The organism is Rhizobium jaguaris (assembly GCF_003627755.1).
In the GTDB taxonomy this organism is placed as follows: Bacteria; Pseudomonadota; Alphaproteobacteria; order Rhizobiales; family Rhizobiaceae; genus Rhizobium; species Rhizobium jaguaris.
Genome location: NZ_CP032695.1, coordinates 1,149,082 through 1,206,752, shown reverse-complemented (window position 1 = coordinate 1,206,752; position 57,671 = coordinate 1,149,082). Strand labels below are relative to the sequence as shown.

Below are 57,671 nucleotides of genomic sequence, written 5' to 3'. Positions count from 1 at the left end.
CGGCCTCACCGACTGGGCATCGCGTTATCCCTCAGAGCTTTCGGGTGGCATGCAACAACGCGTTGGGCTCGCTCGTGCATTGGCCGCAGATCCCGAGATCATTCTCATGGACGAACCGTTCAGCGCCCTCGACCCGCTTATCCGGCGTCAGCTACAGGACGAGTTCCGGCAATTGACGAAGTCCCTCGGCAAATCAGCGGTTTTCATCACGCACGACTTGGAAGAAGCTATTCGCATCGGCGACCGCATTGCCATCATGAAGGATGGTGTCATCGTCCAGGTCGGAACCGCGGAAGAGATCGTAACGAAACCGGCCGACGACTATGTCGCCGACTTCGTCGCGGGAATATCCAGGATTCATCTGGTCAAGGCGCATTCGGTGATGCATTCGCTCGCTGAGTACAAGAGCCTGCAGCCGCAACATGATGTGGACGGCCTCTTAAAAACGTCCCCTGAGGCGGATATCGGCGAACTGATCGACCTCACGATGAAGTCAGATCGCGATGCGCTGGCTGTCGTCGAAAACGGGTCCATCGTCGGCGTCGTTACCACCCGCGGCCTGCTTCGAGGCGTCGCGGGGTCCCCTGCGCAACAGCCAGTGATAGCCTGAGAGGGCAGACGAACATGGACATCTCGGTCATTGCGGATACTTTCGATGCCTGGACGGACGCTGCGCTCGGGTGGATCGGCGACAACGGCGAGTGGCTATTCGATCCTTTGAGGGCGGCGCTCGAAGGAACTTACAATGGCATGCTCTGGCTTCTCCAACTTGCTCCGGTCTACGTGGTCGCTGTCATCCTGGCGCTTTTCGGATGGCGGCTGGTCAACGCCCTGTCCGGCATATTGATCGGGCTGGCGCTCGTCTTCTGCTCGTTCATGGGATTGTGGGACGAAACGATGAGCACCCTTGCGCTCGTTGTCACCGCCACGATCCTCGCACTGGCCATTGGAATCCCGATCGGGATCCTCGCAGGGTTCGTGCAATGGTTCGACCGCTTCCTGGAGCCAATCCTCGACCTTATCCAGACGCTACCACCCTACATCTATCTCCTGCCGGCAATCGCGCTTCTCGGCTTCGGTCCGGCAACAGCACTGGTCGCGACCTTCATCGTGGCAATGCCGCCTGCCGTCCGCCTCACAGCACTCGGGATCCGCATGACACCGCATGCCTTCATCGAGCTCGGACAGGCGAGCGGACTGACGCCATGGCAGATGTTCACGAAGATCAGACTGCCCTTCGCCATCCCAAGCGTCATGGCCGGCATCAATCAGAGCCTGATGATGGCGTTTGGTATGGTCGTCATCGCAGGCATCGTCGGCTCCGGCGGCCTCGGCCAAACCATTTATAGCGCGGTGCGCACATTGGATATCGCCACATCAATCAACGCAGCGATCGCGATCGTCATCTTGACCATGATGCTCGATCGGCTAACGCAGAGCGCGGCCCGCCGGGCCAAGGTAGGTGCGAGATGAACTTGTATCTCATCCGATTTTCGCCAGGTGAATATCTTGCCCCGGGGGTCGATTGGCTCAATACCAACTTCCACCCGTTCTTCGAGGGCGTCACGAAACTGATCGAGACGGTACTGGGTGCCATCGAGACGGCCCTTCTCTACCTGCCTCCCTACGCGATGATACTCGTCGCGGTCCTTCTTGCCGGCTTTGCCATTAACATTAGGGCGGCGATCATATCGCTGGTTGCGCTTGCATTCTGCTTCGGTGCTGGTCTTTGGACCGCGTCCATGCAGACGCTGGCATTGGTGGCCGTGGCCGTCGCTTTTTCCGTCGCGGTCGCCTTTCCACTTGGTATCCTGGCCTCGCGTCATAGACGCTTCGAGGCCGGCATAAGGCCGTTGCTCGACATCATGCAGACGGTACCGCCGTGGGTCTATCTCATTCCGGCCGTCATGCTCTTCAGTCTCGGTCGCGTACCGGCAATCATCGCCACGATCATCTACGGCGTGCCGCCGATGCTGCGCCTGACGACGCTGGCGTTCAATCAAGTCCCGAAAGATCTGCTCGAGCTCGGCCAGGCCACGGGGGCGCCACCGCGTGCGATCCTGTTCAAGATCGAGATCCCGTCTGCCATGCCTACACTGCTTGTCGGCCTCAACCAGTGCATCCTTCTATCATTGGCAATGGTCGTTCTTGCCGGACTCGTCGGAGCCGGGGGCCTTGGCGCCGAAGTAACGCGAGGCCTTACGCGAATGGAAATGGGGCTCGGGCTACGGGCGGGGCTGGCCATTGTCGCCATCGCCATCCTGCTCGACAGACTGTCGAAGGGCGCCTTGCAGGGTCGCAACAACCTGCACCCGGCTTGACAGGAAAGATGAACAAATGCGTCACAGCTTCTTCTGCATCGACTCCCACACCTGCGGCAATCCGGTACGGCTAGTGGCGGGCGGTGGCCCCTTGCTGCCTCACCTTCCGATCGCCGACCGCCGGGATATCTTTGTCCGCGACCATGATTGGATCAGGCAAGCCCTGATGTTCGAACCACGCGGCCACGACATCATGTCGGGTGCGATCATCTATCCCTCGTATCGCGATGACTGCGACTTTGCAGTTATCTTCATCGAAGTCAGCGGCTGCCTGCCAATGTGCGGAGCCGGGACGATCGGCCTCGTGACTGCGGCGATCGAAGAAGGTCTGGTCACTCCGCGAATGCCTGGACATTTGTCGATAGAGACACCTGCTGGAAAGGTCGATATCCAATATGAGGTGCAAGGCGAGTTTGTGGATTCGGTCCGCATGTTCAACGTCCCAAGCTACCTGCACGCGGCAGACATCGAGGTGGAAGTCACGGGTCTCGGCAAGCTGACCGTCGATATTTCCTATGGAGGAAACTACTACGCCGTCGTCGAGCCTCAGGAGAGCTGGCCGGGATTGAACGGCATGTCGGCAAGCGTCATTGTTGATCTCAGCCGGAGACTGCGGGATGCGCTCGCGCCGATCTGCGATCCGGTTCATCCTGAAGACGAAAGGATACGTGGCGTTCACCACGTGCTGTGGTGTGACAGGCCGACGAATGACAAGGCCGATGGCCGCGGAGCGGTCTTCTACGGCGACAAGGCAATAGACCGATCACCCGGAGGGACCGGGACCTCGGCCCGTATGGCACAGCTGCATGGCAAGGGTCGCCTGAGGACCGGCGAGATGTTTCGCCAGGAAAGCCTTATCGGCACCGTATTCGAGGGGCGTATCGAAGCCGAAGCCGAGATCGGTCCGTTTAAGGGTATAAGGCCAAGTGTCGGCGGCTGGGCACGGATCATCGGCCACAACACGATTTTCGTCGACGACCGCGATCCCCTGGCCCATGGTTTCCAGATTCCGTAGGAAGGCTGCTCAATGGCTGACATTGGACGCGTTGGGATTATAGGTGGATCAGGGTGGTTGGGACGTGCAATCGCAAAGGCGCTGATCGGTTCCGGTACCGTCCCGGCTGAACGGCTGACCTGCTCGTTTCGCAGCGGGCGGCCCGATACCGGACTTGGCGTCTCTTGGACGCAGGACAACCAGCAACTGGTCGAAAACTCAGATGTTGTCATCCTGTCAGTCAGACCGAACGACTGGAGCGGCATCGAAATCACCGCCTCGGGCAAGCTTGTGATCTCGGTCATGGCCGGAATAACCGTGGACAGCATCAAACGGAAAACGGGCTGCGTGCGCATCGCACGTGCCTTGCCAAACGCTGCCGCCGAAGTCGGGCACTCATGCACGCCGTTTTTCGTGGCATCATCGGACCCGAACGACCGGGCTATTGTCGAGGTGCTTTTCCGTAGCTGCGGCACGATCGACGCCGTCTTTCGCGAAGAGTACATTGACTATCTCACGGCAATGACGGGCTCAGGTGAAGCATTTCCCGCGCTGCTTGCCGAGGCAATGATGAATGACGCCATCGCCCGTGGTTTGCCCATGGAGATCGCCCGTCGGGCAGTGCAACAGCTCATCATCGGTGCCGGACGGCTTCAGGAATATCATCGTGCGTCTCCTGCTGACACAGTAAAGTCGTTTCTAGATTACGATGGCACCACGTCAGCCGGCATTGTGGCGATGCGCAAGAATGGATTTGAAAGCGTGATCCGCTCTGGGCTGGACGCCGCCTTTCGGAAGGCTCAAGCGCTGGCGATCAATCAGGTTGGTGGACGCGGTCGATGAAAACCACAAAAAGCGAAGCAAATCATGGTCCTTTGAAAGTCGGATTTATCCTCGCCCGCTCTTTCACACTTTCCGCATTTGCTTTGTTTGTTGATACGCTGAGATTGGCAAGCGACGAGACCGACAAATCCGGGAGAGTGTTGGCCGATTGGCAGGTGTTGGGCAGCACTCGACATCTTATCGCATCAAGCTGCGGCGTCCAGATCGCGCCGACGTCTGATTTCGTCGATCCCAACGAATTCCACTATATCGTTGTGGTCGGCGGACTCTTAAACTCCGATGCGGCGATCGACAATCAGACGTCCGATTATCTGAAAAAAGCAGCCGCCCAAAAGGTTCCATTGATTGGTGTTTGCACCGGCACATTCATTCTGGCGCAACTGGGATTGATGAAAAGCCACCAGACCTGTGTCAGCTGGCTCCACTATCAGACCTACCGAGATCGGTTTCCTGACAACCCCGTTCGCTCCGATCGCCTGTTCAATCTCGATCGAAACCGCGGATCATGCGCAGGCGGAAGCAGCGCAGCCGATATGGCAGCCTTCCTCGTCAGGCGGCATATTAGCCGAGACGCCGAACGGAACGCGCTCGAGGTTCTGCAGATCGTGCGGGCGCGATCTGGATTGGACATACAGCCGCGCAAGCCGCTCGCCATCGAATGCCAAGATCCACGGTTGAAGGCCGTCCTCATCACGATGGAAAGCCACATCGAAGACGTTATCCCGACCGAAGAACTCGCTGCTTTCGTCGGGCTGTCCCGGCGACAGCTTGAGCGCCTTTTCATGGAGGAGATGAAAGCATCTCCCGGAACGATCTATACGCGGGTCCGCATGGAACGAGCAAAGCAGCTCGTCCTCCAGACACAGGCACCGCTCATTGAAATCGCGCTCGAGGTCGGGTTCGACAGCGCATCACATTTCGCGAGGCTTTTCCGAAGACTGTTTGGACAATCGCCAACGGAATTGCGACGTGCACAGGCTTGAAGATTTGTGTCAGCGTACCCGTAGCTCGGCGCGCCCAAGTACCAATCGGCAGGTGGTGAGCGTGCCAGACAAAGAGCCATGCATGGTCCTGAAGCAAAACTCTACCCACTCCCAACTCCTATAGAGCGGGCTCCAAAGTTTCCAATTAGGCACGTCGCTGCGGCGAGCCGTTGTGAGAATCCGATTACACCTTTGCAAGCGAGAGAGCGGCTCCCGTCTCCACATCGAACAAATGCATTTGGTTCATATTGAACGACAGCGGCATCGACGTCTGCGGTTTAGGTCCGCTCTCGGGATCGATGCAGGCGCATAGATTGGCGTCGCCGATGGAAAAATAGACCATGGTTTCCGGACCGAGTGGCTCGACCAAATCGATCTTCGCCTCAACATCTGCGAAACCCGGGCGCTGTTGACGATCGCTGATCGATTCCGGTCGTATGCCGAAAATGACAGATTTGCCGGCATGGCGCGCATACTCGTTGACGCGCGCGTCTGGAACAGCAAGCGAGGTGCCGTCATCGAGAATAACGGCGAGTCCCTTGCCGCTCGAAGCCAATTGCGCCGAAAGGAAATTCATCGCAGGCGAACCGATAAAGCCGGCGACAAACTGGCTGACGGGTCGATGATAGAGCTCCTGCGGCGGTCCAGCCTGCTCGATCACGCCACCATTCATCACGACGACACGATCGGCCATTGTCATGGCTTCCACCTGATCATGCGTGACATAGACCGTTGTCGTCGGCAGTAGTTGATGCAGACGCTTGATTTCCGTGCGCATCTGAACGCGCAGTTTCGCATCGAGGTTGGAGAGCGGCTCGTCGAAGAGAAAGACCTTGGGATTGCGCACGATGGCACGACCCATGGCCACGCGCTGGCGCTGTCCGCCGGAGAGTTGACCCGGCCGGCGGTCCAAGAGCTCGCGAATATGCAGTGTTTCGGCCGCCCGTGCGATGCGAGCGTCGATTTCGCCTTTGGCCAGCATCTGCTGCTCAAGGCAGAAAGAGATATTTTCCCTGACCGTCATATGCGGGTAGAGCGCATAGTTCTGGAACACCATGGCGATATCACGTTTGCCGGGACCAAGCCGGTTCACGACTCGATCGCCAATGACGATCTCCCCGGCGGTAATATGCTCCAGACCCGCGATCATGCGCAGGGTCGTCGACTTGCCGCATCCGGACGGACCAACGAAGACAACGAATTCGTTGTCTTCGATTTCCAGATTGATGCCGCGTACGGCTTCATAGATGCCGTATGATTTGACGACGTTCTTCAGCTCCAATCGTGCCATGACCTGCTCCTATGCTTCCTGCAGCCAGATCGCCATCGCACCGGCATCGCGATTGGCCCAGAGATGGTAGGGAATTGCCCGGAAGGGTCTCGCCTTCAGTGCCGGGGGCGAGGTCCTATAAAGAGCGTTCGCCCAATCCGCGGTACCGGCCTCAAACGCCGTACCTTCCAGCACAGCGGCGCCGCCGAGTAGCGCGGAATCATAGCGGACAGCCAGCTCGGTAGACGCCGGCAGGCGAAGGCGTTGCGGCTCGCAGCCAATATCGGTTTCCTCGACACAATAGACGACCGGCCCGCGTTGGAGCGCGACGCGGCCGCCGTCCTCCGAAACCGCGGGGTGGGCGTAGAGACGATCAACCGGCATCGGCAAAGCAATGCGCACCTCATCGTCGTTGCGCCACTCCCGATCGAGCGCCGCATAGCCCTTGACGGTGCAGGCGTCCAAGGCGATCACCTCGCCATTGACCGACACCGAAGCTTCGCGGCACCAAGCGGGAATTCTCAAGCGCAAAATGAAACGGCTTGGCTGATCGATCGAAACCTGAAGTCTGATGTCGCCATCCCAAGGGTAATTTGTCTCCTGACGGAGCCGCAGCAAACGGTCGCCGAGCGGAAGTTCTGCGACGTTCGCACCATAGAGATGCACTGCAAGCTCACCCGGCTTCGCCGAATAGAAATATTGCCCGAGCGATGTGACGAAGCGGGCAATATTCGTCGGGCAGCATGGGCAATAATGCCATTTCCAACGACGATGCTGGCCATGGCTCTCGAGTACATTTTCGTAGAAATAGTGCTCTCCGTCACGCGCGATACCCGACAGCGCACCGTTGAAGAGAACCGTTTCGAGCTTGTCGGTGAATTTGCCGTCAAGATCGGTTTGAGCCATGCGATGGCTCCAGAAGCCGAGAGCGACCGCAGCACATGTCTCGGCGTAGGCCGTCTCGTTCGGCAGATCGAACTCCCGAGTGAACCCCTCATTGGAAGCCGATGGGCCAAGACCACCCGTCACATAGAGCTGCCTGCTCGTCAGATTATCGAAAAGCTTGTCGCAGGCAGCCTTCAAGCTTGTATCGTTGTTTTCATATGCAAGATCCGCCATTGCTGAAAAAAGATACATGGCGCGTACGGCGTGACCGACAACCTGCTCCTGCTCGCGCACCGGCATATGCGCCTGGCTGTACGCATAGGTCTTATAAACGTAATCCTCGGGGCGCTCGCCACGCTTGATCGCCTCCTCGTCATAGTAGGACGGCATTTGCCCTCGTTCATCCACGAAATAAGTGGCAAGCGCTAGATGCCGAGGATCCCTGGTGATCCGATAGAGCTTTACGAGCGCCAGCTCGATCTCTTCATGCGCGTCATAGCCTCGCAATTTGCCGGGCTCGCGTCCGAACGTATCAATGATATGGTCGACCGCGCGGATCATCACGTCGAGGAAGCGGCGCTTGCCCGTCGCTTCGAAATAGGCGACGGCTCCTTCCAGGAGATGTCCCATCGAGTACATTTCATGCAGGTCGCGAAGGTTCGTCCAGCGCTTGCCCGGCTCGCGGCGAATGAACCAGCTGTTCAGATAGCCGTCCGCCATCTGGCCGTGTTCAAGCTTCTCGACAATGGCATCGATCTTTGACTCGATATCGGGATTTGGATGCGCCTTGAGAGTATAGCTGGCAGCTTCGATCCATTTTCCAAAATCGGAATCGAAGAAATGCTGCATCGAGAGCCCGCTCGGCTGGATGGGCCGGGCAAGCGGCCCGGCCGGCTTGTCGAAGTCGAGAACCTCCAGAAAGCCCTCCTCTTCGAGCCGCTTATGCTGGGTCGGAATGGTGACGTCGCGCACTGTTTGCGTCCAGCTTTTCCAAAAGCCGCCATCGAAAGTGACGCGGGAATGGTCGACAGGGACATAGCGCAGCGTTTCCGGCGCCGGATTGGATTGATTGCGGGTGGACGAAGACATGGAAACTCCTAGAGCGGCAATGCCGCAGTCATTTCACGGCGCCGGCCGTCAGGCCGCGCACGTAGTAGCGTTGCAAAAGTAGAAAAAGGACGATGCAGGGAACCATTGTCACAGCAATGCCGGCTTGCAGGGCACCCCAGTCGATGATGCCGTAGATGCCGGAGGAGACGTTGACCAGCATGATCGGCAAGGTGAACTTGTTCTGATCCGAGAGAAAGATCAGCGCAGCCAGGAATTCGTTCCAGGAATTCAGGAAGGCGAACATGGCGACGGTCGCCACGCCGGGAAGCGCAATTGGCAGCATGATCCGCCGCAGAATGGTCGCCTGCGATGCGCCGTCGATGCGTGCTGCCTCGATCAGCGCCTTGGGCACCGCATCAAAGGCATTGCGCATCATGAATACCGAGAAGGGAAGCTGGAACGTGACATAGATCAGCACCAGTCCGAAGAGATTATTCTGCAGCCGAACCGCCTTCAAAATAAGGAAGAGCGGTGTCAGGATCGACTGGAACGGGATCATCATCGTCGCCATGATGAGCACGAAGAGCAGCCCCTGCCCCGGGAAACGGAATTTCGAGAAGCCATATCCTGCCGGAACCGATACCAGGACTGTCAGCAACACGGTGCCTGCTGCGATGACTACGGAATTGCCGGCATAGACGTACCACCCGGCACCAACATGCTCGAGGCGGCGATAGTTCTCCAGCGAAAAAGCCTTTGAGAACAAGGCGGCCGGGTTGGCGAGGGCCTCGGCTGCCGGCTTGAATGAGTTGGCGAAGGACCAGACGATCGGCATCACGAAGAATAGCGCGAAGACAACCGCCACCAGGATAAAGGTAAGGTAGCTCAATTGCTCGCTCGCCGGTTTCGGCTGCGGCTTGTAGTTCAGACGCTCCATCAGCCTTCCTCCGGGCGCTGTCGCAGAAAGACAAACTGAACAGCACTGATAGCGACAAGAACGATCAGCAGCGCAAACGAGATCGCCGAACCATAGCCGAGGCGATAGGACGAGAAGGATGCGAGATAGATCGAAAACACCGCGGAGATCGTGCTGTTGGATGGTCCGCCCTGCGTGATGATGAAAAACTGATCGAAAGCCAGCATCGACGACGTCACATTGAGCACCAGCGCCAGCACGACTGAATTGCGCATCAATGGCAAGGTGATGCGGCGAAACCGGCTCCAGACATTGGCCCCGTCGATTTTTGCCGCTTCGATGACATCGGTCGAAATACTCTGCAGACCGGTCAGCAGAATGATCATCGTAAAGCCGGATGTCTTCCAGACCACCATCAGAATGATAACGGCAAGCGCCGGCCAGAAGCTTTCAAGCGGTCGTGGAGCGCTATCGATCAGACCGGTGGCCCGCAGAACCTGCGCAAAGACGCCACTATCCGGATTGAGCAACCACATCCACAAAGTCGAGGCAGCACCGAAGCCGATGACGACGGGCATGAAATAGACCGTGCGGAAGACGCCGGCGATGCGCAATGGCCGGTCGACCAGCAGAGCCAGCGGAAAGGCAACGAGGAAAAGCGCGACAGTGACCAGGACGGTATAAAGCAGGGTGAAGCCAAGGGAATGCCACAGCTGCGCATCGCCAAGAAGCTCGGCATAGTTGGCAAGTCCGATGAATTTTGCCCGCCCGAGAAGCGGCCAGTTATAGAAGCTCATCCATACCGTCATGATGAGCGGTAGAAGGAAGAGCAAAACGATGAACAGGAAACTCGGCAAGATGAAAGCAAGGCCAAGCCAGCCTTTTGGCTCAGGCTCGCCATGCACGACTGCCGTCTTCCTGCCGCGACGCAGCGATGAGCTCACGGCACCGCTCCTTTTTCTTGATCGGTCAACAGGGAATGAGGGCGAAGCGCCATGCAACGCTTCGCCGCTGGTCAGCCGAGAGGCTCAGTTCGGGTTGGTCCGCTGGAGGATGCGCGTAAAGTCCGCCTGGGTTTTGGCGATCGTGCCGTCGACATCCTCACCGAAAATGGTGCCCTGAATCAGGTTCAGGAACGGACCGGTGCGGCTGACGAAAAGCTCATCTGACGAGAATGTATAGGGGGTACGTGCCTTGCTCAGCACGTCATAGGCGACAAGATTGCGCTTGTCGAACTTGGCGTAAGCTTCTTTGGCAAGATCGGTACGCGAGGGCATTCCCGATTCCTGCGTGATGTAGACCTGCTGCTCGGGCTGCATGTAGAAATCGACGAAGTCGAGCGCGACTTTTTTCTTCTCGTCGCTGATGCCTTTCATCAGCGCAAGCGTATCCCCGCCAGCAAAGCTCGATTCCCCGTCTTTCGGCCCGGGAATGGGCGCAACGTTGAACTTGACGTCCGGATATTTGCTCGTCAGCAGATTGACGATGTAGGAGCCAGTCATCAGGATGCCGACCTTGCCGGAAGCAAAGGCTTCCACGGCATTGTTGCCGTTACCCGATCGGGAGGTCGGGTGGATTGCGCCGGCTTTCGCCATGTCGCGATAGGCGGCGATGGTCTCCCGCAGGGCCGGCGTGTCGATCGTTGCCGTACGACCATCTTCGCTCAGGACATCGGCTTTGGCAGCCCAAAGATGCGGCAGAAAATCGTAAATCAGCCAGCTGCCGGAATTTGCGACGAAATAGAAGCCGTAGGTGTCGTGGCCGAGAGCGGTAATCTTCTTCGCATCCGCTGCGATCTCTTGGAGCGAAGCAGGTGCCTTGTTCGGATCAAGGCCGGCCTTCGAGAACAGATCGGTGTTATAAGCGATGATCGAAGCATCCGGCAGGGCGGGCACGCCATAGATCTTGCCGCCATAGGTCGCAAGGCGGATATGCGAAGGGCTAAGAGCCGATGCATAGGGCAGTCCCTTGACGAAATCCGTGATGTCCTCGAGACCGTCTGCCGCTGCAAAGGTTGGCAGATAGATAAGATCGAGCACGGCGCCATCCGGCGCAGCACCGCCCGCGATAGCAGCGCCAAGCTTCGGCACCATCTGCTCGGCGGTAATCTGCGTTACCTTGACCTTGTCGGAATGGGTTGCGTTGTACTTGTCGGCCAGCCCCTGGAGCACAGCGCCAGAGGAAGTGCGCACCCACAAGGTGATGTCGGTCGCATTGGCAAATGTTGCACTGGCCATCAATGCGATGGCAGAAATCGTCAACTTTAGCTTGAACATGGAAGTTCCCCTTTTCCTTTTCGCCAACAGCCTCCAGATGGCGTGATCGAAACGTTAATCGACATTTTTTTCAATGTCGACAGCCTGTATGCAGGTTTTCGGAGGAAATCTGATAAAACCTTTTAACATCAGGATTATTTCTGCTAAAAGGTTTTATCCATGGATCTTAAGTGAAGTGATTTGGGTTGAGAAAGACATGCGTCGACAGACTATTCGAGATGTTGCAAAAGCTGCGGGCGTCAGCATTTCGACCGCCTCGAACGCCTTGAACGGAACCGGGCGCACAAATGCAGAAACGATAGAACGCGTTAAACGTGTAGCCGAAGAGATCGGCTTCAGGCCGAATGCGCTTGCTCGTGGCCTGTTGACCAAACGCAGCCATGCAATTGGCATGCTGACGAACGATACCTACGGCAGGTTGACGCTCCCGATGGCCGCAGGCGTTTCGGAGGTGCTTGTCGATCACGGCTTGTCGGTCTTTCTGTGCGCTACCAACAATGACCCACGCCTGGCCCGTCTGCATTTGGAAACGCTGTTGGATCGGCAAGTGGATGGCATCATCTTTACAGCAACGCGCCTTGATCTGAAGCCGCCGCCAGAGCTTGCAAAGCTGTCGATACCTGTTGTCTACGCCTTCGCCGAGGGGCCGGCGGACCGCATCAGCTTCTTTCCAGACGACGCCCAGGGCGCTCGCCTTGCCGTCGAGCATCTACAGGCCTTGGGCCGTTCGCACATACTGCACATAACGGGTCCGGAGGATTACCTCGCCGTGCGCGTTCGCGCAAAAGCCTATCGTGAATGCGTGAACTCCAATGCCGAAGTTCTGTACGGCGACTGGTCGGAAGAATGGGGTCACGAGGCCATCGAACAGATATTCTCACGCCATGGCAAAAGACCCGATGCCATATTCTGCGGAAACGACGAAATCGCTCGCGGCGTGATCGACGCACTGCGCGACAAGGATCTTGCCGTCCCCCGAGATATCGCAGTCGTCGGCTTCGATAATTGGGAGGTGATCTCCCGACAGACCAGACCGCCTCTGACCACGGTGGATATGGAATTGAAAGAGATCGGTCACCGTGCGGGCCTTGCTATCCTCGGCCTGACGCAAGGTGAAACCGTTCCCACGGGAATTACGCGATTGCCATGCCGACTGGTTGTACGCCAATCCTGCGGTGGCCCGCCTACCTGACCTTCCATTGGGCAAGGCGTCGGCCGACGGCGATTGGACGGAACTTATAGTCGGACTGTTGATTGCCGCACAGCATGTGCGCCGAAGTGCAAAGGATCTCCGCGCGAAGCGATAGGGGCCGAACGTCTTCAAGGGCTACTGGCGGATGGCTGAAAAAGCCAAAGCCGAGTTGTTTCCATATCCCTGTCTATTTTAGCTACTCGACATATAGACGGACCTCAGGCACGATGAATTACCTGTCTGGTTGTAGCATCCGCATCCGCAATACAGTCACCTGAAATCGCATTGATAGCTCTTCTGCCATTATCTCACGATGAAGCGGAGTTCATGACGATGACTGCATCTACGTCTTCGCAAGGCGGCACTGTTGCCGACCAGCTTCTCGACTATCTGGTTCTCGAACGCGCGACCCTGATGTTCGGCGTTCCGGGCGCCGGCATCGCGCATTTGCTGGATAGGGTCAAGCAGCGCCCCGAATTCACCTACGTCGTGTGCCGGCAGGAGTCTGCCGCTGCCTATATGGCCGACGGCTACTTTCGTGCGACCGGCAAGCCCGGCGTGGTGCTGGTCACCAGCGGCCCCGGCGCCACCAATGCGCTGACCGGCACGATGAACGCGTATTTCGGCGGTTCTGCCGTCATCACACTCACCGGCGAGGTGCCGCAAAATTTTCTTGGCCGCGGCTACCTTCAGGAGGGCACCGATTGCGGGCTCAATATTCGTGATATCTACGCCGCGGGTACGCGTTACAGCGCTGATATCGCAGCGGCGGCCGGCGCACCAATCGTTATCGAACAGGCGCTGCGCGACATGCTTTCTATTCCGCGGCGCGCTGTACGTCTCGGAATTTCCGACAACGTCGCTTCGGCAAATATCGATGACGAGGACCCCTATCAAATAGTTGCGCCGCGACCGCCCGCTCACCCCTCGAACTATCGCACACTGCCGAGGGGCGCGCCGGCGGAAAGCGTCCGACGGGTACTGGAGGTGCTGTCGACGGCGAAACGGCCTCTGATCCTGCTCGGCAACGGCTGCCGTGAGGCGGTGCGGGATTCCCAAACCGCCGATGCGCTTCGGTGTCTGGCGGAGTGGTGGCAAGTTCCGGTCATGACGACATCGGACGGAAAGGGCATTTTTCCCGAGACGCATGATCTGTCGTTTCGCGCCTATGGATTTGCCGGATGCCAATGGCCACAGTATTGGATGATCGGCCAGGGCGCTGCTGCCGCTCATGATGCGCTGCTCGTCGTAGGCTCGTCGCTCGGCGAGCTTGCGACTTATCGCTGGAACCCGATGCTGGTGCCGAAAGGTCCGTTCATCCAGATCGATATCGACCAGTCGATGATCGGACGCGGCTTCCCCGTCACCGACGGGATCGTCGCGGAGGCTGGTGCCTTCATCCGAGCCCTCTGGGATCAGGCGCCGGCGTGGCCGGCGGACCCCGCGGTCGTTGCGGCGCGAGCGGCCGAGATCGCCGAAATCAAGAAGGACCATTCGCCATTTTCGTCGCCAGAGAGCTACAACTCGGAGAACGCGCCGCTGCAGCCCGCCGCCCTTTGCCGGACGCTCAACGAATTGCTGCCGGATGATGCCTTCATCTTCATCGATTGCGGTAATTGCGTCGGCTGGGGACTGCACTCCCTTATCGTCGACCGCGGTCAGGAATTCCACAGCGCGCTGGCGATGGGGCCGATGGGCTTTGGCGTCTGCGGTGTGATTGGTGCCAGGATGGGACGGCCCGATCGCCTTGCCGTCGCGCTGGTTGGGGACGGAGCGTTCCTGATGCAGCTCGGCGAGGTCTCCACCGCCGCCGCGCACAAGGTGGGCGCCATCTGGGTCGTTTTGAAGGACGACGATCTGAAAATGGTGGCACAGGGAATGGAGATGATGTTCTCGAAGGACGGCAGCTTCAACGAGGCCTACAGCCTTGGAGCGACCGACCTCATAAAGGTGGCGGAGGGGCTCGGCGCCGATGCGATCGATGTGGGTAAGCCCGCCGACCTTCGGGATGCATGGCAGAAGATCGTGGATGGCGCCCAAAGCGGACGGCCGCAGGTGATCTTAGCGCATATCGACCCGAAGGCTGCGCCTCCATATTGGAGCCCGCCTTATTGGCAACAGAAGGTCGACTGAGGGAGGGGGAACTCATGGACACATTGCCGGACGTCGACGTTGCCATCGTGGGCGGTGGGATGAGCGGCATCTACACGGGCTGGCGGCTGCTGACATCGCGGCTGACCGGCTCCAAGCTTGCAGGTTGGGAAGCTGCTCGCGGAAAACTCAAGGTCACTCTCTTTGAAGGAAGCGAGCGCATTGGCGGGCGGCTGCTTTCGGCTCGTTCGCCGCATATGCCGGACACGACCGCGGAGGTCGGCGGCATGCGCTATGTCGCCCCGGCGCAGACCCTCGTCACAAGCCTTGTCGAGTGCGTGTTGAAACTGCCATGGCATGAGCAGGTTGTCGATCTTCCTGGTAATATTGCCTTCCTGCGCGGGAAGCTTCTGCGCACCAGCGACCTCGGCAATGCGGCAGCCCTGCCCTACTGGCTCGATCCGGCGGAAGCGGCATGGCTGGCCGCGGGAAAGGGGGGAAGTCCCGCAGGGCTGATCGGGCGCGTTCTGACGCGCCTGATGCCTGACCTCATGGCGCATCTCAATGCCGGAACACTGCGCCAATATCTTGAGACCGTTACGGTCGATGGATTGCCGTTGTGGCAGCATGGCCTGTGGAACCTGCTTGCCAAGGGCATGAGTGCGGACGGATATGCGGCCGCCCGCGCGACTGTCGGATACGACTGCCTCGGTGGAAATACCAACGCGCTCGACTTGACCGCCGAGTATTTCGATTTCACCCCCAATGTCAGCTACCGCATGGTCAACGGCGGCTACGAGACGGTGCCATGGGAGCTTCAGAGCCGCTTCCAGGCCGCCGGTGGCGAGATCCAATTTCAACAATGGCTTGCCGGTTTCGCCGGCACCACGCTCGACGACGGCTCTCAGGGCATCACGCTACGATTTCAGGATGGTACGACAAAGACGGCGCGCGCCATCGTGCTCGCCATGCCGCGCCGCTCCATCGAACTGCTGGATCCGGAAGGCGAGGTCCTAGGCCCGGCGAATACCCAATTCCGGCAGGACCTCGCATCCGTTGCTCCGATCCCGCTGTTCAAGTGCTTCCTGCTCTATCCAAACTGCTGGTGGCAGGATTCGGGGGTCAGTTCCGGCCGTTCTCTTACCGACATGCCCATCCGGCAGTGCTACTACTGGCCCGCCGGACAGCAGGGGACGACCATTCCGAAGCGCGACGCACCCGGCCTCGTCATGGTGTACGATGATCTCCTGAACGTCGGTTTCTGGGAAGGGCTGGACAAGCGGGCGGAAGTCCACAAGGCCGGCCTGCCGCTGAGCTTGAGAAGTCCAGGCCACCATTGGCCGATGTTCGAGCCAAAGGCGGTTGAAATGACGGCGGAATCGGCCGATCCCTTCGCCAAACGGCTCATGGAGAATTGGACACAGCATCCGGCCACCAAGCAGATGGTGAACGAGCTCCATCGCGAGCTCATGCAGATGCACGGCAAGGACAGCGCGCCGGAACCCATTGATGCCGCCTATATGGACTGGTCGCGCGATCCCTTCGGCGGTGGAGTCCATCTTTGGAACGTCAACGTCCGTTCGGATGTCATGCTCACACGCATGACTCAGCCGGTCGACGATTTCCCCTGCTACATCTGCGGGGAGGCATATTCAACCAATCAAACATGGGCAGAAGGGGCCCTGCAGACGGCCGAGATCGTCCTGCAGCAGCGGCTCGGTGTGCCGAAAGGCGAGTGGCAGGATGGTTGAGAACAATATCGGCGTCATCGGGCTCGGCTATCAGGTACCAGCCCTGGTCCGGCTTAACGATGATCCCATCTTCGATGCGCTGAAAAAGAACAGCTCGCAAAAAGAGATCTTGGCGCTGTTCCAAGGATTCGAACGACGGCATGTATTGGGACCCGACGAGTCGCTGGTCTCAATCATGGTGGCCGCGGCCGAGAAGGCGATGATCGATGCGGGCGTGACGGCGGCCGATATCGATCTGCTGATGGGCTGCGCGTCGCTCAGCCACTATATCGTGCCGAGTGATCTGGGAGCGTTGCATGGGCGCCTTGGTCTCCCGGAGCGGGCCATGCCGCTGCCCCTCGGAAACGACTTTTCCAACTTCACGGAGTCGCTTGTCATTGCCGATGCGCTGATCAGGGTCGGGCGGGTCCGGCGGGTTCTCGTGGTCGCCGGCGGCGACTGGACGCGCGCCGTCAACTATAACCAGGGCGCGTCGGTCAGCGCGGCAGACGGCGCAGGGGCGGCAGTGCTCGGCGTTGCATCAGCCGGTGTGCGCTGGATCGTTCAGGATCAGCAGGCTCTTGTCAGATCTGATCTTTATGGTGCGATGTACGTCAGCGGTGATCCCCTCAAGGCGGAGGGGCAGCCGGAGAACCAGGAATATAGCGGCCCCTATTTCCACATGACCCAGGAAGGCTACAACGACTTCAAATCTTTCGGCGGCAAGACCGCTGCGATTTCGGCACAGGAGCTGTTGCAGCGCCAGGGGCTTTCCGGCAGTGACATCACCCTCATCGGCCATCAGGCGTCGACACTCCTGCTGGACGCCTGGGCCGACGCGCTAAAAACCAAGCCGGCGCTCAGCACCATCAAGGATTTCGGGAACATGACCGTGGCCAGCATTGCCGTGACGCTGGCTGCTCGCGAAGAGGACATTGACACGCCCTATGTCATGCTCCTGGCGCTCGGCCTCGACTTGCATGCGCACGCTGTGCTGTTGCGGCGGGTGATGTGAACCACACACTATTTCAAGGCTGCGCCGAACTCGTCTGCGAGGCGTGCACGCTTGCCTTCGGCGCCCCATGCCTGGTATGCCGCCAACGCCTCGGGGAGCGCGCGGGGGATTTCGCCGGCTGTAAGCTGCACCCTGGCCAGGCATTCCAGAGCGAAGGCGCGGTCTTCCAAGTGGCCCGTATTTTCCGCGCGTTCCGCCGCCGCGCTCAGAAGCCGCTGGGCCGCCGCGATTTGGCCGGAACCCGCCTCGAGAAGTCCCTCGAGAATATCCGCCCTGGGGCCGAGCCAGGCCTCGTTCAAGGCTTCCCAATTGCGCATCTGGTCCGCGCAGTCCCACCCCTCGGCGCGCAATGCCTGAGCGTCCTCCGGAGAGCCGAAGGCGGCAAGCGCCAGCGCCGCAGCTCCGTGATAATGCACAAGCACGACTTCCGAAGGTTGTCCGGCGAAGAACGGCAACAGGGCGCGCGCCTTTTCTGCCCATGAAAGAGCACTTCGCCAGTCTCCGCCAAGCGCAGCCAAGCGCAGTTTCGCCGTATAATAGCCGGCAACCTGATTGCTGAACCGCGATTGGAGCATGGTTGCGAACTCAGTTTCCTCGTCCGCGGTCGCATCGGAAAGCTGGTCGAACGCGCGGGTCTTGCCGGCAAGCACACGGGCGGATTGCAGTTCCAGCAGGAGCGTGAAGGCGGAATTGCGCACCCGACCGCCGTTCCGCGCGAGAAGCGTGATACCGGTCGATATGACCTCGTCGATCGGACGGCCGGCCGCGGCGAGCAGGACGACGACGGTCGTGAGATTGAAACATCCATAGACGATTTCGCCGCTCGCCAGGCCAGCTTCGGCGCCCGCCTCTGCTCGTGCAATTCCTTCCTCCAGGTTTCCGACCCAATGATTGTGGAACCACACGTTGATGAAGGCGCAGCGGGCAAAGCTCGCGCCTTTGACGCGGGGCTGCAGTTGCAGGCTCAGATCGCTCCAGGCTGCACCCGTCCGTCGGTCGCCGGTCATCGCCGCATGGACAACCGAATACATCGCGTAGACATCCGGCGTGAAACCGGCCTGGCCGTGAGCGAGAGTCAGGCGCAGGCATCGCGTGCCGAGAAGCGCGAACAGTTCGGGCTGCTGACTTTGGTAAGCGTAGGGCGCGATACTCAGCAATAGCGGAACAAGGCTTGCGACATGCTCGTCCTGCAGTTGCGGCAGGTCGATGAGATCCGCCGGTTGCCTGTCGCCGAGCAGCGCGACGATCTGCTCCATCTCCTGGCCGATCGCCCTTTGGAGCCCCGCTCCGTCGTCTGGCACTTCGGAGCCGAGAAGGGCCGCACCATGCAGGCCGATCGAAAGGGATTGCCGCACGAATCCCAGACCGAAAACACGCTCGGCTTCAAGCCTGAGATAGTGAGTCGCCCGTACCGGTTCGCCTGCTGCCTCCAAGTGATGCGCGAGCAACGCGTAGATGCGTGATATGTCGAGGGCGCCGTTTTGCTCGTACCAGTCGGCGATTGCCCGGTGCAATTGCTTGCGCTGCCCGTAGAGCATCAGCTCATAGGCAACATCGCGCATGATACCATGGCAAAAGCTGTAGCCGTCCAACTCGTCGATGTGGTCTGGCTCCAGCATGCCCGCGCGGTGGTGCATCGCCAGGTGGCGGCCGACGACTGCCTGTTCGGCGTTGGCGGCGGGGTGGACAGCGGCCACAAGGGCGGTCGGAAAACGCAAACCCGCGGCGCTTGCGACCTTGAGCGTCACCTGGCTTTCAAGATCGAGACGGTCGATGCGGCGCGCCACCGCGGCGTGAATCGAATCCGGCAGAGGCAGGCGATCGTCGGCCAAATGTTGCGCGATACGACAGGTGCCATCCACCACTTCGATCAAGCCTTCGTCATGGAGCGCGCGGGCCAGTTCGAGACAAAAGAAGGGATGCCCCCGGGCGCGAGCACGCAGCAGGTTCGCCAGATCCGGCGAAATGCGTTCCGCGCCGAGCCGGGTCAGCGCCAGCCTATCCTGTTCTTCGTCCGAGAGCCCGTCCAGCTTCAGTCGCAGCGCGCCGCCGTCGGACAGCGTTTCGATCCGCGCGTCCTCCTCCATCGGCTGCATGGCCATCACCAGACAGAGACCGCGCACCGCACGAACGGCCTTCGTCGCCAGCGTCCAACTCTCGTCATCCAGCCACTGGGCGTCGTCGATCGTCACGAGCAACGAGCCGCCGGAAGCGGCGCGCCGGAGAAGCGAAACCAGCAAATCGAGCCGGGCCTCCACGCGCTGGGGGGCGCTCATCGCTTCCAATTCAGCCGATTCGGGAAAGTCGAGTTGCAAGACGGGGTTCAGGAGCGCTGCGCGCGGCGCCAGCTCCGGGCTGAGCGCGCTCAAAGCGGCCGCGCGCCGCTGTGACTCCGGCTGTTTGGCATCGAGACCGAGCAGTTGGGTAAGCACGCCTCGCCAGCCTCGATAAGGAACGCGATGCTCGATCCGGTCCGCGACACCGCCCAAAGTCGTGGATCGCTCGGTCGCCAGACGATGATGCAACTCCGCCAGCAGGCGTGATTTACCCATCCCAGATTCCGCCTCGACAAGGACGAATCGAGAAATGCCGGATTGGGCCGCATCTTCCAGGGCGCTCAGAATGCGCTTGAGTTCTCGCTCGCGCCCATACATCAGTTCGTCGAACTCGGCGCGATCCTGCCGCCTGGGTGTCCAGACGGGGACATTGAGGTCCATTCCACGCACCTGGCTGTGACCGATCGGGACGAAGGATATGACATCCTGTGCCCCGCGGACCGTGGCTTCATCGCACTGGATCGTGCCTTGCTGCAAACCCTGGAGCCGGGCGGCAAGATTGACCGCTTCGCCATAGGTGGTCCAAGCGCGGAAGACATCGTTTCCAATCAATCCGCAGAACGCTGTCCCCGTCGCGACGCCGATACTGCTGGGCTGGCCTATGCCGCGCAGCGCATCACGCATGTCGACGGCACATCGCACCGCCCGCACCGGATCATCCGCGTGCGCAACAGGCGGAATCCCGAAAACGACGACGAGGTTTGCGCCGCGCTCGTCCACCCGAAGTTGCTGTATGAACCCGTCTTGCTCAAGGACCTCTGGCTCGATTGCGGCAACGATCGACTCCAGCCGGGATAAAATGTCCGACGAAGCGTGATCCAACCGAGGGAGGGCCACGAACACGACGGATATGCGCCTGAGCTCGGCGGTCCAACCGAGAAGCCTGCCATCGAGGCGGCGTGCGACGGGGAGAGGCACAAGACTGGCAAGTCGTTCGCGCGCTTCCGCAGTCAGCGGCGGAATGGCCAATGGCGTCGGGTCGGGCGCACCGCGCAATGACGTCAGGATCGTCGCCTCGCGGCCAGCCGATTGCACGGTTGCCGCGTCACCGAGGATCGAACGCGCAGCCGCGGAAACCAGCAACTGTCCCTTGGCCCGTGTAGTGCTAGCCTCTTGCAGATCAGCGAGCCCGTTTCCCACGGTCACGTGGAGTCGCAGGCTCCCGGTTCCGATCTCGGCAGTATGGCATTGCCCGAAGGCGAGCACGGCATGGAGTTCGATCGGCTCGCCCGAAGGCAAGCTACCGCGCGACGCGGCAAGAATTTGATGGCCGCACGCGGCTGCGCGCAGAAGAGCCTCATAAGGGGTCGAGCCAGCGCACGGCCAGCCGGCAAGCAGGCCATCGCCCGCAAACATCAGCGGCTCTCCGCCATGGGCGACGATCATGTCGATGAGCCCAGCGAAATGCAGTTCCAGCAGGTTTGCCAGATCTTCGATGCCGGCGGGTCCCGGTGCAAGAAATTGCGTTGTAATCCGGGTGAAGCCGACGACGTCGAGCCACAACAGGGCCATACGGCGATCCGGCGGTATGGAGGGCTCTTTGCCGAAGAGCCTCAGCGGCGGTGGCGCGAAACTCTCGATCAGCCGAGCCTCAAGCAAACTCCTATCCGACATAGGGGCCCCCACCCTTTCCCAGAAAGTTCAGAATAACGCATATTTGCGAACCGATCCACGCCCGTGAGCTCGTCGCGGGCAACGGTCCGCCTGGCTGCGCCGGCGGTGGCAACTGCGTTTTCATGGCGTCCGGCGACGGCTGCAATGCAAACGCGGTTGGACAGGGCTTGGACGACCCGCCCGTGGCCCGGAAATGCTCGCCCTCAGGAAGGGAGTGCCGTGGATCCTACCGATGGAGGCGATGTTTCTAGTCAGACGCGACGGCATAGTGGCGAGCAGCGACGTCATCATCGAGTGCGGCCGATGTACAGACGCGATAGGGTTGCGGCTGCGGAGTCGAACCGCCTGCTCCGGCGCGGTCGCCGACGAGCGCCCGGCGCTCCTAACCGCATCTCTCCAAGTGTCGAGGTATGTCTCAGAAATCTATCGCAAATGCGACGGTTTTTCAGTTGCCCAAAAGAACTAAACGACCTGCAACTTTCGTCCACTCTGTTTGCGGTCTACGACGACGGCAGTCGTAGTGGCGTAACATGCGCTTCAACGCCGACGTGTTTCATAGGAAATCCCTCGTCCTTGCGTCGGGTCACCAGGCAACCGCTTTGCCCATGCGGTCGAGATAGTCGAGACCTGGCTTGCCTTTCTTTGTAAGCAGCGTGGCCACGATATCCGGAATGGTTTCCTCAATACTGAAGGGAGCATTGGGTCCGCCGAGCCTTGTCCTGATCCAGCCGGGGGCCATCAGTAGCAACGCACGGGAGTCTCCTGCGTGACGGGCCGCGTAGCTTCGCATGCACTGGTTCAGGGCCGCCTTGCTGGCGCGGTAGATTTCGTAACCGCCTTTGTCGTTATTGGCGACACTGCCTTGGCCCGAAGACATGATGCCGATGAGGCCGTCGGCGGGCACAAGGTCCTGACAGGCCTCGATGATCCGCATCGGCCCCATCGCGTTCGTGACCATCACGCGCGCAAACTCCGCCGTCGAGATATCAGCAATTGTCTCGTTCCGGTCCCTGTTCGCCGTGCCGGCATTGACAAACAGCATGTCAAAGACCCGGTTCGCCAGTCGCGTCCGCATTGCATCGATTTGGATGGTTTCGCTGACGTCTACAGTCTCGATCTCGAGCTTTCCGTCGCTCCTCTCGGCAAGGTCATGAAGCGGTGTCCAAGTTGTCTTGTCGCGCACCGTGCCCACGACGGACCAGTTCCGTTTGAGGAATTCTGCCGCGATAGCGTGGCCGAGGCCCCGGGACGCGCCGACGATCAGGATGCTTGGCGATGGCTTGCCACGCTCGGCGATAGACATGATCCTTATCCCTTCCATTTTGTCGCCATCGTCGATACCGGGCAGGCCACGATTTCACCAGACGCACAGGAAGCAAACAACGATTGCGTTGAACGCCTTGCTGACATCTGGACCGTTGCCTATGGTGCCAGGATGTCGAACATCGATCTCAATCTTCTTGTTGCGCTCGACGCACTTCTGATCGAGCGGAGTGTGACCGCCGCTGCGCGTCGTCTCGGCTTGAGTCCATCGGCCATGAGCCGGACGCTGGCCCGGCTCCGACAGACGACACGCGATCCGCTGCTGGTACAGGCCGGTCGCCACCTTGTTGCGACACCCTATGCCGAGGAACTGGCTGCGCGCGTCCATGTGCTGACGAGGGAGACGCGGGCCGTTCTTCAGCCTGCCGCCGCAGCGCTGGATGTCGCCAGGCTCGAACGCTCATTCGTCATCAGGGCCAGCGAGGGCTTTCTGGACCTGTTCGGCGCGTCGCTTCTCTCCAACATCGCTCACGAAGCACCCGACGTCCGGCTGGTGTTCGTACCAAAACCCGACAAGGATGCGGAGTCTCTGCGCGACGGCGCCATCGATCTGGAAGTCGGCGTGCTGGGCACCAGGGCACCGGAGATACGGACCCATCTGCTGTTCCGGGACAGGTTCGTGGGCGCTTGCAGGATAGGCCACCCACTGCTGGCAGGGACGGTGACGCCGGAACGCTATGCCGCCTGCCGCCACGTCGTCGTGTCCCGCAGGGGCATCATTTCCGGCCCCGTCGATGATGCGCTCGCCACTCTGGGACTGAAGAGAACCGTGGCTGCCGTCGTGCCCGCCCATCCCGAGGCGCTGTGGATAGCGCGAGACTCCGACCTTGTCGCGCTGGTCCCGCGACTGTGTCTCGGCAATGACGCAATTGTCGACCGCGTCGCCATTCTTGGACTTGAAGTCTTCGATTTGCCCGTGGCAACACCGGGGATCGCCATATCCGCCATCTGGCATCCTCGGCTTGATGGCGATCCAGCGCATCGGTGGCTACGCCGTATCCTGTTTGATGTTTGCAAGGCGGCCCGCGTCCCAGACACAGCATGATCCGAGCGGTATGTTCACCCATCGGCGCGCCCCGCGCGGCCAAGGTTCGTTCCGTCAGACGCGGCGAAGACGCCTCCTTGTTTTCTGGCTGTGGGGAGCGCGCCTCAGGTTTGACGTGGAGGCTCGGTGGCCCCGCTGGTCCCGTCTCATGAAAAGCGAATGGAGCGTCCCGCCGTGAAACAGGCCCTGAAGAGGAAGACCTGAATTAGCGGTCTTCCCGTTGCTCTTCCGCCGCCAGATGCTGGAAGAGGTCAAGCGCGAGCGGTGTCAGCTCTTTCTCGCTGCGGACACAGATCGAGAGCCGCCGTGTCGCCCAATCATCCTGAAGTGGAAGGATGCCAATCTGCGTTATCCTTTTATATCGTCGCGCCGCCGTCTCCGGCACGAGACCGATACCCACGCCTTCACCGGCCATACGGCAAATGCCATCGAAGCTACGAAGCGCTATGCGCGTTTTGAGCCTGGTTCCCAGTTTGGCCGCCTGCGCATCGATATGGTCCTGCAAGGCGCCTCCAACCAGAGAAATAAAATGGTATTCAAGCGCATCGACAAAGCGAATACGCGGTCTTTTCGAAAGAGGGTGATCGCGCGCAGCAACGACGACGAGGCGGTCGATAGCGAACGGTCGCAAGATGAGGCCACCCGTTTCGACGGCACTTGACAGTATGCCTATCTCAGCAAACCCGGCGGAAATGCTCCTAGCGATCTCGGTGCTTTGGCGTTCCCGCAATTCGACATCGACTTGGGGACGAGCAGCCAACCAGGGGGCAAGCCGGGTGGGTAAAATCTCTGCGGTCGCGGCTGTGTTAGCAAGGACGCGCACATTAGCGCGCAACCCTTTCGCGTACTGTCCAATCTCATCACGCATCTGCGACATCTGATGCATGATAGCCCGCGCGTGATGAGCAAGGGCTTCACCCGCTTCCGTCGGCACTACGCCACGTCGACCTCGCTCCAGCAGCACAACCTCACCGTCTATCTCCATGTCCCGGAGACGTTCGCTTGCAGCCGGAAGGGACAGGCCGGCATCCGACGCGCCGTGGGTGATGCTTCCAGCATTCACCACGGCTAAAAAGAGGCGAAGATCGGTCAGGTCGAAGCGCACCGGATGAAGGTAGCGAATAATTAGCCTTCGGTCTAGCCGAAGCCAGCCGTCGGCAGATCCGCATTGTCAGTGCGGCGGCAGCTGATATCCAAGATGCATGTCAGACCTATCTGTTCCAATGATCGCCGCCACCGTCGCGACCTTTTTCGTAGCCGGCATCGTCAAGGGCGTTACCGGCATGGGCCTTCCCACGGTGGCCATGGGTGTGCTCGGCTCCCTCATTTCGCCGCTCGCCGCGGCGACCTTGCTGATCGTTCCGTCATTCGTCACCAATGTGTGGCAGCTCTTCGCCGGGCCTAGTTTTAGTTCAATTCTGCGAAGGCTCTGGCCGATGATGCTCGCCATTATCGCCGGAACGGTGCTCGGTTCATCATTCATCGCGAGCAGCGACACCATTCTTACAACGGCCACACTGGGAGGTGCGCTTGCGTTCTATTCGCTGTACACCTTGTTCGCGCGTCAACTAAACGTTCCGATGAAAATTGAACGCTGGTTGTCGCCATCAATCGGCGCGGCAACAGGCCTGATTACAGGCGTGACCGGTGTTTTTACCCTTCCAGCGGTACCCTATCTTCAGGCGCTTGGCCTCTCAAAGGACGATCTCGTTCAGGCGCTTGGGTTGTCGTTCACAATTTCAACCATCGCGCTGGCCGCAGGTATCGGTGCGCAGGGTGCACTTCAGCTTGATCAGATGACGCTCTCCGTACTCGCCGTCATCCCCGCTCTGGCTGGGATGTGGGCGGGTCGGTTCATTCGCGATCGGATAAGTCCATTGACCTTCCGCCGCGGATTTCTTGCTCTTTTGTTCCTGCTCGGAGCCGAGATGGCCGTCAGACCGCTCTTCTAGCGGAATTTTGCCAAATGCGTCTGAAAGCTGCCACCGGGAGCCGGTGGCAGCGCGTTCTCATCTGCTGATATAGGCAGCCAGTTCCTCCGGTGTTCCCCTGGGGAAGGCTTGCTTTAGATAATCGAGGAACGCCGACACGCGGGCGCTCAGCAATCTCCGGGATGGGTAGAGCGTCCAAAGGACAATCTCCGGTCCTTCGACATCTCCCCAATGCACCAAGGTACCGGCGGCTAGGTCGTGGCTCACCAGCGACACTGGGAGACGTCCCACGCCAAACCCCGCTCGTACCGCGTCCCGGACCATGATGAGCGATGATAGAGCGAGGACTGGTTCGATCATGATTGTTGATCGGCCAAGCGGCGTCATGATGTCCCAAGCCTGACGATCGCCTACCCCGCGAACAACGCCAGGGGCATTGAGGTCTGGGGCCGGACGGGCAAGGCCAGGGCTCGCCACAACGACCAGGCGGTCGCGCAGAAAGGCGCGCCCGACTAAGGTCTCATCCGGATCCGGATTAACCCGGATCACCAAGTCGTAGCCTTCCTCGATCATATCGACAGCCCGATCCTCCGTCGTAACCTCGAGCCTCACCTCCGGGCACTGCAGAACAAAACCAGCAGCGATCTTTCCCATCGCGGTCTGAGAGAAAAGCAAGGGCACACTGATGCGCAATTTTCCTCTGGGTCTTTGTCCTCCCGAGGCAATCGCCGATGCCGTTTCATCAAGCTCGGCGAGCAATGCGCCCGTCCGCTCGTAGAGCGCTCGCCCCTCCTCAGTGAGCTTCAAGTTGCGCGTGCCCCTTTCGAACAGGCGCAGGTCGAGGCTGCTCTCCAACTCCGCAACGCGACGCGACAGGGTCGCTTTGGGCCGCCCGGTGGCCCGTGCGGCTTTGCCGAAGCCGCCATGGCGGGCAACAAGATTGAAATCGGCGAGAGCAAGAAGATCCATGCGTGTTTCACCCACGAGACGGAGTGTCCAATTTTGTTGTCTATCGGACCATCAGTGAACCACGCATATTCGACCTGTCAAGCAAACCAACACGGAGAAATCCCATGACCATCCTCGTTACAGGCGCCACCGGCCGCGTTGGCCGCCATGTCGTTGAACAACTCGTCAAGCGCGACGCCAATGTGCGCATCCTTACCCGCGACCCCTCAAAGGCCAACTTCCCGGCCGCAGTTGAAGTTGTTCAAGGAGAACTGCTCGATATCGACGCGCTGCGCAAAGCCTTCACCGGCGTCAGCACGTTGTTCCTCCTCAATGCGGTTACGGGAGACGAGTTCACCCAGGCGATCGTTACCCTGAACATCGCCCGCGAGTCCGGCGTCGACCGGGTAGTCTATCTGTCGGTCATTCACGCCGACCGCTTTGTCAACGTGCCGCACTTTGCCGTGAAGTCAGGGGCCGAGCGCATGATCGAACAGATGGGCTTCAGCGCCACGATCCTGCGTCCGTCCTACTTCATCGACAACGAACTCATGATCAAGGACGTGATCTTCAACTACAATCTCTATCCGATGCCGATCGGAGGTAAGGGTGTTGCCATGGTCGATGCCCGCGACATTGCCGAAGTCGCAGCCATCGAACTGATCCGTCGTGACCAGGCCCCAGGCAAGCTGCCAATCGAAACCATCAATCTGGTCGGTCCCGACACGCTAACCGGAACGGCTGTGGCAGCGATCTGGTCAGATGTCCTGGGGCGCCCGGTTGCCTATGGCGGCGATGATCCGACCGGCTTCGAGCAGAATCTGGCGACCTTCATGCCGAAGTGGATGGCGTATGAGATGCGCCTGATGGCGGAGCGCTATGTCAGCGATGGCATGATCCCCGAGGCTGGTGATGTCGAGCGTCTGACGAAGATCCTAGGCCGTCCACTGCGTTCCTATCGCGATTTTGCCGCCGAGACTGTCGCTAACGCCTGATGCTCGGGCTATCTTGTAAAATGCGAACAGCAGGGCGACCTCTTGAGAAGGCGCCCTGCATGGCGATGATTTCGTCAGGTTCGGCTGTCCGCGGTAAGTTAGGCTCAGAAAGCGAGACGAACGCATCACGCTTGTTGTTCAGGCAATCCAGGCTTCAGAAGGCAACTTGCGTGCTCCGGGTTGCCGACACCGATGCAGGAAGACGAGCTGAACCAAGGGGACTAACTCAGCTATAGTCCGCGACGGCCAAGAGCTTCGACCTTCGTAAGCCAACGCTTTCGCGCCGCCTCGTCCACCTGCTCGACCATTCCGAAAAAGGTCTGCCGCACGGGCCGAACTCCGGCAAAATTCAGGATGCTGCGTCTCAGGCCGTTGACCCCATGACCCCCGAACCAAAATCGATAGACGGGTGTTGGCATTCCCATCGTGACAATCAGCCGGGCCGAGCAGCCGGCAAGCAGCCTCTTCGCAAAACCGCGGTCGCGATATTGAAAAGCGACGCCTGGCCGAAATACCTGCTCCAGGAAGGCCTTCAGCATTGCCGGCATGGTGCCGAGCCAAAGCGGAAAGATGACAACGATATGTTCGGCCCATTGGATAGCTTCGGCCGCAGCGGCAAGTGCTTCGGGAACCATACCGTTTTCAAACTCTTCGCGCGAGCGAAGCAACGGGAAATCCAGCTTGGCGATATCCAGCCTGCGCAGCGTAAAGCCTGCATTTGTCGCACCTGTCGCGTATGCATCCGCAAGCGCGCCACACAGATGGCGATCATGACCGTCCGGATGCGCTTCTATGATCAGTATGTGCCGCGGCAAAGTTCAAGCTCCTGTTGGAATTGAGAGGTGTGCTCGAGACTGGGTGCCTCGTATCGCGTCGAAGCCCAGTCGATGAGAGCACGCGCTTTCAACCGACGACGGCATTATGACATGCCATCCGGAAAGAGCCTTGACCTATCGCAATTTCTTCCTGTGGAACGAGGAATGTTTTCGCTCATGCCGGAAGAACCAGCTCTTTGCCATCTCCAGCGCGACCGCGAAAGCGACGGTTATGGAGAGCAGAGCGCCCAGCACGCTGAAAGGCAGAGGCACGAAACCGAAGGTCTCCGCGAAGGGCAGATATGGCAGGCTGATGCCGACGAGACCGATGGGGGCTGTCGTTGCGACAAGCAGGCCGCTCGGCCTGCTCTTCCAACTCGAAAAGACCGTGCGGACGATCAGCATCGTTGCGATCTGAGATGTCAGCGATTCAACGAACCATCCCGTCCGGAACGCATCGACGCCCACTCCGGCGAAGAGAAGGAAACCGAAGGTCACGAAATCGAAGAGGGAGCTGATCGGCCCGAAACACAGCATGAAGCGTTGAATGCCGGCGATGTTCCAGCGCTTCGGCCGCTGCACCTCGGCAGGATCGACCCTGTCGGTGGCGATCGTCATCGACGGGATGTCCGCCAGAAGATTGTTGAGCAGGATCTGTTTGGCAAGCAGTGGCAGGAAGGGCAGCAGGAGCGAGGCTATCGCCATGCTGATCATGTTGCCGAAATTGGCGCTGGTGGCGATCGATATATATTTCAGCGTATTTGCAAACGTCCGTCGTCCGTCGTCGACGCCACGCATCAGGACATCGAGGTCGCGGCGCAGCAGGATGACGTCGGCCGCTTCCCGCGCAACATCGACGGCGCTATCGACCGAGATGCCCACATCGGCTTCATGCAGAGCGGGAGCATCATTGATACCGTCGCCCATATAGCCGACGACATGGTTAGCCCTGCGCAAGGCCTTGATAATCCGCTCTTTTTGATTGGGATCGATTTCAGCGAACAGGTCCGTCTTCGTGGCTTTGGCGAAAAGCGCATCATTGCTCATGGACGCGATGTCGCGGCCACTCAGCACGCGCGCGTCTTTCAGACCGACCAACTTCGCCAGATGCGCGACGACATAGCGATTGTCCCCCGAGATGATCTTGATGCCGATCCCGCGCTTGCGTAGCCCCCCAAGAACCTCCTTCACGCCAGCCTTGGGAGGATCAAGAAACAGGAGGAAGCCTTCCAGGCAAAGGGCGGTTTCGTCGCTTTTGTCGAGTGGCGTCTTTTGCTGATCAAATGAGCCTGTCGCCACCGCTATGACGCGAATTCCGTCCTCGCTCCATCGCTGGTAGCGTCCGTCGATTTCGGCGCGCAACTGGGCATCGATCGGTTTGGCGACGCTGCCTGCTTTCGCCGTCGTGCAAATGTCCAAAAGAGTAGTGACCGCGCCCTTGCAGATCAGTTGGGCGCCATCCTGCTGAGCGACGACGACCGAAAGCCGCTTTCGGGCGAAATCATAAGGAATCTCACCCAGCTTCCGATAAGCTGAAAGCACGGTTTCTTTTTTTTCGGCCAGAATGGCATCGTCGAGCGGATTCTTGAGACCCGCCTGCAGGCCGGCGTTGAGGATGGCCAGCAATCTTACCTGGTCGGAAGGCTGACCCTGCACGTCAACACATTTGTCGAGGCGGATCGTCCCCTCCGTCAGCGTTCCGGTCTTGTCCGTGCAGAGCATATCCATGCTGCCCAGATTTTCCATGGCCTCCAGACGGCGGATAATGACACCCTGCCGCGCCATGACACGGGCGCCGCGCGCCAGCGTCACACTGATGATGGCGGGCAACAGCTCGGGCGTCAGCCCGACAGCGAGTGCAAGCGAAAACAGCAGTGAGTCGATAAGCGGACGGTGGAGCAGTAGGTTAGCGATGAAAACGACGAATACGATGACCAGCATAATTCTGGTCATCAGATAGCCGAAGCGGCGAATACCGCGCGCAAAGTCCGTTTCGGGAATTTCGCGGGTGATGGCGCCCGCGATAGCGGCGAACTCCGTGTTGTTGCCTGTCTTGACCGCAAGCGCGGTTGCGATGCCGCTTCGCACCGAAGTTCCGGTGAAGACACAGTTCAAGCGACCGTCGATCGGCGTGTCGGGCTTGGATATGCCCGGCGCTTTGGCGACGGGAAACGTCTCGCCGGTCAGCGCCGCCTCCGTCACATTGAGGTCCTGGGTGGATAGAAGAACCGCATCGGCGGGCACCAGACTCCCCGCAGACAGTTTGATGATGTCACCGGGCACGATCCGATCAGCCGGGATTGTCTGTTCCTTCCCGTCGCGGATGACGGCAGCGGTTAGCGAAATGCCGCGTCGAAGCGATTCGATGGCACGCGAGGCAGAGAATTCCTGCGAGAATCCCAGCAGGCAGCTTGCGCCGACGATACAGCCGATGATCACGGCGTCATGTATTTCGCCAACGCCTGCAGCGACGATAGCCGCGAAAATGAGAATTAAGACCAGCGGGCTGAGAAACTGCTTCAGCAGGAGGCGCAACACATTCGCTCGACCGCCGACCCTGAGTGTGTTCGAACCGTAGATTTGCAACCGGCCCGTCGCTTCCGCCGTGGACAGGCCAGACGACTGCGATTTATATTCGGTAAACAGCACCGCGATGGATTTTGCCCAGTAAGGAGTGGGGAAATCTGCGACACGATGCTCTAGCGCGACATTCTTGGCTGGATTGTCCATGGTCCTGCTCCCTGGGAGGATGAGGAACAATTGCACGCGCAGCGCAGCGGGCATTGATGAGGGTCAATTTCTGGCTCCCGGCATGCCCGCGGTGGCGTTACCGCGGACGGCACCGCACCCAACCCGAATGTGATCTGGGCTCAGGACTTTGGTAACAGGACCGTTCCAGTCAGGCAAAGAGTGACGACCGCATCGGATAGTTGCCGACGATTGATTTATGCCGAGAAATCCAGGAGCAGACGAGACGAATGCTGTGCGGGTGTTTCGAACATCCGGTACTCTGTCACATCCATGTCATGAAACGCGTCGACACCTCGTGCCAGGTCAGGAGCGGGTACCCATGGATTATTTCAGACGTTTCAACTTTCTGTTCGCAACGCCGGCTTTCGACAGCGACGACCTGGAGGGCGCCCGCTACAACCAGATCGTCGAGGAGATCGAGCGCTCGGGCTTTGAGGTAGTGCGGGCGCGCAATCTCGAAGATGCAGAGATAGCCGTGCAGACAGACGCCGCCATCGGCTGCATGCTCGTCGACTGGGGCAAAAAGGGGCTCGAGGGCAAAACGGCTTCCCTCATCAATCTGATGCGTCGGCGCGGTCTCGAATTCCCGATCATCCTGCTGATCCGCCGTAAGCGCTTCGAGGATGTGCCGGTGGAGGTGCTCGATTTCATCGACGGCTATGTCTTCCTGTCGGAAGAAACGCCCGCCTTCATCGCCAAGAGCCTCATCAGCCGGCTCAAGCAATATGCCGAGACGTTGAAGACGCCGTTCTTCGGTGCGCTGGTCGATTATGCCGAAGAAGGCAACCACCTTTGGACCTGCCCTGGGCACAATGGCGGCATCTTCTACAGCCGCAGCCCTATCGGTCGAGTATTCATGGAGCATCTCGGCGAAGCGGTGTTTCGCGACGATCTCGACAATTCCGTGCTCGACCTCGGCGACCTTCTGACCCACGAAGGACCGGCGCTGGCCGCACAGAAGGAAGCCGCCAAAATTTTCGGCGCCGAGAAGACCTATTTCGTGCTGAACGGCACCTCCACCTCCAATAAGGTCGCCCTCTCCGCCCTCGTCACCGATGGCGATCTCGTGCTGTTCGACCGTAACAATCATAAGGCCGCTCATCACGGCGCGTTGATGATTTCCGGCGGCATTCCGGTTTACCTGCCGACTATACGCAACCTCCATGGCTTGATCGGTCCCATCGATTTTGCGGCTATGGACGAAGAGGCGCTCAGAGAGCGCATCCGCACCCATCCGCTGGTGAAAGACCCCGAGGCCTACAAAAAGCCTCGTCCATTCCGCGTCGCGGTGGTGGAGCAGTGCACCTACGACGGCACCATTCACAATGCCGAGATGATCCTCAAGCGTATCGGACATTTGTGCGATTACATCCTCTTCGACGAGGCCTGGGCCGGCTTCATGAAGTTTCATCCGCTCTATGCCGGACGTTTTGCCATGGGTCTTGCCGATCTCGGCCCGGATGCGCCAGGCATCGTCGCCACTCAATCCACCCATAAGCAGCTTGCAAGCTTCTCGCAGGCCTCGCAGATCCACATGAAGGACCGGCATATCACCGGCCAGAAGCGCCGTGTGGAGCACCGGCGGTTCAACGAAAGCTTCATGCAGCACGCGTCGACCTCACCCTTCTACCCGCTGTTTGCCTCGCTTGACGTGGGCGCGCAGATGATGAAGGGCCGCTCGGGCGAAGTGCTGTGGGACGATACGATCCGTCTCGGTATCGAGCTGCGTAAGAAGATCCGTGCGGTGCGCCGCGAATTCGAGGAAAAGGAGCATCGCCCCGAGCGCCGCTGGTTCTTCGAGCCCTTCGTGCCAGACCGGGTGGCAATCCCGGATGTGTCGAGCCCCGGCGCGGTGCATGAGGTGCTTTGGGAAAGTGTCTCTACCGACCAGCTCGCCACCAATCCCGCCTTCTGGCACCTGACGCCGGACGCTACATGGCATGGCTTTTCAGGGATGGAGCAGGGCTTCGCCATGACCGATCCGAACAAGCTCACCCTGCTCACCCCCGGCTTCGACCGGAAAAGCGGAAAATACACCGAGCACGGCATACCGGCGCCCATAGTCGCGCAATATCTGCGGGAAAACCGCATAGTCGCGGAGAAGAACGACCTCAATTCGCTGCTCTTCTTGCTCACGCCTGGTGTAGAGGCCAGCAAAGCCGGTACCCTGATCAGCGGCCTCGTCGCCTTCAAAAAACTCCATGACGACAATGCTCTGCTGGAGGAGGCGATCCCGGAATTCTATCGACGCCGTCCGGGCCGCTATGGCGGAGTACGCCTGCGCGATCTGTGCGCGGAAATGCACAACTTCTTCCGCCAGGCCGATGTCAGCGCGCTTCAGACAAAACAGTTTTCTGCTGACCACTTACCCCCGATGGCCATGTCGCCCCATGATGCCGCGCGCTGCCTGGTTCGCAACGATGTCGACTATCTGCCGATCGACGCCATTGCCGGCCGCATCGCAACCACGCCGTTTGTAGTTTATCCTCCCGGTATTGCGACTATCGTGCCAGGCGAGCGCCTGAGCGAAAGGGCTAAGCCCATGATCGACTATCTCAAGATGTTTGAAACCTGCTTCAACACCTTCCCCGGCTTTGAGGTGGAGATTCAGGGGATCTATCGCGAGATCGATGCATCCGGCCGCATCCGGCTTTATACCTACGTCGTTGCGGAATAGGCTGAGAAGTTCAGGTTCGATCATGGAGCAGAACAAAACGATCTTCATTCGTCCGTCTCGCGAGACGGACGTCGATGCTATGCTTGCCATCTATCGCCGCCACATTCGCCGCGGCGTCGAGGACGGGGTGGACGATAACGACACGCCGCAACCGGATGATCTGCGGGAACGGCGCAAAAATTTGAAGAGCCGCCGGTTTCCGCATGTGGTCGCGATCGAAGGCGAAAAAGTGGTGGGCTATGCCTATGTGGTTCTGTTCCGCAAACGCCCGGCCTATCGCTACACCGTCAAGCATTCGATCTATGTGCATCATGACCATGTCGGCCAGGGTGTCGGGAGCCTCCTCATGCGGGCGTTGATCGACACCTGTGCCGCCGCCGGCTTTCGGCAGATGATCGGCTATATCGACGCCGATAACGCTGCTTCGCTCGCCCTGCATGAACGGTTCGGTTTTGCCCGTGTCGGCCTGTTGCCGGGAGTTGCCTATCGTTACGGCCGTTGGGCCGACACCGTCATGGTGCAGCGTTCACTTGCCGCCGGCTCGACCACCCCACCGCCGCCACTGCCCCTCTCCACCCGCTGAGACCAACGGGATTGAATCTCTGGTACCAACGCACTCCCATTGCATCGGGGCGCTCCCAATCGAGATTGAGGCGGCGAATTCGTTATCGACCTCCAACCTCGTCGTGACGGCTGGCGTCCTTCCCTTTGACAAATCCCGATTTGACTTCTGGCCTGCCGCAACGGCATCCGGACGTCGAGCGATCATCGGCGTAGCCTTCGATCAGGATCGGCGCGCTGCAAATTCCGGCGCCATCTGGACATCGCCGCTCTCCTGTTCTGCGCCATGATTGACCGTCACGCCGACTAGGTCGTGGATGCATAGTGGCACGAGATGAGACCAACAGCATTTCTCCGTTGCCGATGCCTTTGGCATTTCGCTCACTGCAGCAACGACAAAATTGGAAATGTAGTGTTAACGATTGCTCAAGCACAGTGATAATGCACTAGAACTTTTTCGCCCACTTTGATTCCGACACCCCGCCCGGCATCATGCAGATGAACGGCTCGGCGGCTCGGGGAGATACCGCATGCGCCCAAGATTTAGCATTTTCAAGTGCCTCGGCTTCGCCGCAGTGGCGGCAGCACTTTGCGGTGCGGGCCCGGCATTTGCCTTGAGCAATGCGTCGGCCATTCCAGTCTGGCTGGCGGGATATGTTGGAGAAGGAAATGGGCAGATTGCTCCAGTCGTGCTGGAGCGGGCTCGGGCACTCTACCTGGAGAAGGTCGCAGAGGGACGTGTGAGAAACGCATGCTATTTTGCGATGGACGCCACGCGTCCTAACGGAACTGCAGGTGGCCGGTTCTACATGATCTGCGAGGCGTCCCAGTCTTTCCACGTGATATCGGCAGGGCATGGCGGTGGCCGCAATCTGCAAGGGGTCGTCAACTTTTCCAACGGGCGGGAGTGTGCAAAAAACTTCGGCAACGCAATGGATTCCAATCTGACGGCCGGTGGCGAGTACCTTACGAATGAGATCAAGACATCCTTTAAAGGCTATTATCGTGCTTCTACCAATCGGGACGCAGTTCTGACCCGATCGTTCGTTCAGTTCGACGGCATCGGCGAGACTGCGAACGCCAGGCAGCGCGCCATCGGTGGACATGCCGCGGCGCTCGTCTCGGGCATATGCATGCAGAAAAAACCGGAAAGCCCCTACGCCAATCGCGAGGGCTACGTCCCATTCGGCAAACTGGTCACCTATGCGGGCGGCCGCAGCGACGGCTGCACCAGCTGGTCACCGGAGGATACCGTGCAAGTGTTGTCGATGGTCAAAGATAACCCGACGACCCTCTATATCTATCCGGAGGCCCGTGACATCAGTGCCATTGCGCGTGCGGTCGCATCAGGCCAATCGCCGGCCAAAAGCGGTTCTTACTGGAATGCCTCATGCCTCAGCGAGATCGGCTCGCCGCAGTTCTGGCCGAAAGAGAAGCTCGAGCCAATCATCGCCCAGTACAAGCAAGATCATCCAGCGCCGCCGCCGCGCCCCATTCCCCTTTGCGAAGCTGTGTCCAATTGAGACGCGGCACGTTCCTTGCTGCTCATGTTTAAACCTCCAGGAGGTGGCGCCGATCGCAACCCCGTCACGGCGGTTCAAAGGGCGGCGCGCAACTGGGTGAAGGCACCGGCGGGCGAACGGACGCGGAGCACGGCGAGGCCGTTGCCGAACGCCGCGCTGCGCCAGGACCGATGGCCGGACAGTGTTGCGACGGGCCGATCTCGGCGTTACCGCTTCAGCGGGTTCAGGAAACGGTTTCGAGATCGGTCGACCTAAACTCGTCCGCCGTGGCGAGGATCGGCACGCCATGGAATTTGGCGCAGGCATAATGCAGGCAATCGCCGAGGTTCAGGCCATGGCGGCCGCTGCGATAACGGTGCGCGGCGACAAGGGCGAGCCGCGTCGTCTCGGAGGCCGGGGGAAGATCGCGAACCTCGATTTCCCGCACATCAAGGAATTCCACCACAATTGTTTCGACTGCAGGCACTGGAAGATTGAACTTGTCGGGCCGTGCAAGGCCGAGGACGGTTTCGAGAATGGCGACGGGAGATGTAAACGGATGTCTGGCCGAAGAAATGGCGTCGGAGACGCGTGCCGCCTCCGGCTCATCAGAGAGAAGCGCGATGATTGCGCAGGCATCGACGAACATCACGCATCATCCCACATGTCATCGAAGGCTTCACGGGGAAGAGGCTTGCGGGCATCGTCGTTCATCGCGACCCCATGCTTTTTTCGCAAGCGTGCGGCAGTCTGCAACGGCGTCTCCGCGCGAGTGCGACGCTCGATCGCCTCGCGCATAGCTATGACGATGGCGTCGGTGATGCCGACGCCAGCCATTTCGGCAAACTTGCGCGTCAACGCGTCGGCCTCCGGATTGTTGACATTGATGGGCATGAGCCATCTCCATGTAGATAATTCTTGGAAAGAATGTAGATCATCGCGTAGCCTTTTCCAAGAGCGCCGAACGCTTCGTATTCCCGCTCGGTGGTGCCAACGGCGCCTGGGATCTCTGCAGCTTCCATAGCGCCGGTTGGCGCACTGTCGCCGATATCGGTGGCGGCATTATCCTCAGCTGTCGTCCCCCTAAAGGACATCGCTCCGCGGGCCAGCGGAATTTCAAAGCTTCCATTCGTCAACCGCGACGCGGGATCATACCGGAATTTCCCACCTTCTCCTGTCCGCCGGAATCCGCAGTCGTCACTCGCACATGCATCTCATTGATCAATATCACGAGGAGATCTTCATGCAGCGTATTCCAGCCATGCAACGTTTGCGCTGCTCAATTCGCAACCACTCTGCTACATAATTAGGCAACAAATTAACGAGGTATGCAATGAAAACGAACAACAGGATCATTGAGTTTTTTGAACTTCGCAAGGCCTATCGCGAACTCGCACAGCTCAGCGACTCCGCGCTGAAGGACATCGGTCTCGCCCGCGGCGATATCAAGCGAGCAGTATACGGTCGCTAAGAGGGTCAGGCTCTTGGGATGAGCCTGCCAAATTGAATCGCTGCCTGGCGAGCCAAACGCCAAGGATAAAAACCACGGCCATTCGCCGTGGTTTTTGCTTTAGGCCACATGGGTGGATCCATCCATTCAAGACCCGAGTATTTATCCGGCCTCCAACGCGCACGATCGGCTACAGAGGCAAATTAGACCGCCGTCTCCCTTTGCACATACCGGAAACTTCACCGCACTTCAGATAGTCCTTGCCAAATTATCGATAAAAATATCTTCTATCCATAATTTGAGTCTGGAGGACGAACGTAGTGAAGAAAATCACCCAAATTTCGGAATGTTCGACACTTTATCCATCACGATCGCCCGCCATCACCCTCGGTGAAGCAAAAACTATCTATAATTTGCCATTTAACGATCTGCTCTTCCGGGCTCAGACCATCCACCGCGCGCATTTCGACCCCAACGCCGTACAGATGAGCCGACTTCTGTCGATCAAGACAGGCGGATGCGCCGAAGATTGCGGGTATTGCAGCCAGTCCGCCCACTATCCGACCGGCCTGAAGGCCTCGAAGCTGATGGAAGTCGAACGCGTTCTCACTGAGGCGCGCAAAGCCAAGGATGCGGGCGCGACTCGCTACTGCATGGGGGCGGCGTGGCGCAGCCCGAAGGACCGCGATATGGACACTCTGGTCGCCATGGTCGAGGGCGTGAAGGCGCTCGGCATGGAAACCTGCATGACGCTCGGCATGCTGACGGAGACTCAGGCAGGCGAACTCGCGGAAGCCGGCCTCGACTACTACAACCACAACATCGACACCTCCGAGCGCTTCTATTCCGAAATCATCACCACCCGAAGCTTCGCGGACCGGCTCGATACGCTGGAAACCGTACGTATGGCCGGCATCAAGGTGTGTGCCGGCGGAATTCTGGGCATGGGCGAGACGGTCGACGACCGGATCTCGATGCTGCTGACGCTGGCGAACCTGCCTGTGCCGCCGGAAAGCGTGCCGATCAACCAACTCATCCCCATTCCCGGTTCGAAGCTGGCGGACGCTGAACCTATCGATGCGATCGATTTCGTCCGCACGATCGCACTGGCGCGCATCCTGATGCCGACCTCGCATCTGCGCCTTTCGGCCGGACGCACCGAAATGAGCGACGAGATGCAGGCGCTCTGTTTCTTCGCGGGCGCCAACTCCATCTTCGTCGGCGACACGCTGCTGACGGCGGACAATCCCGGCGACGATCACGACACCGCGCTCTTCCGCCGCCTCGGCCTTTCTCCCATGCCGCTGGAGCCGGCGGTGTGACGGCGATACTTTCGGACTATGCCGCCACGCTTGAGGGCCTGCGGCGCAAGGCGCGGCTGCGCAGCCTGGCGCCGCAGCGTGGCACGGACTTTACGTCCAACGATTTTCTCGCTCTTGCGGGCGCACCACGCCTCAAGGCGGCGATCATCGCGGCGATGGAAAGCGGCGTTCCGGCGGGGGCGGGCGGCTCGCGCCTGCTGCGCGGCAACCATCCGGAACACGAGGCGCTGGAGATGGAAGCCGCCGAATTTTTCGGCGTGGAACGCGTGCTCTATTTCGGCAGCGGCTATGCCGCCAATTCTGCGCTTTTCTCGACCTTGCCACGGCGTGAAGATCTGATCGTGCACGACGCGCTCATCCATGCCAGCGCCCATGAGGGCATTGCGGCCAGCAAGGCGACGGCCGTCAGTATTGATCACAACGATGCGAACGCCTTCGATGAGGCGATTCGAAACTGGCGCAGGGAGGGCGGTAAGGGCCGGCCCTGGATTGCCGTCGAGAGCCTCTATTCCATGGACGGTGACAGAGCGCCGCTCGCCGCCCTCGCCGATATTGCCGATCGTCACGAGGCCTTTCTAGTGATCGACGAAGCCCATGCCACCGGCGTTTTCGGCACGGGGGCAGAGGGCTGGCGGCGGGGTTGGAGGGCCGGGACAATGTGCTTGCCCTTCATACCTGCGGCAAGGCGCTGGGCGTATCGGGGGCGCTGCTTGCCGTGCCGCGCATGCTTGCCGACTATCTCGTCAACCGCGCCCGCGCCTTCATCTATTCCACCGCGCCCTCGCCTCTCATGGCGGCGGGCGTGCGCGAAGCCTTGCGCATAGTGGATGACGAACCCGAGCGCCGCGAGGCCCTGGAACGTCTGGTCGCCTTTGTCGGTGACGGATTGAAGAGCCGATTCGGCATAGAGCCGAGCGGGTCGCAGATCCAGCCTGTTATCATCGGCGACAACGCGGGTGCGGTACGAATTGCCGAAACTCTTCAGGCTCAAGGGTTCGACATCCGTGCGATCCGTCCTCCGACCGTGCCGGAGGGCACGGCACGCCTGCGGCTGTCGATCACGCTCAACGTCGATTCGGAGCAGATTGCGCACATGCTGGATTGCCTCGCCGCTGCCATGGAGGAACACAGGAAATGACCGCCCGTTTCGTGGTAACCGGCACGGATACCGGCATCGGCAAGACCGTGTTTGCCGCAGCGCTGACGGGCGCGCTCAACGCCCGATATTGGAAACCCGTGCAATCCGGACTGGAAGATGAGACGGACAGCGAAGCCGTTGTCCGACTGAGCCGGCTGCCCGCAGCGCATATCCTGCCGGAAGCCTATCGCCTCTCCGCCCCGCTCTCACCGCATCTTTCGGCACGACTCGACGGCGTGGAAATCGACCCGGCCCGGCTTGAGCCGCCAGCCTGCACCGGTCCGCTGGTAATCGAGGGAGCCGGCGGCCTACTGGTCCCGCTCACGAAAAACACGGTCTTTGCCGATGTCTTCGCCCGGTGGCGTATTCCCGTCATTCTCTGCGCCCGAACGTCGCTCGGCACCATCAATCACACGCTACTGTCCATCGAGGCGCTGCGCAGCCGCGACATTCCCCTCTGCGGCGTGGCTTTTCTCGGCGCGGAAAATGCCGACACCCAGGCGACCATCGCCGCCATCGGGCAAGTGAAGGTGTTGGGCCGGCTGCCCCTGCTGGAAAGCCTGACGAGTGAAACTCTGCGCCGCGCCTTCCGCGAAAATTTCGACATTGAGTTCCTGATGGAGGCACGCGCGTGACCCCCTCGCCCGTCTGGCACCCCTTTACACAGCATGCCCTTGAACCGCCAATGAAGCGCATCGTCGCGACCGAAGGCGCATATCTGTTCGACGAGGATGGCAATCGCATCCTCGACGCAATCTCGTCATGGTGGGTGATCACCCATGGCCATCGCCATCGCGGCATCATGGCGGCAATCCGCGAAGCGACGGAGGCCTACGACCAGATTATCTTCGCGGAATTTACCCATGAACCCGCAGAAATCCTCGCCGAACGTCTGCTCGCCTTCGCGCCCTCGGGACTGAAACACGTCTTCTACTCGGACAGCGGATCGACGGCCGTCGAGGTGGCGATCAAGATGGCGCTCGGCACTTTCCACAATCGCGGCATCGCGCGTGATCGCATCGTCGTGATGGAACATGGCTATCATGGCGACACGATCGGCACCATGTCCGCGGGAGAGCGTGGCGTGTTCAATGCGCCCTTCGAGCCGCTGCTCTTCGGCGTCGACCGCCTTCCCTTCCCCGAACTCGGTCGGGAACAGGAAACGCTCGATGCGTTCGAAGCCATCTGCCGTTCGGGAAAGGTCGCCGCCATTCTGGTCGAACCGCTGGTGCTCGGCGCGGGGGGCATGAAGTTCTACGGCAGCGCCGTGCTTTCTGCTCTCAAGGAGATCGCCGGCCGATACGGCTGCCTGTTCATCGCCGATGAGGTGATGACCGGCTGGGGTCGTACCGGAACGCGCTTTGCCTGCGAACAGGCGGGTGTAACTCCGGATATCCTGTGTACATCGAAGGGTCTGACCGGGGTGCCCTGCCGCTGGCGGCAACTCTTTGCACAGCAGAGATTTTCGAGGCCCATCTGTCTTCCGACCGACGCAAGACCTTTTTCCATTCGAGTTCCTATACCGCCAACGCAATCGCCTGCGCGGCGGCTGTCGCCAATCTGCAGGTCTGGCAAGACGAACCGGTCGAAACCCGGATTGCCGAGCTTGCCGCGCAGCACAGCCATCATCTGCGACGCTTCCAGAACGACAATAGATTTGTAAACGTCAGGCAATGCGGAACGATCGCCGCCCTCGATCTTGCAGTACCCACCGGCGGCTACCTCGCCGAAGTGGGGCCGCGCATACGCAAGCTGTTTCGCGAGCGCGGGTTGCTTGTGCGCCCGCTCGGAAACGTCATCTACCTGATGCCGCCCTATTGCACAAGCGCCGGGGATATCGCGGCAGCCTATGATGCGATCGACGAAGTCGCCTCGCTCGTTCTAGAGGAGACTGGATCTTGACGCCTCTCTCCTCCCGCCTCGCCGGATTCGGTCATGCCGTTCCATCCCGTATCGTCCATAATGCGGAAATCGAGAGCCAACTCGGCCTCGAGGATGGCTGGATCGAAAGGCGCACCGGCATCCGATCCCGCCATTGGGCAGCCGAGGGGGACACATTGAGCGGCCTTGCAGCCGAGGCCGGAAAAATGGCCCTTGAGGACGCCGGAATTGCACCGGGCGAGATCGCCATGACCTTGCTTGCCACCTCGACGCCGGATCATCTCTTGCCACCTTCGGCGCCGCTTCTGGCGCACAAGCTCGGCTTGCGAAATTCCGGAGCCATCGATCTTGCCGGAGCTTGCTCGGGCTTCCTCTACGCGCTGACGCTGGCGGATGGCTTCGTGCGTGCGCATGGCCGGGCGGTGCTCGTCGTTGCCGCCAATATTCTCAGCCGCCGCATCAACCCTGCGGAACGCGCCAGCGCCGTTCTGTTTGCGGATGGCGGCGGCGCTGTCGTGCTTGCTCCATGCCGCGATGGTCAAAGCGGTCTCAAGGCAGCCGTGATGGCTTCAGATGGAAGTGGCTATGATCTGATTACCATCCCATCCGGCGGCAGCAACAAGCCATTTTCTCCGGAAGCCGCGGGGGACCAAGTGCTGATGACGATGCGCGATGGGCGCGAGGTCTTCTCCCGCGCTGTCGAGTTGATGACACGCACCTCACGCGAAGCGATGGATGAGGCTGCCGTAACGGTCTCCGCCATCGACCGCTTCATCCCGCATCAGGCCAATCTCCGTCTTTGCGACGCGGTTCGCCATAATCTCGAATTGGAAGAAGGCAAGCTTGTCAGCACGATCGCGGAATTCGGTAATTCGTCGGCTGCGACCATTCCGCTGTCCCTTTCCGTCGAAAATCGCCGTAAACCGTTCAAGCCGGGAGAGCATCTGCTCATGACTGCCGCCGGTGCGGGCCTGGCGGGCGGGGCTGTCATCCTCGCGGTCTAAACTGGCGCGGTGGAACCGCGACAGTTCTATGAAGAATATGGAGAATCAACAAAGGAGCAGGTAAGAATAGGGCATTCAAGTCAATGCGACCCCTTCTGAAACCGATGATAATTCAATGAGCGTTGCAAAAGATGATCCCATCGCTGTGCGGATAAGCCGGACACTCGCGGATCGTATTATTTCAGGCGTGATCGAAGCGGGCGCCAAGCTCAGGCAGGACCACATTGCCGAGGAATTCGGCGCCAGCCATGTGCCCGTGCGCGAGGCCTTCCGTCGCCTCGAATCCCAAGGCCTGGTGGTCAGTCAGCCCCGCAAGGGCGTGCGCGTGGTCGGCTTTAGCGTCGAAGAGGTGCGCGAAGTGGCGGAGATGCGTGCCGCTCTTGAAGTATTGGCGCTACGCAATGCTGCGCCTCATATGACCAAAGCCATTCTGGACCGGGCCGAAGAGGCGATCCATGCCGGTGATCGCGCGACTGACGTTCAGGCCTGGGAAGAGGCGAACGGGACGTTCCACCGTCTCATTCTGTCTCCCTGCAACATGCCGCGCCTGCTGAAGACAATTGAAGACCTGCACGCCGTCAGCGCGCGCTTCCTGTTTTCCGGCTGGCGCGCTGAATGGGAGGCACCGACTGATCGCGATCATCGTGCCATTCTCAACGCGTTGCGTGCCGGTAATGTGGACGTTGCCACGGCGGTCCTTTCGCGCCACGTGCAATGGATGGGGCAGAAACCGGGAAGCAGACCGTAGTTTCAACCTTCTCGATGAAATGATCGGGTTGCGGCAACCCACGCCAGCGTCCGTTGTTCGGGATCAGGATTGCGCGTAATGTCGGTCACAACCGCGGCGCTATCGGCCCCATTTTCGAACACGCCGGCAAGGCGCTCCACCGTCAGCCCGCCAATAGCGACGAGCGGCAGCGGGCCGGCGCGGCTCTTCCAGTCGCGCAGACGGTCAAGACCTTGCGGCGCCCAGGGCATCGCCTTGAGAATGGTGGGGTAGATCGGACCGAGCGCGATATAATCCGGACGCGCCGCAAGCGAGGTTGCCAGTTCCGCCTCGTCATGCGTGGAAAGCCCCAGCTTCAGGCCGGCCTCGCGGATGGCGGCAAGATCGGCCGTCGCCAGATCCTCCTGGCCGAGGTGAATGAAATCACAGCCTTCCTCGATGGCAAGCTGCCAGTAGTCATTGACGATCAACTGGCACGCATGCGCCGCGCAGACTGCTTTTGCACGCCGGATGTCTGTGCGGATGTCCGATAAGGCGCGCTCCTTGACGCGCAGTTGCACGAGTTTAACGCCAAGCGGGACCAGCCTTTCGGTCCAGACAGCGCTATCGACGATCAGATAGAAAGGATCGAGCTTCACGCGAATACCGCCTTTCCAATCACGGGTGTCGACGGAACCGCCATGTCGCGCGGCTCCAGCATGCCGGCGCCGAACGCCTGTCTGCCGGCCTCAATCGCCTTGGCAAAGGCTTCCGCCATCCCAGCGGGATCACCCGCACCGGCAACCGCAGTATTCAGAAGGACCGCATCAAAACCGAGCTCCATCACGGTCATTGCATGCGACGGGCGGCCGATGCCTGCATCGACGATCAGCGGTACCTCTGGAAAATGCGCGCGCATGGATCGAAGGGCCGAAAGATTGAGAGGGCCCGCCGCGGTGCCGATCGGGGCGCACCAGGGCATCAACACCTTGCATCCCGCCTCCAGCAGACGCTCGGCCACCACCAGGTCGTCGGTCGTATAGGGAAAGACCTCAAAGCCGTCACCCGCGAGTATGCGGGTCGCCTCCACCAGCGCGAAGACATCTGGCTGCAGTGTATCGTGATTGCCGATCACCTCCAGCTTGATCCAGTTGGTCTGGAACACCTCACGCGCCATCTTGGCCGTCAGCACGGCCTCGGATACGCCGTGGCAGCCGGCGGTATTGGGAAGAACGCGGACGCCGAGCGCCCGGATCATATCGAAAAACGCACCGCCATTGCGCCCGCCGGCTGTTTCCCGGCGCAGCGACACGGTGACGATCTCCGTCCCCGATCGCTTGACGGCTTCGGCCAGGACGACCGGCGAAGGATAACGTGCTGTGCCGAGAAGAAGACGCGAGCCAATCTGGCTTCCGTAGAGATCAAGCATGGGTCAGCCTCCCTGCATGGGGGTCAGGATCTCGATCCTGTCATTGTCGTTCAGAAGGTGATCATCGCGATCCTCGCGATGGATGAGTTCGCCGTTGACGGCGGTTGCCAGCCACTCGCCCTCATAATCGAGCGCGGCCAGAAGCTGCGAAAGCGTGGTTGCGGCTGTCGTCTCGGGTTCGCCGTTTATGATCAGGCGCATCGAGGGCTCCTTTGCTTCGTCTGTTCGGAAAAGACCAGATCCGCGGCTTCGGCTGCCATGGTCGGTGCCAGCAAAAAACCGTGGCGATAAAGGCCATTGAGGATGATGACATTGTCCTCGCGCGTCACCCGCGGAAGGTTGTCTGGAAAGGCGGGGCGTATGCCGGTGCCGGTTTCGACGACAGAGGCATCGGCAAATGCGGGATGCAGCGCATAGGCAGCGTTCAGCAGCTCCATCAGCGAGCGCGTGGTGATCGGCCCTTGAAAGTCCGTTTCGATCATTGTCGCGCCGACCATGAACAGGCCTTCGCCGCGTGGCACGATATAGATGGGAAAACGCGGATGCAACAGGCGGACAGGACGCGCAAGCGTGACCTCCTCCGTCTGCAGATAGAGCATTTCGCCCCGCACACCCCGCAACTCCCCGCTCTGACCGATGCGAGCTGCGCCCGTGCAATCGACGATTTCAGAGAAGCCGTCGCTATCCGCGATCTCATCGACGAAGGTGACGCCGTTTGCCGAGAGATTGTCTTTCAATGCCTGCAATACATGGCGGGGATTGAGGTGCGCTTCCTGCGGAAAAAACAGGCCATGCCTGAAACGGCCGGCAAAGGAGGGTTCGAGGAAGGCGATGTCGTCTTCGTCTACCCAGCGATAGCCAGTCGTACGATTGGCAAATCGCTTCAGCTCGCTTTGATCGCGGTTCGGCGCGACGACAAGCGTGCCGTTGCGGGCGACCTTGCCCGGTAGAATCGCCTCCCATCGGTCCGCGGAATCGCGGCCGCGCTCGAGAACAGCCTCATCGGCGCTTTCTCGTTCGCACCAGGGCGCCAGCATGCCGCCTGCGAGCCAGGAGGCAGCTTGGCGGAAATTCCGGCTGGGATCTGAGATCGTGACCTCAGCGCCGCGCCGAAGCAGTTCATGAGCGACCGTGAGGCCGGCAACACCGGCCCCTTTGACGAGGACGCGCATATCACTCGGCCGGATGTGCGGTGGCATCGACCGGCATGTAGAGGTCGCCGCCTTCCCGATATTTCGCCGCCATCGCTTCCAGCCCTTCCTTCTGCGCCTCGGCGCGGATGTCGTGCGAAATCCGCATGGAGCAGAATTTCGGGCCGCACATCGAGCAGAAATGCGCAACCTTGTGGGCTTCCTTCGGCAAGGTTTCGTCATGGAAGCTTCGGGCGGTATCGGGATCGAGCGACAGGTTGAACTGATCCTCCCAGCGGAATTCGAAGCGGGCACGGGATAATGCGTCGTCGCGGACTTGAGCGGCTGGGTGACCTTTGGCAAGGTCGGCCGCATGGGCGGCGATCTTATAGGTGATGACACCGGTCTTGACGTCGTTGCGGTCGGGCAGGCCTAGATGTTCCTTCGGGGTCACGTAGCAGAGCATGGCGGTGCCGAACCAGCCGATCATCGCTGCGCCGATCCCCGAGGTGATGTGATCGTAGCCTGGCGCAATGTCGGTCGTCAGCGGCCCGAGCGTGTAGAAGGGCGCCTCTCCGCAAACGGCGAGCTGCTTGTCCATATTCTCCTTGATCTTGTGCATCGGAACATGGCCGGGGCCCTCGATCATCACCTGGCAATCTTTCGCCCAGGCGACCTTCGTCAATTCGCCCAGCGTTTCCAGTTCGGCAAACTGCGCGGCGTCGTTGGCATCAGCGATCGAGCCGGGGCGCAGGCCGTCACCGAGCGAGAAGGAGACGTCATAGGCGCGGCAGATGTCGCAGATTTCCTGGAAATGCTCGTAAAGGAAGCTCTCGCGGTGATGATGGAGACACCACTTCGCCATGATCGAGCCGCCGCGCGAAACGATGCCGGTGACGCGATTGACGGTCAGCGGGATGTAATGCAACCGCACGCCGGCATGGATGGTGAAATAGTCGACACCCTGTTCGGCCTGCTCGATCAGCGTGTCGCGATAGACTTCCCAGGTAAGCTCCTCGGCAATGCCGCCGACCTTTTCCAGCGCCTGATAGAGTGGCACGGTGCCGATCGGCAGCGGCGAATTGCGGACGATCCATTCGCGGATGTTGTGGATGTTGCGGCCGGTCGACAGGTCCATCACGGTATCGGCGCCCCAGCGAGCGGCCCAGACCATCTTCTCGACTTCCTCGGCCATGGAGGAGGTGACGGCGGAATTGCCGATATTGGCGTTGATCTTCACCAGGAAGTTCCGGCCGATGATCATCGGTTCGCTTTCCGGGTGATTGATATTCGCCGGAATGATCGCCCGGCCGGCTGCGACCTCCTGGCGGACGAATTCCGGCGTCACATGATCAGGAATATGTGCGCCGAAGCTCTCACCGTCACGAAGCATGGCTTCGGCCTTGGCCTTGCGGCCGAGATTTTCGCGGATGGCGATGAATTCCATTTCCGGCGTGATGATGCCGGCGCGCGCATAGGCGAGCTGGGTAACGGCCTTGCCGTCCTTGGCGCGCCGTGGCTGGCGCTTGGCCGGAAATTCCGGTGTCAGCCGCTCGCCGGTCACAAAGCCATTGTCTTCGGGACGCACATGGCGGCCTTCATAGACCTCGACATCGTCGCGGGCGAGCACCCAGTCGCGGCGGAGCTGCGACAGGCCCTGCTCGATGCGGATATCTGCTCCCTCGATGGTATAGGGGCCGGAGGAATCGTAGACGACGACAGGCGGCTCGCCCGATGTCGGATGGACGCTGATCTCGCGCATCGGAACGCGGATGTCGGTGTGAATGTCTCCGGGGATGTAGATCTTCCGCGACGCCGGCAGCGGGCCGGTGGTGACGGTCGGGGTGAAGTTCTTTGCGGCAATGGTCATGGTTTGAGGCTCCAAGTGTTGTTTGGAGACCCAGTCAATCAGCCGGAATGATGGAAAGACGCCGGCATGGAATCCACGAGGGAATCCGAAGCCTTCGAGCGCTTGCACCGTCCCTACGCCAGTATGAACTGGATCAGGTTCAACGGGTCACTGCGCCCACAATCGGCAAAGCCGTATTGTCCAGCAGTATCTCAGCCCCTTGCCGGGACCCCCCTGGTGAATGCCGCAAAGACTATGTCCGGGGCTGAGTCCGTGTCAACCCCGGAACCGCGGCCCCTGGCTGACCAGGCCGCGAGGAAAATGCCGGGATCGAGCGTCCCCTTCCGATCCGCGATCGGGCTAAAGATCAGGACGAGACTGATCGTTTGCAATGGGCAATCTAATTGTCAAAGTTCGTTCAATTTCGCATTCGCCAATAGCCTGACCAGCCAATCAACGAACACCCGGACCCCCGCCATCGTCTTCATACTGCCGGGACCACGGACCCGTTGATCCGATGCCGGCGTATGCCGGCCCAGTCTTGGTTCAAGGCGGACGATTTAATGGTCGATCGATGGTAAATGCAGGGCATTTGATTATTCATTCCTATCGAGAGGGAGTGTTAGTTGGATTGACTTGCTCTCAACAAGCGATGGGGAGAGTTGTCTTCGTATCCGAGCTTGTCGAAGCTTGCGAGCTCCAGGATCAGGCCCCAAGGAGCCCGAAAATAAATCCAGTTGAAGCCTGCCAAAGGACCCGTCTCCACTAAGTTGGGACCGTCAAGCATTTCGATGCCTTGCGCCCGCAGGCGCTCCGCGGAAGCATGCACATCCTGGACTTCGAAGCAGAGGTGCATGCCGCCGACCTCTGATGATCGTTTCGGTGGCGAGGCTTCCTCGCCGCTATATTCGAAGAGCTCGACGCTCGTTCCCTCGCCACAACGCAGGAAAACCAGATCGCGAATGGTCGACTGTGCCGAAGCGCCGAGCTTGTTCTTCATGAAATCCTGATCGACATCGAACGGTCCCGTGCGAAAGACATCGATGGCGCCGAAGACCGCTTGAAAGAAGGCGACGCCCTCTTCGATATTCGGGACGGTGATGCCGATATGATGCATACCGTAGACTTTAGTTGCCATGTTATCTTCCTCATCAGAATGCGGTTGAATGATCGAAATCACGACGTTCGAAAGCAAATTCCAGCCGTATAGATGGTCGAATCCAGAGCATATGGGCCATCCGCTATCCCATCAGGAGGCGGCTCGTCTGCGCACCGCCGCATAGATCAACGCAGCGACGACGATCAGAATCCCCTGGAACAAATACTGATAGGTCTGGGTGAGGCTAAGGAAAGTGACGGCGCTAAGGATCTCGGTAAGCAGGACAGCGCCTAAGACCGTTCCGATAAACGTCCCGCGACCGCCCGTCAGGCTCGTGCCGCCGAGCACGACGGCAGTGATGCTGGAGAGTGTATAACTGACCCCCTGACGCGGGTCGCCAACGCCGATCTGGGTCATCAGCATCACGGCACCGAGACCGGTCAGCAACGAGCAAGCGATATATCCGCTGATGTAGGTCAGATCGATTCGAATGCCCATTCGGCGTGCCGATTCCTCGTTGGAACCGACGGCCCGCAGGCGCCAGCCGAGCCTCGTCCGGCGCAAGGCATATTCACCGCACAAGGTGACGGCGACAAGCACCAGGAAGGCCACGGGAAACGGACCCCACTGCCAGTTGATCCAGTCCGTCACCGTGGAACTTATATAGCCGTCGGGATTATCGCGCAGCAGGAAGCTCAGCCCCTGGATCGCGATATACATGGCGAGCGTCGCGGCGATGGGCGTAAAGTTCGCATATCGTATCAGAAGTCCGTTCACAGCGCCGGTGACAAACGCGCCGGCGAACATCAGCATTAAGCCCACCAGAACCACCGGCGTCGACATACCGTCGTTGACGAAGAACGAGGCGACGACGACGAGGAAGCCGGCGAGCGGTCCTACGGAAAGATCGATACCGCCCATGAGCAACGCGATGGTCTGCCCGAGCGCGATAAAGCCCAATGCGGTCGCCAGAAGAAAAATGTTGTAGATATTGGAGATCGACAGGAAGTTGTCGTTCTGGCCGTTGACATAGAGCCCAAGAAGCAGAGTGACGAGCGCCAGAGGCACGATCGGTGAATTGTCCGACTGCAAGAAGTGGCGAAGCCCCTCCGATTGCGCCGCCACTGCCTTCGAGCCGCTTTCAACATCATGGGTTTCCGCCTTGACGGCGGCGGCGACGATCCGTTCTTCGGTGACTTCATCACCGGTGAGCGTTTCGACGACATGTCCGCGCGACATCACGACGACTTTGTCACAGAGCCCCTCGAGCTCCACGGCATCGGAAGAATTCACGATAACGGGCGTTCCAGCATCCGAGACGTCCCGCAGGATGCGGTAGATTTCGAAGCGCGCGCCGACGTCGACGCCTTGGGTCGGCTCGTCGGCGATGATCAGGCCCGGCTCCGACAAAAGCGCTCGCGACATCACGACCTTCTGCTGGTTGCCGCCGGACAGCGACAGGATCGGGGCCTCCATGCTTGGCGCCTTCACCGCCAGCTCGTCGAAGATCGACTTAACCTTTTCGTGTTCCTTCGCGCGACTCATGATCCCGTTAACCGCGAGTTTGTCCAGGGCCGAGAAAGTGGCGTTTTCACGCACGGTCAGGCCGCTCGCGACGCCCTCCCGATGCCTGTCAGAAGGCATGAAGGCGGCTTCGCGCAGAAGTCCCTGCTGTTTGAGCATGCGGCCGCGCAAGGTGATAGCGCCCTGTGCCGGCTCCAGTCCCGCGAGCGTGCGCATGAGTCCCGTCTGGCCATTGCCTGCCACACCAGCAATGCCGATGATCTGGCCACGCGGCACATCGAAGCTGATATTTCTAAGTCCCCTTCCGCTCAGGCCGGCGATAGAGAGGCTCGTTTCCTCGGCTACGTCCTTCGACTTCGGCGGGAAAGCGGCTTCAAGCGTGCGGCCCACAATGAGACCTACGAGGTCGGCATCGCTGATATCTCCGACACGTGCGGCGCCACGAACGCGTCCGTCGCGCAAGACTGTCACGCGGTCGGCAATCTGGCGCAACTCCGCCAGACGGTGGGTAATGTAGATGACCGAGGTTCCGGTCGCGACCGCGTTGCGGATGCGACCGAACAGCATGTCCGACGCTTCCTGATCAAGGGAGGCGGTCGGTTCGTCGAGAATGAGAACTTTGGGCTTGAGCGCAAGCGCCTTACCGATTTCGAGCAGATGCTTCTGCGCCACCGTCATACGATCGGCGCGCATACGCAACGGCAGCTGCAGCCCTACCGCATCGAGCATGTCCTGGACGACATCCTGCGCCGGTCGATCGGAAAAAACAGAAGGTGGCAGCGCAACACAGACGTTCTCCAGAACCGAAAGATCCTCGAGGATCGCCGGGTGCTGGAAACAGATAGCGATGCCAAGAGAGGCCGCGACTTCGGGTGTCATCTGCTGGATGCGCTGGTCTTCGAAGGTAATTTCGCCCCCGCTGGCCTGGAGCGTGCCCGCGATGATGTTCATCAATGTCGATTTACCTGCACCATTCTCACCAAGAATGGCATGAACCTCGCCCGGCAGGAATTCGACGTTCACATCGCGGAGCGCTGGAACGCCCGAGAAATATTTGTAGATGCCGGCCAAGCGGATGGTCACGTCGTAATGTGCCGATCTGCCCGCCTCGATCGCATTAACCTGTGCTGCAGTCATAGCTTATGATCCAGTCTAGGGACGCTTGCCCGGAGGTTTTCCTCCGGGCATGTCGTGTTCGTTTTGCCAATTACTTGCCAACGGCCTTGGCTTGATCTTCAGCGGGAAGCTCCGAAGACAAGTAGATGGCGCCCGGCAGATCGTTGCGGCACTGCACTGCATTCGGCTTTCCGGAGACCGAGTCCTCGAAAACCGGAGCCTCGAAAACCTCGTCCTTCGGCGGCGTGCCGCCGGTGGCGAGTGCGACCGCCCATTGCACGGCGAGGCGCACGTTGTCATTGCCGGTCGCGACCGTGAATAGTTTGAAATCCACATTGCTTGCCTTGTTCGCCTGCCAGAAGCAGCCGAGCGAATTACCGTCGGAGGTGGCGAGCGCCGGGATCGACTTGCCTTGCTTGCTAAACAGCGGCAAAGCACCGACCATCGAAGGCCCGAAGTCGGAGATGATGACATCAATCTTGGCATTCTTGGCGATTTCCGCCGTCAGCACCTTCTGGGTCAGTGCCGGATCCCAATTCGTAACGTCGAACGGTTGCGGATTGACGAAGACATATTCCGGTCCGAGGACCTTCTTCAGGCCTTTGAGTTCGTCCAGGCCCTGGCTGTTGCCCGCCGGCCCGCTGAGGAACAGCAGGTTTCCGCCCTTCGGCAACACGCTCTTGATCCACGTCCCCCAGTTCTCGCCATCGTTCTCGAAGGACGCCCCGATGAATTTGGAATAATTTTGACCGTCCTTGCCGCCGACGGCAACACGATAAGGCACAACGACCTTGCCCTGCTTATAAACGCTGGTAAGCGCCGGAAGGACTGCGGGGCCCGCGTCGCCGAATACGACAAGCGCGTCGATGCCCTTCGCTGCCATGCTCTTGATATCCGAAATGGACTTCAGGGTATCGCCCTGACCATCGGCGTATTCGTATTTGGTGATGCTCGGGCAGAGCTCGACGGTCTGCTTGCCAGAAGCCGTTGTCACCTGGCGCCAACTGTTGCCGCCGTAGCCGTCGAGCAAAGCCAGCGTTGCCTTCTTCGGTCCACACCAGGACGGCGCCCCCGCCTTGGCAAGATTGGCACTGCCGAGTGCCATGACCGCAGTTGCAACGGAGAAGGCCAAGCCTTTGGCGATAGAAGCGTATTTCATTTCTGTTCCTCCACTTTTTTTGTTCCAGTTGCTTTTCTGAGGTTTACCGTCCAGCGGAACGAGTAAACGCCGATGCCAAAACCCAGAGCCAAGGCCTGGATGATGGTTTGAGCCGAAAACGGCACGCCGACCGAGAGTGCGAATTGGCTCAATTGGTTTAGAAAGAAGGCGGCGATGACCGTCGAAATGGGGTAGCCCCGGCCGCCCAGTAGCGAGGTGCCGCCGAGCACCACAACCGCAACGGATGGCAGCAACAGGCTGTCTCCCTGAAAGGCGGTCGGCTCGCGCGTGATGCCTGCGATCAGCGTCCCGGCCATGCAGTAGAGAAGCTGCGCGTAGACATAAGCCATGGTTTGGTGAACGCGGACGTTTAGGCCTGCTGCGCGCCCGGCTCGCGGGTTGGCACCGATTGCCTCGAACCTGCGCCCGGCAACCGTTTTCTTGAGCACGAAGGTCACGATGGCCATGGCGACGAGCGCGAAGACCACCGAGTTCGGCACGCCCAGGATTTCGCCACCCGCAATGTCAGCCAACAGATCTGTCGTGATCGAGGGGACACCACCGGACACGGCGAAGACCGCGCCATAAAGGAGAGCGTTGGTGCCGATCGTGGCGATGATTGCATTCAGCTGAAAAAAGCTGATGAGGATGCCATTCAAGAAGCCGGCAGCGAGCAAAAAGCCAATGGACAGCAGGACGGCCTGGAAAAGCAACGCATCATTCTGTTGCGGATAGTGGGTTGCGACGACGACTGCGAGCGACACGGCTCCGGGCAGCGAGAGATCGAAGCCGCCCTGTTGCACAACAAGCAACTGTCCGAGGCCCACGATGGCGATAATCGCCGCGAAAGGCAGACTCCCCGTCAGCGCCCCCCAGGAGAGGCTTGAGGGTGCGTAGATCATGCATATGAGGAGCAGAACGAGCGTCGAGCCAACGACAGTCATGAAGCTTCGCGCCAGCGGCATCCGCAATATCGTCTCCTTGGGACGCATATTTGAGGTGATGGGGGTAGCGTTTGTCATCGAAGCCCGTCTCTCAGCCTGAAGTGCACGGCAGCCCCTTCGGGCTCGCAGCGCAGAGGCCGCGGAGCGCGTTCGGGAGATGCCAACGAAAAGAAATCGCAGACCGGCGTCAGAATTCGCCGTTGCTAACTAGCCGCCCTTTCGCCGGGTCGGCTTTTACAGCATGTCTTGGCTGATCAAACTGTCGGCCAGGCTGCAGTTTTGGACGCGAAATCCGCAGCTCTTGATAGTCGACATAGTATCCGCTGCAGACGCTTCCGGCTTCCGCGAGCCAGTCGCGGATCTTGTCCCATTTGAGATTGCTCATCGTTTTCATATTCCCTCCTCCTCAGAATATCAGCTGTCGTGGAAATGCAGAGCATCCAATTGCAGGCGCGTTATCCGCGATCACTGATCGTTGGTCGCCATTCGTGGATGCTGACGCTCGAATAGACTCCGTGGAGGACAAAGGGATCCTCTGCACTGAATCGATGCATCTCTTCGAGCGAGACGACATCTGCGACGACGACTCCTCCGCTTCCCTCGCCGGCTTCGTCGAGGATCGGTCCGGACTGGACGATGCGAAGCCGACCCGATCGCAGATGGCGCTTGTGATCCTGCAAATAGGTTTCGCGTGCGTCCGCCTTCTCGGGATTGGATAGAGCAACGCGAACTGCAAGCATGACTTCTAGCTCCTCACCAGACCAGCCGAATTGTCCTTCCGTTTCCCACCAACATGCGGACATTCCAGATATCGCAGGAGTTATAGTAAACGGAGTAAAACCAAAGAAAACAACGGAATTATCCATTTTGGACTTCTGAATAACTGCGTGGCTTTCCACCCAAATCTGCAGAGGCGCCGCCCGATCGACGGCGCCCCATCATAGCTTATGCCGTCTTTGGCGCGTCTCCACGGAAGGCGCGTTCGAGCAAATCGGTCAGCCCGCGCTTTTCCAGCTCACGGGGGTTCCAATAGGCGTTTGACATTGCCTGCTCGACCGCCGCATCGACACTGCCATCAGACATACCGAGATCCTTCAACGACATCGTCGCGCCGAGCCCTTTGGCCAAGTCGAAAATCCCGGCGGCCGGATCGGCAGCACCGAGAGCCCTGCCCAGCCGCGCCATCGCTGCCGGCGTCGCATCGGCGTTATAGGCGATCGCATGCGGCAGGACCGCCGTGTGCATCTGCGCGTGCGGCAGGTTGAACATGCCTCCAAGCGTATGACAAAGCTTGTGATGCAGCGCCATGCCGACCGAGCCGAGACAGACGCCGCAGAGCCATGCACCGTAAAGTGCATCCGCCCGCGCATCCTCATCGCCTAGGTTTGAATGAATGCGCGGCAATGCGCGGGCGATGGCAGTGATCCCTTCTTCCGCCATCAGCGAAATGATCGGATTAGCCTCTTTCGCATAAAGTGCTTCGACTGCGTGGGCGACCGCATTGATGCCGCTGGTCACCGAAAGTGAGACGGGCAACGTCATCGTCAGATCGACATCGTAGACGATGACTTCGGGAAGGATGCGCGGATCGGACTTCGTGACCTTGCGGCCGCTTTCGGTCTCGCCCAGGATTGGTGTGGCTTCCGAGCCCGCATAGGTCGTGGGCACCACGATCTGCGGCAGGTCGGTGCGAAAGGCGATCGCCTTTCCGAGGCCCGTCGTCGACCCGCCACCAACAGACAGCAGTGCATCGATGGCATGTTGCTCCACATATCGCATGGCATCTGCCGTCACCTCGACCGGAGTATGCATCTGCGCCTTCGAATAGGTAGCGACGGCGCGCGATCCCATGTGCCGCGCGATAGCGGACGCCTGTTCGGCTTGTTCGGGAGTAGAAAGTACGAGAATGCGCCGCGCCTTTAGCCTTTCAGCCTCTTCGGGAAGACGCGCGATCGTCCCGCGCCCGAAAATGACGCGGCCCGGATTTCCGTTGTAGACGAAGTTTTCCAATTTCCGCTCCTATCTTGTCTGACCGGGCCGTGCGAGCACGAAGTCAAAGTCCGAGCGCCAGAGCGTGTTGCCACCCTCTCCCCGCGTGAACGGCGCGACTAGTGTCTTCTTGACACCAAACACGGTGTCCGATTCCAGATAAGGGTCGCCGCCAACGAAGGTGTGCGTCACCAGCTTCTGAAATCCTTCTGCGCGCACCATGTAGTGCATGTGCGCCGGCCGATATGGGTGGCGGACGAGGCTTGCGAGCATTTTCCCGACCGGCCCGTCGTCCGGGATTGGATATGATACTGGCTTTATGCCGACGAAGCTGTAGCGCCCGTCGGTGCCTGTCACGAAGACACCCCTATTGTTCCATTTCGGCTGGATACCCGGCTGCTGGACGTCATAATAACCTTCCGCATTGTCGGACCATACGTCGATCTTGGCTCCCGCAACCGGATTGCCATCAAGATCGAGCACCCGACCGATGAAGAGACAGCTTTCACCCTTGCCATCCAGACAGATCTGATCACCCATCTGGCGTATGGGGCAGCCCTCGACATGAAACGGGCCGAAGACCGTATTCTCCGTGGCACCCGGTGGACGTCTGTTGTTGATGGCGTCGACCAGCATCGACAGGCCGAGCGTGTCGGACAGAAGAATGAACTCCTGTCGCCCATGCCTGCAGATCTGCCCCGTCCGTGTCAGAAAATCGATGCCGAAGTCCCATTCGTCCTGAGTCAGGTTGATCTCGCGCGCGAAGTTGTGGAGATGCTTGACGAGACAGGCCATCACCTCGGCCAGGCGTGGATCGACATCCTTGCCCATACGGGCATTGACGGTCGCGACCGAGTTTTCCTCGGTGAAAAAGCCGGATGGCGAGGTGCTCGCGCTCGCTTGCTCGGACATATGCTGCACTCCTGACATCTTAAGGTATGATCCGATCTGCTCGCAGCCGTTCGAAGGCGTCTATGAACGAGCTTGTCGTATCCTGATAGTCGAGAAAGCCGAGCTTGCGGCTGCGGCCCATGTCGTTGAACGTCTCGATCTGGCGTCCGAGATCTGCATCCGAATGCCAGAAGGATGCCACGCGGGAGAGCGCATTCGGCTGGAGGTCAAACTTCTTGACCATCTCGTTCCAGATCGGTTCGGCGCCGGCCATCTGCTCTTCCAGCGGCGTGGGCGCGCCAGGATAGACTGCTGCCTCAAGGCCGAAATAATTCGCGATGCGCGGCCAAAGCCACTTCCAGCGGAACACCTCTCCATTGACGACGTTGAAGGCGAGGTTGGCGGCCGCCTTCGTTGTCGCTGCCCATTTGAGGTGTTTCGCAAGCAGCCTGACATCGGTGACATCCGTTGCGGCCTGCCACTGCTCCGGCGAACCGGGGAAGACGAAGGGCCTGCGGGTTTCCCGGCAGATGGAGGCGTAGACCGCAAGCGTCGCCGCCATATTCATCGCGTTTCCAACCGCATAGCCGATCAGCGTATGCGGACGATGAATCGACCAGGTAAAGCCCTCCCTTGCGGCGGCGGCAAAGACCTCGTCCTCCTGTACGTAGTAGAAGTTCTCACCCGGAAGACGCTCCTGCTCCTCGCGGAATGGCGTCTCTGGCTGCGTCTTCGCGTAGGATTCGAACGGACCGAGATAATGCTTGGTGCCGGTCGTCAAGGCGACGTGCTCGACACCTCGCCCCCGCAAGGCGTCAAGCACGTTGCGAACGATGGCGCCGTTGACCTCGCAATTTCTCGTCTCGGTCTCCTGGCGCGACCACGCGGTGATAAACACATGGCTTGGTCTCGCATCCGTCAATGCGGCGCGAACCGAATTGCCATCGACGAGATCGCAACTCAAGGTCTTGACGCC

At 59.9% G+C, this 57,671-nt stretch carries 48 protein-coding genes, 2 pseudogenes and 1 riboswitch (2 of these 51 only partly in view); of the genes and pseudogenes, 23 read left to right on the top strand and 27 right to left on the bottom strand.

Features of this window, described 5'->3' with window-relative positions:
* The 6 genes in view from CCGE525_RS27885 to CCGE525_RS27860 are tightly spaced (at most 16 nt apart) and all read left to right on the top strand, a layout consistent with a single transcriptional unit that may run on beyond the window.
* Positions 1–610, top strand: the 3' portion of a protein-coding gene (locus CCGE525_RS27885) for a quaternary amine ABC transporter ATP-binding protein (protein ID WP_120707493.1). The gene continues 482 nt to the left of window position 1, outside the view; only the last 610 of its 1,092 coding nucleotides appear in the window; the start codon falls outside the window, past its left edge; it ends in the stop codon at positions 608–610.
* A gap of 14 nt (positions 611–624) precedes the next feature.
* A complete protein-coding gene (locus CCGE525_RS27880) occupies positions 625–1,473 on the top strand; it encodes an ABC transporter permease (RefSeq protein WP_120707492.1) in 849 nt (282 codons plus the stop codon).
* Complete coding sequence (locus CCGE525_RS27875; protein WP_120707491.1) at positions 1,470–2,321, top strand: ABC transporter permease; 852 nt, start codon at positions 1,470–1,472, stop codon at positions 2,319–2,321. Before CCGE525_RS27880 ends, CCGE525_RS27875 begins: the two co-directional genes overlap by 4 nt.
* A gap of 16 nt (positions 2,322–2,337) precedes the next feature.
* Positions 2,338–3,336, top strand: coding sequence for a 4-hydroxyproline epimerase (locus tag CCGE525_RS27870; RefSeq protein ID WP_120707490.1), 999 nt, complete (start codon positions 2,338–2,340; stop codon positions 3,334–3,336).
* Positions 3,337–3,348: 12 nt separating this feature from the next.
* On the top strand, positions 3,349–4,158 hold the full coding sequence (locus tag CCGE525_RS27865; protein ID WP_120707489.1) for a pyrroline-5-carboxylate reductase family protein: 810 nt from the start codon (positions 3,349–3,351) through the stop codon (positions 4,156–4,158).
* A complete protein-coding gene (locus CCGE525_RS27860) occupies positions 4,155–5,141 on the top strand; it encodes a GlxA family transcriptional regulator (protein ID WP_120707488.1) in 987 nt (328 codons plus the stop codon). The genes CCGE525_RS27865 and CCGE525_RS27860 overlap by 4 nt, the downstream gene beginning before the upstream one ends.
* 184 nt (positions 5,142–5,325) lie before the next feature.
* On the opposite strand, the gene CCGE525_RS27855 is transcribed toward CCGE525_RS27860, so the two are convergent.
* From CCGE525_RS27855 to CCGE525_RS27835, 5 genes are all read right to left on the bottom strand, one after another.
* Complete coding sequence (locus tag CCGE525_RS27855) at positions 5,326–6,432, bottom strand: ABC transporter ATP-binding protein (protein ID WP_120707487.1); 1,107 nt, start codon at positions 6,430–6,432, stop codon at positions 5,326–5,328.
* 9 nt (positions 6,433–6,441) lie between these two features.
* Positions 6,442–8,385, bottom strand: a complete 1,944-nt coding sequence (locus tag CCGE525_RS27850) for a glycoside hydrolase family 127 protein (RefSeq protein ID WP_120707486.1) — start codon at positions 8,383–8,385, stop codon at positions 6,442–6,444.
* Positions 8,386–8,413: 28 nt separating this feature from the next.
* Positions 8,414–9,283 carry a carbohydrate ABC transporter permease gene (locus tag CCGE525_RS27845; RefSeq protein ID WP_120707485.1) on the bottom strand — a complete coding sequence of 290 codons (870 nt, stop codon included), beginning with the start codon at positions 9,281–9,283 and terminating at the stop codon, positions 8,414–8,416.
* Positions 9,283–10,206, bottom strand: coding sequence for a carbohydrate ABC transporter permease (locus tag CCGE525_RS27840; RefSeq protein WP_120707484.1), 924 nt, complete (start codon positions 10,204–10,206; stop codon positions 9,283–9,285). Before CCGE525_RS27840 ends, CCGE525_RS27845 begins: the two co-directional genes overlap by 1 nt.
* An 84-nt stretch (positions 10,207–10,290) precedes the next feature.
* Positions 10,291–11,538, bottom strand: a complete 1,248-nt coding sequence (locus CCGE525_RS27835) for an ABC transporter substrate-binding protein (RefSeq protein ID WP_120707483.1) — start codon at positions 11,536–11,538, stop codon at positions 10,291–10,293.
* A 196-nt stretch (positions 11,539–11,734) separates the two neighbouring features.
* On the opposite strand from CCGE525_RS27835, the gene CCGE525_RS27830 reads away from it, so the two are divergent.
* The 4 genes from CCGE525_RS27830 to CCGE525_RS27815 all read left to right on the top strand — a co-directional run bounded on the left by CCGE525_RS27830 (position 11,735) and on the right by CCGE525_RS27815 (position 17,566).
* Positions 11,735–12,730: a LacI family DNA-binding transcriptional regulator gene (locus CCGE525_RS27830; protein WP_120707482.1), complete on the top strand. Its 996-nt coding sequence runs from the start codon at positions 11,735–11,737 to the stop codon at positions 12,728–12,730.
* Positions 12,731–13,063: 333 nt separating this feature from the next.
* The gene (locus CCGE525_RS27825; RefSeq protein WP_245472325.1) at positions 13,064–14,863 is read left to right on the top strand and encodes a thiamine pyrophosphate-binding protein; all 1,800 of its coding nucleotides are present in this window, start codon (positions 13,064–13,066) and stop codon (positions 14,861–14,863) included.
* Between the two features lie 14 nt (positions 14,864–14,877).
* The gene (locus CCGE525_RS27820) at positions 14,878–16,572 is read left to right on the top strand and encodes a flavin monoamine oxidase family protein (protein WP_120707480.1); all 1,695 of its coding nucleotides are present in this window, start codon (positions 14,878–14,880) and stop codon (positions 16,570–16,572) included.
* Positions 16,565–17,566, top strand: coding sequence for a 3-oxoacyl-[acyl-carrier-protein] synthase III C-terminal domain-containing protein (locus CCGE525_RS27815; protein ID WP_120707479.1), 1,002 nt, complete (start codon positions 16,565–16,567; stop codon positions 17,564–17,566). Before CCGE525_RS27820 ends, CCGE525_RS27815 begins: the two co-directional genes overlap by 8 nt.
* 8 nt (positions 17,567–17,574) lie before the next feature.
* On the opposite strand, the gene CCGE525_RS27810 is transcribed toward CCGE525_RS27815, so the two are convergent.
* Both CCGE525_RS27810 and CCGE525_RS27800 read right to left on the bottom strand, forming a co-directional pair.
* Positions 17,575–21,516, bottom strand: coding sequence for an AAA and adenylate/guanylate cyclase domain-containing protein (locus tag CCGE525_RS27810; protein WP_120707478.1), 3,942 nt, complete (start codon positions 21,514–21,516; stop codon positions 17,575–17,577).
* A gap of 583 nt (positions 21,517–22,099) precedes the next feature.
* Positions 22,100–22,819: an SDR family oxidoreductase gene (locus CCGE525_RS27800; RefSeq protein WP_120707476.1), complete on the bottom strand. Its 720-nt coding sequence runs from the start codon at positions 22,817–22,819 to the stop codon at positions 22,100–22,102.
* A 132-nt stretch (positions 22,820–22,951) separates the two neighbouring features.
* Here CCGE525_RS27800 and CCGE525_RS27795 point away from each other — a divergent pair, with 132 nt between their 5' ends.
* On the top strand, positions 22,952–23,884 hold the full coding sequence (locus tag CCGE525_RS27795; RefSeq protein WP_120707475.1) for a LysR family transcriptional regulator: 933 nt from the start codon (positions 22,952–22,954) through the stop codon (positions 23,882–23,884).
* 205 nt (positions 23,885–24,089) lie between these two features.
* Here the strand turns inward: CCGE525_RS27795 and CCGE525_RS27790 are convergent, their stop codons facing one another.
* Positions 24,090–24,989: a LysR family transcriptional regulator gene (locus tag CCGE525_RS27790; protein WP_120707474.1), complete on the bottom strand. Its 900-nt coding sequence runs from the start codon at positions 24,987–24,989 to the stop codon at positions 24,090–24,092.
* 97 nt (positions 24,990–25,086) lie between these two features.
* Between CCGE525_RS27790 and CCGE525_RS27785 the strand changes: the two genes are divergently transcribed.
* Positions 25,087–25,836 carry a sulfite exporter TauE/SafE family protein gene (locus CCGE525_RS27785; protein ID WP_120707473.1) on the top strand — a complete coding sequence of 250 codons (750 nt, stop codon included), beginning with the start codon at positions 25,087–25,089 and terminating at the stop codon, positions 25,834–25,836.
* A gap of 57 nt (positions 25,837–25,893) precedes the next feature.
* On the opposite strand, the gene CCGE525_RS27780 is transcribed toward CCGE525_RS27785, so the two are convergent.
* Positions 25,894–26,784: a LysR family transcriptional regulator gene (locus CCGE525_RS27780; protein ID WP_120707472.1), complete on the bottom strand. Its 891-nt coding sequence runs from the start codon at positions 26,782–26,784 to the stop codon at positions 25,894–25,896.
* A gap of 104 nt (positions 26,785–26,888) precedes the next feature.
* Here CCGE525_RS27780 and CCGE525_RS27775 point away from each other — a divergent pair, with 104 nt between their 5' ends.
* Positions 26,889–27,758 carry an SDR family oxidoreductase gene (locus tag CCGE525_RS27775; RefSeq protein WP_120707471.1) on the top strand — a complete coding sequence of 290 codons (870 nt, stop codon included), beginning with the start codon at positions 26,889–26,891 and terminating at the stop codon, positions 27,756–27,758.
* A gap of 230 nt (positions 27,759–27,988) precedes the next feature.
* On the opposite strand, the gene CCGE525_RS27770 is transcribed toward CCGE525_RS27775, so the two are convergent.
* Both CCGE525_RS27770 and mgtA read right to left on the bottom strand, forming a co-directional pair.
* Positions 27,989–28,573 (bottom strand): NAD(P)H-dependent oxidoreductase, encoded by a 585-nt coding sequence (locus tag CCGE525_RS27770; RefSeq protein ID WP_162950332.1) that lies wholly within the window; start codon positions 28,571–28,573, stop codon positions 27,989–27,991.
* A 135-nt stretch (positions 28,574–28,708) separates the two neighbouring features.
* Positions 28,709–31,303: a magnesium-translocating P-type ATPase gene (gene mgtA / locus CCGE525_RS27765; RefSeq protein WP_120707470.1), complete on the bottom strand. Its 2,595-nt coding sequence runs from the start codon at positions 31,301–31,303 to the stop codon at positions 28,709–28,711.
* A gap of 340 nt (positions 31,304–31,643) precedes the next feature.
* Here mgtA and CCGE525_RS27760 point away from each other — a divergent pair, with 340 nt between their 5' ends.
* The 3 genes from CCGE525_RS27760 (at position 31,644) to CCGE525_RS27750 (ending at position 36,085) form a co-directional block, all read left to right on the top strand.
* Positions 31,644–34,001: an Orn/Lys/Arg family decarboxylase gene (locus CCGE525_RS27760; protein WP_120707469.1), complete on the top strand. Its 2,358-nt coding sequence runs from the start codon at positions 31,644–31,646 to the stop codon at positions 33,999–34,001.
* 22 nt (positions 34,002–34,023) lie between these two features.
* The gene (locus CCGE525_RS27755; RefSeq protein ID WP_120707468.1) at positions 34,024–34,584 is read left to right on the top strand and encodes a GNAT family N-acetyltransferase; all 561 of its coding nucleotides are present in this window, start codon (positions 34,024–34,026) and stop codon (positions 34,582–34,584) included.
* A gap of 508 nt (positions 34,585–35,092) precedes the next feature.
* Positions 35,093–36,085, top strand: coding sequence for a hypothetical protein (locus CCGE525_RS27750; protein ID WP_120707467.1), 993 nt, complete (start codon positions 35,093–35,095; stop codon positions 36,083–36,085).
* Between the two features lie 223 nt (positions 36,086–36,308).
* Here the strand turns inward: CCGE525_RS27750 and CCGE525_RS27745 are convergent, their stop codons facing one another.
* Positions 36,309–36,713 carry a type II toxin-antitoxin system VapC family toxin gene (locus CCGE525_RS27745; RefSeq protein ID WP_120707466.1) on the bottom strand — a complete coding sequence of 135 codons (405 nt, stop codon included), beginning with the start codon at positions 36,711–36,713 and terminating at the stop codon, positions 36,309–36,311.
* Positions 36,713–36,958 (bottom strand): type II toxin-antitoxin system VapB family antitoxin, encoded by a 246-nt coding sequence (locus CCGE525_RS27740; protein ID WP_120707465.1) that lies wholly within the window; start codon positions 36,956–36,958, stop codon positions 36,713–36,715. Before CCGE525_RS27740 ends, CCGE525_RS27745 begins: the two co-directional genes overlap by 1 nt.
* A gap of 439 nt (positions 36,959–37,397) precedes the next feature.
* On the opposite strand from CCGE525_RS27740, the gene CCGE525_RS27735 reads away from it, so the two are divergent.
* The 7 genes and pseudogenes from CCGE525_RS27735 to CCGE525_RS27705 all read left to right on the top strand — a co-directional run bounded on the left by CCGE525_RS27735 (position 37,398) and on the right by CCGE525_RS27705 (position 43,607).
* On the top strand, positions 37,398–37,535 hold the full coding sequence (locus tag CCGE525_RS27735; RefSeq protein WP_120707464.1) for a DUF1127 domain-containing protein: 138 nt from the start codon (positions 37,398–37,400) through the stop codon (positions 37,533–37,535).
* A gap of 308 nt (positions 37,536–37,843) precedes the next feature.
* Positions 37,844–38,836 (top strand): biotin synthase BioB, encoded by a 993-nt coding sequence (gene bioB / locus CCGE525_RS27730; protein WP_425375920.1) that lies wholly within the window; start codon positions 37,844–37,846, stop codon positions 38,834–38,836.
* Positions 38,833–39,974: pseudogene (locus tag CCGE525_RS27725) on the top strand (8-amino-7-oxononanoate synthase). The gene bioB and the pseudogene CCGE525_RS27725 overlap by 4 nt, the downstream one beginning before the upstream one ends.
* Complete coding sequence (bioD, locus tag CCGE525_RS27720) at positions 39,971–40,609, top strand: dethiobiotin synthase (protein WP_120707462.1); 639 nt, start codon at positions 39,971–39,973, stop codon at positions 40,607–40,609. The pseudogene CCGE525_RS27725 and the gene bioD overlap by 4 nt, the downstream one beginning before the upstream one ends.
* Positions 40,606–41,876 (top strand): annotated as a pseudogene (locus CCGE525_RS27715) (adenosylmethionine--8-amino-7-oxononanoate transaminase). The gene bioD and the pseudogene CCGE525_RS27715 overlap by 4 nt, the downstream one beginning before the upstream one ends.
* The gene (locus CCGE525_RS27710; protein ID WP_120707461.1) at positions 41,873–42,859 is read left to right on the top strand and encodes a beta-ketoacyl-ACP synthase III; all 987 of its coding nucleotides are present in this window, start codon (positions 41,873–41,875) and stop codon (positions 42,857–42,859) included. Before CCGE525_RS27715 ends, CCGE525_RS27710 begins: the two are co-directional and overlap by 4 nt.
* Before the next feature lie 115 nt (positions 42,860–42,974).
* Positions 42,975–43,607: a GntR family transcriptional regulator gene (locus CCGE525_RS27705; protein WP_120707460.1), complete on the top strand. Its 633-nt coding sequence runs from the start codon at positions 42,975–42,977 to the stop codon at positions 43,605–43,607.
* Positions 43,608–43,609: 2 nt separating this feature from the next.
* Here the strand turns inward: CCGE525_RS27705 and CCGE525_RS27700 are convergent, their stop codons facing one another.
* The 14 genes from CCGE525_RS27700 to CCGE525_RS27635 all read right to left on the bottom strand — a co-directional run.
* Entirely contained in the window at positions 43,610–44,224 is a 615-nt protein-coding gene (locus tag CCGE525_RS27700) for a thiamine phosphate synthase (RefSeq protein ID WP_120707459.1), read from the bottom strand.
* Positions 44,221–44,994 carry a thiazole synthase gene (locus CCGE525_RS27695; protein WP_120707458.1) on the bottom strand — a complete coding sequence of 258 codons (774 nt, stop codon included), beginning with the start codon at positions 44,992–44,994 and terminating at the stop codon, positions 44,221–44,223. Before CCGE525_RS27695 ends, CCGE525_RS27700 begins: the two co-directional genes overlap by 4 nt.
* A gap of 3 nt (positions 44,995–44,997) precedes the next feature.
* Positions 44,998–45,195 (bottom strand): sulfur carrier protein ThiS, encoded by a 198-nt coding sequence (gene thiS / locus CCGE525_RS27690; RefSeq protein ID WP_120707457.1) that lies wholly within the window; start codon positions 45,193–45,195, stop codon positions 44,998–45,000.
* Positions 45,186–46,166 (bottom strand): glycine oxidase ThiO, encoded by a 981-nt coding sequence (gene thiO, locus CCGE525_RS27685; protein ID WP_120708659.1) that lies wholly within the window; start codon positions 46,164–46,166, stop codon positions 45,186–45,188. Before thiO ends, thiS begins: the two co-directional genes overlap by 10 nt.
* A gap of 1 nt (position 46,167) precedes the next feature.
* Complete coding sequence (thiC, locus tag CCGE525_RS27680) at positions 46,168–47,994, bottom strand: phosphomethylpyrimidine synthase ThiC (RefSeq protein WP_120708658.1); 1,827 nt, start codon at positions 47,992–47,994, stop codon at positions 46,168–46,170.
* A gap of 92 nt (positions 47,995–48,086) precedes the next feature.
* Positions 48,087–48,219: riboswitch (TPP riboswitch) on the bottom strand.
* Positions 48,220–48,595: 376 nt separating this feature from the next.
* Complete coding sequence (locus CCGE525_RS27675; protein WP_120707456.1) at positions 48,596–49,111, bottom strand: VOC family protein; 516 nt, start codon at positions 49,109–49,111, stop codon at positions 48,596–48,598.
* Positions 49,112–49,222: 111 nt separating this feature from the next.
* A complete protein-coding gene (locus tag CCGE525_RS27670) occupies positions 49,223–51,733 on the bottom strand; it encodes an ATP-binding cassette domain-containing protein (RefSeq protein WP_120707455.1) in 2,511 nt (836 codons plus the stop codon).
* 70 nt (positions 51,734–51,803) lie between these two features.
* Positions 51,804–52,871, bottom strand: coding sequence for a substrate-binding domain-containing protein (locus tag CCGE525_RS27665; RefSeq protein WP_120707454.1), 1,068 nt, complete (start codon positions 52,869–52,871; stop codon positions 51,804–51,806).
* A complete protein-coding gene (locus CCGE525_RS27660) occupies positions 52,868–53,773 on the bottom strand; it encodes an ABC transporter permease (RefSeq protein WP_281024684.1) in 906 nt (301 codons plus the stop codon). Before CCGE525_RS27660 ends, CCGE525_RS27665 begins: the two co-directional genes overlap by 4 nt.
* 229 nt (positions 53,774–54,002) lie before the next feature.
* Entirely contained in the window at positions 54,003–54,209 is a 207-nt protein-coding gene (locus CCGE525_RS27655) for a hypothetical protein (RefSeq protein WP_120707453.1), read from the bottom strand.
* A gap of 61 nt (positions 54,210–54,270) precedes the next feature.
* Complete coding sequence (locus CCGE525_RS27650; RefSeq protein WP_120707452.1) at positions 54,271–54,555, bottom strand: YciI family protein; 285 nt, start codon at positions 54,553–54,555, stop codon at positions 54,271–54,273.
* 205 nt (positions 54,556–54,760) lie between these two features.
* Entirely contained in the window at positions 54,761–55,825 is a 1,065-nt protein-coding gene (locus CCGE525_RS27645; protein WP_120707451.1) for a maleylacetate reductase, read from the bottom strand.
* A gap of 9 nt (positions 55,826–55,834) precedes the next feature.
* Entirely contained in the window at positions 55,835–56,716 is an 882-nt protein-coding gene (locus CCGE525_RS27640) for a dioxygenase family protein (RefSeq protein ID WP_120707450.1), read from the bottom strand.
* A gap of 19 nt (positions 56,717–56,735) precedes the next feature.
* Positions 56,736–57,671 carry the 3' portion of an SDR family oxidoreductase gene (locus CCGE525_RS27635; protein WP_120707449.1) on the bottom strand. The gene runs 123 nt beyond the window's last position, so only the last 936 of its 1,059 coding nucleotides appear in the window; its start codon lies off the right edge, out of view; the stop codon is at positions 56,736–56,738.

Excerpts from the sequence above, each read along its gene's own strand:
- CCGE525_RS27675 (WP_120707456.1), bottom strand. The coding sequence starts at position 49,111 with ATGGCAACTAAAGTCTACGGTATGCATCATATCGGCATCACCGTCCCG.
- CCGE525_RS27845 (WP_120707485.1), bottom strand. The coding sequence starts at position 9,283 with ATGGAGCGTCTGAACTACAAGCCGCAGCCGAAACCGGCGAGCGAGCAA.
- CCGE525_RS27835 (WP_120707483.1), bottom strand. The coding sequence starts at position 11,538 with ATGTTCAAGCTAAAGTTGACGATTTCTGCCATCGCATTGATGGCCAGT.
- CCGE525_RS27695 (WP_120707458.1), bottom strand. The coding sequence starts at position 44,994 with ATGCTTGATCTCTACGGAAGCCAGATTGGCTCGCGTCTTCTTCTCGGC.
- CCGE525_RS27785 (WP_120707473.1), top strand. The coding sequence starts at position 25,087 with ATGTCAGACCTATCTGTTCCAATGATCGCCGCCACCGTCGCGACCTTT.
- CCGE525_RS27745 (WP_120707466.1), bottom strand. The coding sequence starts at position 36,713 with ATGTTCGTCGATGCCTGCGCAATCATCGCGCTTCTCTCTGATGAGCCG.
- CCGE525_RS27775 (WP_120707471.1), top strand. The coding sequence starts at position 26,889 with ATGACCATCCTCGTTACAGGCGCCACCGGCCGCGTTGGCCGCCATGTC.
- CCGE525_RS27880 (WP_120707492.1), top strand. The coding sequence starts at position 625 with ATGGACATCTCGGTCATTGCGGATACTTTCGATGCCTGGACGGACGCT.
- CCGE525_RS27780 (WP_120707472.1), bottom strand. The coding sequence starts at position 26,784 with ATGGATCTTCTTGCTCTCGCCGATTTCAATCTTGTTGCCCGCCATGGC.
- CCGE525_RS27795 (WP_120707475.1), top strand. The coding sequence starts at position 22,952 with ATGTCGAACATCGATCTCAATCTTCTTGTTGCGCTCGACGCACTTCTG.
- CCGE525_RS27820 (WP_120707480.1), top strand. The coding sequence starts at position 14,878 with ATGGACACATTGCCGGACGTCGACGTTGCCATCGTGGGCGGTGGGATG.
- CCGE525_RS27755 (WP_120707468.1), top strand. The coding sequence starts at position 34,024 with ATGGAGCAGAACAAAACGATCTTCATTCGTCCGTCTCGCGAGACGGAC.
- thiO (WP_120708659.1), bottom strand. The coding sequence starts at position 46,166 with ATGCGCGTCCTCGTCAAAGGGGCCGGTGTTGCCGGCCTCACGGTCGCT.
- CCGE525_RS27760 (WP_120707469.1), top strand. The coding sequence starts at position 31,644 with ATGGATTATTTCAGACGTTTCAACTTTCTGTTCGCAACGCCGGCTTTC.
- CCGE525_RS27660 (WP_281024684.1), bottom strand. The coding sequence starts at position 53,773 with ATGATCTACGCACCCTCAAGCCTCTCCTGGGGGGCGCTGACGGGGAGT.
- mgtA (WP_120707470.1), bottom strand. The coding sequence starts at position 31,303 with ATGGACAATCCAGCCAAGAATGTCGCGCTAGAGCATCGTGTCGCAGAT.
- CCGE525_RS27865 (WP_120707489.1), top strand. The coding sequence starts at position 3,349 with ATGGCTGACATTGGACGCGTTGGGATTATAGGTGGATCAGGGTGGTTG.
- thiC (WP_120708658.1), bottom strand. The coding sequence starts at position 47,994 with ATGACCATTGCCGCAAAGAACTTCACCCCGACCGTCACCACCGGCCCG.
- CCGE525_RS27860 (WP_120707488.1), top strand. The coding sequence starts at position 4,155 with ATGAAAACCACAAAAAGCGAAGCAAATCATGGTCCTTTGAAAGTCGGA.
- CCGE525_RS27650 (WP_120707452.1), bottom strand. The coding sequence starts at position 54,555 with ATGCTTGCAGTTCGCGTTGCTCTATCCAATCCCGAGAAGGCGGACGCA.
- CCGE525_RS27810 (WP_120707478.1), bottom strand. The coding sequence starts at position 21,516 with ATGTCGGATAGGAGTTTGCTTGAGGCTCGGCTGATCGAGAGTTTCGCG.
- thiS (WP_120707457.1), bottom strand. The coding sequence starts at position 45,195 with ATGCGCCTGATCATAAACGGCGAACCCGAGACGACAGCCGCAACCACG.
- CCGE525_RS27640 (WP_120707450.1), bottom strand. The coding sequence starts at position 56,716 with ATGTCCGAGCAAGCGAGCGCGAGCACCTCGCCATCCGGCTTTTTCACC.
- CCGE525_RS27740 (WP_120707465.1), bottom strand. The coding sequence starts at position 36,958 with ATGCCCATCAATGTCAACAATCCGGAGGCCGACGCGTTGACGCGCAAG.
- CCGE525_RS27655 (WP_120707453.1), bottom strand. The coding sequence starts at position 54,209 with ATGAAAACGATGAGCAATCTCAAATGGGACAAGATCCGCGACTGGCTC.
- CCGE525_RS27750 (WP_120707467.1), top strand. The coding sequence starts at position 35,093 with ATGCGCCCAAGATTTAGCATTTTCAAGTGCCTCGGCTTCGCCGCAGTG.
- CCGE525_RS27870 (WP_120707490.1), top strand. The coding sequence starts at position 2,338 with ATGCGTCACAGCTTCTTCTGCATCGACTCCCACACCTGCGGCAATCCG.
- CCGE525_RS27875 (WP_120707491.1), top strand. The coding sequence starts at position 1,470 with ATGAACTTGTATCTCATCCGATTTTCGCCAGGTGAATATCTTGCCCCG.
- CCGE525_RS27665 (WP_120707454.1), bottom strand. The coding sequence starts at position 52,871 with ATGAAATACGCTTCTATCGCCAAAGGCTTGGCCTTCTCCGTTGCAACT.
- CCGE525_RS27830 (WP_120707482.1), top strand. The coding sequence starts at position 11,735 with ATGCGTCGACAGACTATTCGAGATGTTGCAAAAGCTGCGGGCGTCAGC.
- CCGE525_RS27800 (WP_120707476.1), bottom strand. The coding sequence starts at position 22,819 with ATGTCTATCGCCGAGCGTGGCAAGCCATCGCCAAGCATCCTGATCGTC.
- CCGE525_RS27735 (WP_120707464.1), top strand. The coding sequence starts at position 37,398 with ATGAAAACGAACAACAGGATCATTGAGTTTTTTGAACTTCGCAAGGCC.
- CCGE525_RS27705 (WP_120707460.1), top strand. The coding sequence starts at position 42,975 with ATGAGCGTTGCAAAAGATGATCCCATCGCTGTGCGGATAAGCCGGACA.
- CCGE525_RS27815 (WP_120707479.1), top strand. The coding sequence starts at position 16,565 with ATGGTTGAGAACAATATCGGCGTCATCGGGCTCGGCTATCAGGTACCA.
- CCGE525_RS27855 (WP_120707487.1), bottom strand. The coding sequence starts at position 6,432 with ATGGCACGATTGGAGCTGAAGAACGTCGTCAAATCATACGGCATCTAT.
- CCGE525_RS27825 (WP_245472325.1), top strand. The coding sequence starts at position 13,064 with ATGACTGCATCTACGTCTTCGCAAGGCGGCACTGTTGCCGACCAGCTT.
- bioD (WP_120707462.1), top strand. The coding sequence starts at position 39,971 with ATGACCGCCCGTTTCGTGGTAACCGGCACGGATACCGGCATCGGCAAG.
- CCGE525_RS27850 (WP_120707486.1), bottom strand. The coding sequence starts at position 8,385 with ATGTCTTCGTCCACCCGCAATCAATCCAATCCGGCGCCGGAAACGCTG.
- CCGE525_RS27670 (WP_120707455.1), bottom strand. The coding sequence starts at position 51,733 with ATGACTGCAGCACAGGTTAATGCGATCGAGGCGGGCAGATCGGCACAT.